This window comes from Galbibacter marinus, assembly GCF_000300875.1.
GTDB lineage: Bacteria > Bacteroidota > Bacteroidia > Flavobacteriales > Flavobacteriaceae > Galbibacter > Galbibacter marinus.
Genome location: NZ_AMSG01000008.1, coordinates 1 through 57,671 on the forward strand (window position 1 = coordinate 1; position 57,671 = coordinate 57,671).

48 protein-coding genes (1 of these 48 running past the window's edge) are annotated in these 57,671 nt (G+C 37.3%); 28 read left to right on the plus strand and 20 right to left on the minus strand.

What is annotated here, in order from left to right:
• The coding region (locus I215_RS07490; RefSeq protein ID WP_008991356.1) for a zinc ribbon domain-containing protein at window positions 1-301 on the plus strand (301 nt) is incomplete at its 5' end.
• Window positions 302-326: 25 nt separating this feature from the next.
• On the opposite strand, the gene cmk is transcribed toward I215_RS07490, so the two are convergent.
• The 6 genes from cmk to I215_RS15710 form a co-directional block, all read right to left on the minus strand.
• Window positions 327-1,022: a (d)CMP kinase gene (gene cmk, locus I215_RS07495; protein ID WP_008991357.1), complete on the minus strand. Its 696-nt coding sequence runs from the start codon at window positions 1,020-1,022 to the stop codon at window positions 327-329.
• Window positions 1,023-1,095: 73 nt separating this feature from the next.
• Window positions 1,096-3,546: an endopeptidase La gene (lon, locus tag I215_RS07500; RefSeq protein WP_008991358.1), complete on the minus strand. Its 2,451-nt coding sequence runs from the start codon at window positions 3,544-3,546 to the stop codon at window positions 1,096-1,098.
• A 304-nt stretch (window positions 3,547-3,850) separates the two neighbouring features.
• Window positions 3,851-4,504 (minus strand): response regulator, encoded by a 654-nt coding sequence (locus tag I215_RS07505; RefSeq protein WP_008991359.1) that lies wholly within the window; start codon window positions 4,502-4,504, stop codon window positions 3,851-3,853.
• A gap of 2 nt (window positions 4,505-4,506) precedes the next feature.
• On the minus strand, window positions 4,507-5,289 hold the full coding sequence (locus I215_RS07510; RefSeq protein WP_008991360.1) for a sensor histidine kinase: 783 nt from the start codon (window positions 5,287-5,289) through the stop codon (window positions 4,507-4,509).
• Window positions 5,290-5,412: 123 nt separating this feature from the next.
• A complete protein-coding gene (locus I215_RS07515) occupies window positions 5,413-5,934 on the minus strand; it encodes a hypothetical protein (RefSeq protein ID WP_156800229.1) in 522 nt (173 codons plus the stop codon).
• A 223-nt stretch (window positions 5,935-6,157) separates the two neighbouring features.
• The gene (locus I215_RS15710) at window positions 6,158-6,808 is read right to left on the minus strand and encodes a hypothetical protein (RefSeq protein ID WP_008991362.1); all 651 of its coding nucleotides are present in this window, start codon (window positions 6,806-6,808) and stop codon (window positions 6,158-6,160) included.
• Window positions 6,809-7,149: 341 nt separating this feature from the next.
• Here I215_RS15710 and I215_RS07525 point away from each other — a divergent pair, with 341 nt between their 5' ends.
• Entirely contained in the window at window positions 7,150-8,217 is a 1,068-nt protein-coding gene (locus I215_RS07525) for a S66 peptidase family protein (protein ID WP_008991363.1), read from the plus strand.
• Between the two features lie 32 nt (window positions 8,218-8,249).
• Window positions 8,250-8,750: a GNAT family N-acetyltransferase gene (locus tag I215_RS07530; RefSeq protein WP_008991364.1), complete on the plus strand. Its 501-nt coding sequence runs from the start codon at window positions 8,250-8,252 to the stop codon at window positions 8,748-8,750.
• 30 nt (window positions 8,751-8,780) lie between these two features.
• Here the strand turns inward: I215_RS07530 and recQ are convergent, their stop codons facing one another.
• Entirely contained in the window at window positions 8,781-10,982 is a 2,202-nt protein-coding gene (recQ, locus tag I215_RS07535; RefSeq protein ID WP_008991365.1) for a DNA helicase RecQ, read from the minus strand.
• Window positions 10,983-11,068: 86 nt separating this feature from the next.
• On the opposite strand from recQ, the gene I215_RS07540 reads away from it, so the two are divergent.
• The 5 genes from I215_RS07540 to I215_RS07560 all read left to right on the plus strand — a co-directional run bounded on the left by I215_RS07540 (window position 11,069) and on the right by I215_RS07560 (window position 14,583).
• Window positions 11,069-12,034 (plus strand): KpsF/GutQ family sugar-phosphate isomerase, encoded by a 966-nt coding sequence (locus I215_RS07540; protein ID WP_008991366.1) that lies wholly within the window; start codon window positions 11,069-11,071, stop codon window positions 12,032-12,034.
• Entirely contained in the window at window positions 12,034-12,885 is an 852-nt protein-coding gene (gene tatC / locus I215_RS07545; RefSeq protein ID WP_008991367.1) for a twin-arginine translocase subunit TatC, read from the plus strand. The genes I215_RS07540 and tatC overlap by 1 nt, the downstream gene beginning before the upstream one ends.
• Window position 12,886: 1 nt before the next feature.
• Window positions 12,887-13,237, plus strand: a complete 351-nt coding sequence (locus tag I215_RS07550) for a carboxymuconolactone decarboxylase family protein (RefSeq protein ID WP_008991368.1) — start codon at window positions 12,887-12,889, stop codon at window positions 13,235-13,237.
• An 85-nt stretch (window positions 13,238-13,322) separates the two neighbouring features.
• Window positions 13,323-14,069 carry an LPS export ABC transporter ATP-binding protein gene (lptB, locus tag I215_RS07555; protein WP_008991369.1) on the plus strand — a complete coding sequence of 249 codons (747 nt, stop codon included), beginning with the start codon at window positions 13,323-13,325 and terminating at the stop codon, window positions 14,067-14,069.
• 19 nt (window positions 14,070-14,088) lie between these two features.
• A complete protein-coding gene (locus I215_RS07560; protein ID WP_008991370.1) occupies window positions 14,089-14,583 on the plus strand; it encodes an META domain-containing protein in 495 nt (164 codons plus the stop codon).
• 74 nt (window positions 14,584-14,657) lie between these two features.
• On the opposite strand, the gene I215_RS07565 is transcribed toward I215_RS07560, so the two are convergent.
• Window positions 14,658-15,407, minus strand: a complete 750-nt coding sequence (locus tag I215_RS07565; RefSeq protein ID WP_008991371.1) for a CDP-alcohol phosphatidyltransferase family protein — start codon at window positions 15,405-15,407, stop codon at window positions 14,658-14,660.
• Between the two features lie 387 nt (window positions 15,408-15,794).
• On the opposite strand from I215_RS07565, the gene lnt reads away from it, so the two are divergent.
• Entirely contained in the window at window positions 15,795-17,378 is a 1,584-nt protein-coding gene (gene lnt, locus I215_RS07570) for an apolipoprotein N-acyltransferase (RefSeq protein ID WP_008991372.1), read from the plus strand.
• Window positions 17,379-17,386: 8 nt separating this feature from the next.
• Here lnt and I215_RS07575 read toward each other — a convergent pair whose 3' ends face one another.
• Window positions 17,387-18,424: a WD40/YVTN/BNR-like repeat-containing protein gene (locus tag I215_RS07575; protein ID WP_008991373.1), complete on the minus strand. Its 1,038-nt coding sequence runs from the start codon at window positions 18,422-18,424 to the stop codon at window positions 17,387-17,389.
• A 113-nt stretch (window positions 18,425-18,537) separates the two neighbouring features.
• On the opposite strand from I215_RS07575, the gene I215_RS07580 reads away from it, so the two are divergent.
• From I215_RS07580 to I215_RS07620, 9 genes are all read left to right on the plus strand, one after another.
• Entirely contained in the window at window positions 18,538-19,752 is a 1,215-nt protein-coding gene (locus I215_RS07580) for an RsmB/NOP family class I SAM-dependent RNA methyltransferase (protein WP_008991374.1), read from the plus strand.
• Window positions 19,753-19,767: 15 nt separating this feature from the next.
• Window positions 19,768-20,580: an endonuclease I family protein gene (locus I215_RS07585; protein WP_008991375.1), complete on the plus strand. Its 813-nt coding sequence runs from the start codon at window positions 19,768-19,770 to the stop codon at window positions 20,578-20,580.
• A gap of 192 nt (window positions 20,581-20,772) precedes the next feature.
• Window positions 20,773-21,459: an SGNH/GDSL hydrolase family protein gene (locus I215_RS07590; RefSeq protein WP_008991376.1), complete on the plus strand. Its 687-nt coding sequence runs from the start codon at window positions 20,773-20,775 to the stop codon at window positions 21,457-21,459.
• A gap of 210 nt (window positions 21,460-21,669) precedes the next feature.
• On the plus strand, window positions 21,670-25,350 hold the full coding sequence (purL, locus tag I215_RS07595; protein WP_008991377.1) for a phosphoribosylformylglycinamidine synthase: 3,681 nt from the start codon (window positions 21,670-21,672) through the stop codon (window positions 25,348-25,350).
• A 127-nt stretch (window positions 25,351-25,477) separates the two neighbouring features.
• The gene (locus I215_RS07600) at window positions 25,478-27,250 is read left to right on the plus strand and encodes an AMP-dependent synthetase/ligase (protein ID WP_008991378.1); all 1,773 of its coding nucleotides are present in this window, start codon (window positions 25,478-25,480) and stop codon (window positions 27,248-27,250) included.
• Between the two features lie 156 nt (window positions 27,251-27,406).
• Window positions 27,407-27,844: a MarR family winged helix-turn-helix transcriptional regulator gene (locus tag I215_RS07605; RefSeq protein ID WP_008991379.1), complete on the plus strand. Its 438-nt coding sequence runs from the start codon at window positions 27,407-27,409 to the stop codon at window positions 27,842-27,844.
• Window positions 27,845-27,898: 54 nt separating this feature from the next.
• Window positions 27,899-30,304, plus strand: coding sequence for a 3-hydroxyacyl-CoA dehydrogenase/enoyl-CoA hydratase family protein (locus tag I215_RS07610; RefSeq protein ID WP_008991380.1), 2,406 nt, complete (start codon window positions 27,899-27,901; stop codon window positions 30,302-30,304).
• A 24-nt stretch (window positions 30,305-30,328) separates the two neighbouring features.
• Window positions 30,329-31,516: an acetyl-CoA C-acyltransferase gene (locus I215_RS07615; protein ID WP_008991381.1), complete on the plus strand. Its 1,188-nt coding sequence runs from the start codon at window positions 30,329-30,331 to the stop codon at window positions 31,514-31,516.
• 14 nt (window positions 31,517-31,530) lie between these two features.
• Entirely contained in the window at window positions 31,531-33,330 is a 1,800-nt protein-coding gene (locus I215_RS07620; RefSeq protein ID WP_008991382.1) for an acyl-CoA dehydrogenase family protein, read from the plus strand.
• Window positions 33,331-33,521: 191 nt separating this feature from the next.
• On the opposite strand, the gene I215_RS07625 is transcribed toward I215_RS07620, so the two are convergent.
• The 7 genes from I215_RS07625 to bshC all read right to left on the minus strand — a co-directional run bounded on the left by I215_RS07625 (window position 33,522) and on the right by bshC (window position 43,054).
• Complete coding sequence (locus I215_RS07625) at window positions 33,522-34,475, minus strand: NAD(P)H-dependent flavin oxidoreductase (protein WP_040460024.1); 954 nt, start codon at window positions 34,473-34,475, stop codon at window positions 33,522-33,524.
• A 69-nt stretch (window positions 34,476-34,544) separates the two neighbouring features.
• A complete protein-coding gene (mnmA, locus tag I215_RS07630; RefSeq protein ID WP_008991384.1) occupies window positions 34,545-35,732 on the minus strand; it encodes a tRNA 2-thiouridine(34) synthase MnmA in 1,188 nt (395 codons plus the stop codon).
• 205 nt (window positions 35,733-35,937) lie between these two features.
• Window positions 35,938-37,824 (minus strand): membrane protein insertase YidC, encoded by a 1,887-nt coding sequence (gene yidC / locus I215_RS07635; RefSeq protein ID WP_008991385.1) that lies wholly within the window; start codon window positions 37,822-37,824, stop codon window positions 35,938-35,940.
• Between the two features lie 97 nt (window positions 37,825-37,921).
• On the minus strand, window positions 37,922-39,538 hold the full coding sequence (locus tag I215_RS07640; protein ID WP_008991386.1) for a CTP synthase: 1,617 nt from the start codon (window positions 39,536-39,538) through the stop codon (window positions 37,922-37,924).
• 115 nt (window positions 39,539-39,653) lie between these two features.
• A complete protein-coding gene (locus tag I215_RS07645; RefSeq protein WP_008991387.1) occupies window positions 39,654-39,884 on the minus strand; it encodes a DUF3820 family protein in 231 nt (76 codons plus the stop codon).
• A 1-nt stretch (window position 39,885) separates the two neighbouring features.
• Window positions 39,886-41,256: a pyridoxal phosphate-dependent decarboxylase family protein gene (locus I215_RS07650; protein WP_040460026.1), complete on the minus strand. Its 1,371-nt coding sequence runs from the start codon at window positions 41,254-41,256 to the stop codon at window positions 39,886-39,888.
• A 184-nt stretch (window positions 41,257-41,440) separates the two neighbouring features.
• Window positions 41,441-43,054, minus strand: a complete 1,614-nt coding sequence (bshC, locus tag I215_RS07655; RefSeq protein ID WP_008991389.1) for a bacillithiol biosynthesis cysteine-adding enzyme BshC — start codon at window positions 43,052-43,054, stop codon at window positions 41,441-41,443.
• Between the two features lie 276 nt (window positions 43,055-43,330).
• Here bshC and I215_RS07660 point away from each other — a divergent pair, with 276 nt between their 5' ends.
• Entirely contained in the window at window positions 43,331-44,245 is a 915-nt protein-coding gene (locus I215_RS07660; protein WP_008991390.1) for a DUF6807 family protein, read from the plus strand.
• A gap of 14 nt (window positions 44,246-44,259) precedes the next feature.
• Here the strand turns inward: I215_RS07660 and I215_RS07665 are convergent, their stop codons facing one another.
• From I215_RS07665 to guaA, 3 genes are all read right to left on the minus strand, one after another.
• The gene (locus I215_RS07665; protein WP_040460005.1) at window positions 44,260-44,664 is read right to left on the minus strand and encodes an OsmC family protein; all 405 of its coding nucleotides are present in this window, start codon (window positions 44,662-44,664) and stop codon (window positions 44,260-44,262) included.
• Entirely contained in the window at window positions 44,621-46,582 is a 1,962-nt protein-coding gene (locus I215_RS07670) for an amino acid ABC transporter substrate-binding protein (RefSeq protein ID WP_008991392.1), read from the minus strand. The genes I215_RS07665 and I215_RS07670 overlap by 44 nt, the downstream gene beginning before the upstream one ends.
• Window positions 46,583-46,658: 76 nt before the next feature.
• Window positions 46,659-48,188, minus strand: a complete 1,530-nt coding sequence (gene guaA / locus I215_RS07675) for a glutamine-hydrolyzing GMP synthase (protein ID WP_008991393.1) — start codon at window positions 48,186-48,188, stop codon at window positions 46,659-46,661.
• Between the two features lie 237 nt (window positions 48,189-48,425).
• Here guaA and I215_RS07680 point away from each other — a divergent pair, with 237 nt between their 5' ends.
• Window positions 48,426-49,358: a sugar phosphate isomerase/epimerase family protein gene (locus I215_RS07680; protein WP_008991394.1), complete on the plus strand. Its 933-nt coding sequence runs from the start codon at window positions 48,426-48,428 to the stop codon at window positions 49,356-49,358.
• Between the two features lie 213 nt (window positions 49,359-49,571).
• Here the strand turns inward: I215_RS07680 and I215_RS07685 are convergent, their stop codons facing one another.
• Entirely contained in the window at window positions 49,572-50,009 is a 438-nt protein-coding gene (locus I215_RS07685) for a PepSY-like domain-containing protein (RefSeq protein WP_008991395.1), read from the minus strand.
• A gap of 357 nt (window positions 50,010-50,366) precedes the next feature.
• Between I215_RS07685 and I215_RS07690 the strand changes: the two genes are divergently transcribed.
• From I215_RS07690 to I215_RS07725, 8 genes are all read left to right on the plus strand, one after another.
• Window positions 50,367-51,023: a DUF4159 domain-containing protein gene (locus I215_RS07690; protein ID WP_008991396.1), complete on the plus strand. Its 657-nt coding sequence runs from the start codon at window positions 50,367-50,369 to the stop codon at window positions 51,021-51,023.
• Window positions 51,024-51,026: 3 nt separating this feature from the next.
• Window positions 51,027-51,542 (plus strand): TrmH family RNA methyltransferase, encoded by a 516-nt coding sequence (locus I215_RS07695; protein ID WP_008991397.1) that lies wholly within the window; start codon window positions 51,027-51,029, stop codon window positions 51,540-51,542.
• A gap of 148 nt (window positions 51,543-51,690) precedes the next feature.
• Window positions 51,691-52,866 carry a THUMP-like domain-containing protein gene (locus I215_RS07700; protein WP_008991398.1) on the plus strand — a complete coding sequence of 392 codons (1,176 nt, stop codon included), beginning with the start codon at window positions 51,691-51,693 and terminating at the stop codon, window positions 52,864-52,866.
• A gap of 75 nt (window positions 52,867-52,941) precedes the next feature.
• On the plus strand, window positions 52,942-54,006 hold the full coding sequence (locus tag I215_RS07705) for a LacI family DNA-binding transcriptional regulator (RefSeq protein WP_008991399.1): 1,065 nt from the start codon (window positions 52,942-52,944) through the stop codon (window positions 54,004-54,006).
• A 209-nt stretch (window positions 54,007-54,215) separates the two neighbouring features.
• Window positions 54,216-55,595 (plus strand): 3-keto-disaccharide hydrolase, encoded by a 1,380-nt coding sequence (locus I215_RS07710; protein ID WP_156800230.1) that lies wholly within the window; start codon window positions 54,216-54,218, stop codon window positions 55,593-55,595.
• 6 nt (window positions 55,596-55,601) lie between these two features.
• The gene (locus tag I215_RS07715) at window positions 55,602-56,942 is read left to right on the plus strand and encodes a Gfo/Idh/MocA family protein (RefSeq protein WP_008991401.1); all 1,341 of its coding nucleotides are present in this window, start codon (window positions 55,602-55,604) and stop codon (window positions 56,940-56,942) included.
• 15 nt (window positions 56,943-56,957) lie between these two features.
• Window positions 56,958-57,314 (plus strand): cupin domain-containing protein, encoded by a 357-nt coding sequence (locus I215_RS07720; protein WP_008991402.1) that lies wholly within the window; start codon window positions 56,958-56,960, stop codon window positions 57,312-57,314.
• Window positions 57,311-57,671, plus strand: partial view of an SDR family oxidoreductase gene (locus tag I215_RS07725; protein ID WP_008991403.1) — the start only. Its footprint extends 443 nt past the window's final position; the window shows 361 of its 804 coding nt (coding positions 1-361); it begins with the start codon at window positions 57,311-57,313; the stop codon falls past the right edge of the window. Before I215_RS07720 ends, I215_RS07725 begins: the two co-directional genes overlap by 4 nt.

Genomic DNA, 57,671 nt, shown 5'->3' on the forward strand with positions numbered 1-57,671 from the left:
ACAACTTCGCTTGCTTTTGGAATACAAGGGAATGCTTATGGGCGTCCCTGTAGTTGTTGTTAATCCTCGATTCACTAGTCAGATCTGTAATGTATGTAAACATATTGGTAAACGAACTAACAAGCACTTTAAGTGCCAAAACTGTGGAAGCCATATGGATGCTGATGTGAACGCATCTATTAATATAGCTACCCTTGAACGCGCCATAAACCGTGTCGGAAAATCGAATGATATGTGTTGCACTATTGCTCATGTTCATTCAGGTTTAAAACCCAATCCATCGCTATGCGTGGTTGGGTAGTTTATTTTAGTAAAAAGCAGATGCATTACCCAAGTGATTGTAGGGTCTCATTGGAAAGTTTTAAACACCTCTGAAAAGTTTCTTCTAAACTAAGGTTTGTACTATCAATTTCAATAGCTCCATCAGCCTTCATTAATGGAGAGTCTGACCGAGTGGTATCAATTAAATCACGTTTTTGAACATTCTCCAAAACCGCTTGATAAGTTACCTGGTCTCCTCTTTCTGTAAGTTCTAAGTAACGCCTATGTGCTCTAACATCCGCGGAGGCTGTCATAAAAAGCTTTAATTCTGCATCTGGAAAAATAACAGTTCCAACATCCCTTCCATCCATTACAATAGCTTTGTTTTTTCCCATTGCCTGTTGTTGTTCGACCAACTTGTGACGAACTTCAGAAACGGCAGCCACCTCACTAACCACATGAGATACTTCAAGTGTTCGGATCTGTTTTTCCACTAGATCTCCATTGAGGTAGATCTCAGGGAGCCCAGTGTTACTGTTTAGTTTAAACTCAAGACGAATCTTATCAAGTGCTTGAATCAATTGGTCTTTTTGAAGTTCTTGGTTGCGAAACATATCGTTAATCAAGGCGTAATACGACACGGCACGGTACATAGCCCCTGTATCGACATATACATATCCCAGAGATTTAGCTAATTTCTTAGCTATAGTACTTTTACCTGTTGAGGAATATCCGTCAATAGCAATGGTGATTTTTCGCATTTCAATGGTTATATAATTGTTCCACGTATTGAAGTGTAATTTTTCAATACGTGGAAAATCATTGTTTTAAATATTATAATTTTTTAGCATTTTTGACCTTGGAATCTGTGATGGCTAAATCTATAACCTCACTCATTTCCTTCACATAATGAAAAGTCAATCCTTTAAGGTATTCTTCCTTGATCTCCTCAATATCTCGTTTATTTTCTTCACACAAAATAATCTCTTTAATTCGCGCTCTTTTAGCGGCAAGAATCTTTTCCTTTATTCCTCCCACTGGTAGGACCTTTCCTCTTAGAGTAATCTCTCCAGTCATGGCCAAACTCTTCTTCACCTTTCGCTGAGTAAAGAGTGAAACCAGTGAAGTGAGCATGGTAATTCCAGCACTTGGACCATCCTTTGGTGTTGCTCCTTCTGGGACGTGGATATGAACGTTGTAATTATCAAAAATATTGGGATCAATGCCTATTGATTTTGCATTAGACTTGATATATTCCATTGCGATGGTAGCAGATTCTTTCATTACCTTACCTAAGTTACCCGTAATGGTTAAGGCACCTTTACCCTTAGATAGTATAGATTCAATGAATAAAATATCACCGCCAACACTAGTCCATGCAAGACCTGTAACCACTCCGGCAACATCGTTGTTTTCATACTTATCACGCTCCAATCTTGCAGGACCTAATACATCCTCCACATCTTTCACACTAACCTTCACGTTATACTCCTGCTCCATTGCGATGGATTTTGCAGCAAAACGAACCATTTTGGCTATTTGTTTCTCTAGGCCTCTGACTCCAGACTCACGAGTATATCCTTCTACGATCTTTTCCAGTTCACGTTTTCCAATTTTCAGCTGGCTTGAGGTCATTCCATGCTCTTCCAACTGTTTTGGCAATAAATGGCGCTTGGCGATCTCTACCTTCTCTTCAATGGTGTATCCTGTGACATTAATAATCTCCATTCGATCTCTTAAGGCTGGTTGAATCGGCCCCAAGTTGTTTGCCGTAGCGATAAACATTACTTTAGAGAGATCATACCCCAGCTCTAAGAAATTATCGTAAAACTCACTGTTTTGTTCTGGATCTAAAACCTCTAGCATTGCAGAGGACGGATCTCCACTGTGACTCACAGAAAGCTTATCAATTTCATCAAGTATAAATACAGGGTTAGAGGTACCTGCTTTTTTCAAGGATTGAATGATTCGACCAGGCATCGCACCAATATAGGTTTTACGGTGACCCCGAATCTCAGCCTCATCACGTAAGCCTCCAAGTGATATTCTCACATACTCTCTACCTAGAGCCTCTGCGACAGATTTCCCCAAAGAGGTTTTACCAACCCCTGGAGGACCGTAAAGACATAATATGGGAGACTTCATATCATTTCTAAGCTTTAAAACAGCTAAATATTCTATGATTCTCTTTTTGACATCCTCTAAACCATAGTGATCTCTATCAAGGATTTTCTGTGCACGTTTTAAATCAAATTTGTCTTTTGAAAATTCACCCCATGGCAAATCTAAGTACAAATCCAAGTAATTCCTCTGAATGGAATATTCGGCTACTTGTGGATTCATACGTTGTAATTTTGCCAATTCCTTTTCAAAGTGCTCTTTTACTTTAGTGTCCCACTTTTTTGCTTTGGCTCTAAGTCTCATTTGTTCAACTTCCTCCTCATAAGAACCACCACCTAGTTCTTCCTGGATGGTCTTCATTTGCTGATGAAGGAAGTACTCTCGTTGTTGTTGATCCATGTCAGATCTCACTCGAGATTGGATATCATTTCTAAGGGCTAACTTCTGAAGTTCGATATTCATATACTTCAGGGTTGCCAATGCACGTTCCATTAACCTTGAATTCTCCAGTAATTTCTGTTTATCAACTACCTCCAAATTTAAATTGGAAGAAATAAAATTCACCAAAAATGAATTACTTTCAATATTCTTAATAGCAAAAGAAGCTTCGGAAGGGATGTTCGGACTCTCCTTTATAATCTGAAGCGCCAACTCCTTTACTGAATCGATTATGGTAGTAAATTCTTCGTTATCAAGATCTGGCTTCTCTTCGGGTAACCCCTTAATGGTCGCTGTGATATAAGGTTCAGTCTCTAAAATCCGATCAATTTCAAAGCGTTTTTTACCTTGGATAATAACCGTGGTATTCCCGTCAGGCATCTTTAAGACTCTTAAGATCCTAGCTACAGTTCCCACCTGATTGAGATCCTTTACCTCTGGATCTTCGATGGACTCATCTTTTTGAGATACTACTCCAATGACTTTACTACTATTGGAGGCGTCTTTAATTAGTTTTATGGACTTATCTCTACCTGCAGTTATAGGTATGACTACCCCTGGAAATAAAACGGTATTTCGAAGAGGTAAAATCGGTAAACTCGCAGGCAAGGATTCGTTGTTAATTTCCTCCTCATCTTCCGGTGTCATCAACGGAATTAATTCGGCGTCGTCATCAATATGTTGAAGTGACAAATTGTCAATATTAAAAAAATTATTCCTACTCATAGTTTTACGTGGGTCATTCTGTCATTAATAACAGAGGACATTTGACTTTTAAATATTTTATAAAGCGTTCTACTATTGCTTCCTAGCTATTATATCCACAATAGCTTTTTTTCGTTTAACTATATAGGCAATTGCTGTGCCATTTTCACCCATAATGGTAAAATAAAAGTCAGACACGCACCTGATATTCTTTATAAGATGCACCTAACTGACTTTAATTCGCTGCAGGAATACTTTTGGGAGTTGGTATATATTGTCATGAGCAAGTCGAAAGAGACTACATAGAATAGACAACTAATTTTAATTATACTTCGATGTATTTGTGTTTAATCCCATACAACACAAGTCCAATTCTACTTCTAACTTCAAGCTTATCGAATAAACTTTCTCTGTAGCCATCAACGGTTTTAGGCGATAAAAACATTTGGGTAGCGATTTCCTTATAGGTCATCTCAGTACAAGCCAATTTAAGAAACTCAATTTCCCTGTCCTTTAATTTGATCCCACTACCAGCATCGATTTTCTCCTTGCGATCGATTGTTTCAAGAAGTTTATTGGTAATTTTATCAGAATAATAAAATCCGTTATAAATCACATCATTCAATGCACCTTCAAAAATTTTCGGATGAATGTCTTTGAGAAGGTATCCTTTAGCTCCCAAACGTAGCATTTTAATAATCGTCTCTTCACTATCATCCATTGATAGAGCGATCGCTTTTTGCTCTGGTGCGTTATCGTTTAGCCATTCCATGGTTTCAACTCCACTCATTATAGGCATATTAATATCTAACAATACAATATCAGGAGCACCGTATTTTTGCATACATTCAATAAAATGTTCGCCATTTGTAGCGTGGAAGCTTACTTGGTATCCTTCAAAGGACTCTATTAAGGATGTTAAGGATTTGGCAAACAATAAATGATCATCTACTACAGCTATGGTATGTTTCTGGCCCATAATCAGGTTAGTTTGGTTGGATAATTCAAAGTTACTGAAACTCCTTTATTTTTGCCAGTTTTGATTGAAAAATCTGCTCCAATAAGTTCACTTCTGCGTTGCATATTCATAATACCACTTCCCTTTTTCTCAGATTCTAAATCAAACCCCACTCCATTATCGGTCGCGTTTACGTATAATTCTTCGGGTAGATAGTTTAGACTAATGGTTAATAAAGAGGCTTTGGAGTACTTGACCACATTAGAGAAGCATTCTTGAAATATTCTAAAAATAATGATTTCGTCCTTTTTGTTTAAATGGTAAGGTTCACCTTGCACACAGTATTCAATACGAAGGAAGTTTAAGCGCTTGAAGCGATTAATTTCAAGTTCAAGGGATTCTTGAAGTCCCCTACTGGAAACAAAATCATTGTTCAGGGTGTGCGATAATTGCCTGAGCTCCTTTAAACCTTGTCCTAAAACATCTGAAGCTTCTTTAAAGGACTTCATCTTATCCTCTGGAACTTCATTCTGCAACATATTCAACTGTAACTTTGCCACCGAGAGTAACTGCCCTATATTATCGTGTAACTCCCAACTAATATTTCTAAAGGTTTGTTCTTGAATTTCTGTTTGAGCCTTTGCCAATTCTTGCTCAAATCTTTGTTTTTCCTCAGCATTTTCGATAAGCAACTGTGTTTTTCTTCTTTGATAGGCTAAAAAAAAGCTTATAAAAAAGGCTAACAAAATTACAATCAGTATACTTACATATACAATCAGACTAATTATTTCCTTTTGGTTTTCCATAGGATTGTAGGGAACTATGGAGCATCTATATGAATTTTCACAAAATAAATGCTCAAAATTATTAATTATACAAAACTAAGCCTTACGACTATCTTTATAAGGGGTGTTTTTCCCTGTTTTACATCAAAAGTGTTGCAACTTTTCTTCATGACTAGAGTACTTCACACTCACAATAAAGCCGATCACAAAACAACCATACATCACATAATTGGATAATACCAGTATGTATACATAAATGGAGGCTGAGAAGCTGAGTTGTTTGGCAAAAATAAAAATGGGCATGGTCACCAAATTAAAGAAAAGAATTCCTATAGTGAGCCAAAAAGGTAAGGTTCGATAAAAGCTGAGAATCTTATCACTTTTGAGAATGGTCATAAAATAAAAACAAATGGCCACTACTGTAAAGGCAACACCAGCGAACATATGAGATTGTAGCCACGATACCATAAGGTCTTGATAGTTCAACAGACTATGAATCACAAGCGCGGAGTAAATAGCAATACATAGGTCAATCGCCCCTGCTGATCTACTATGCCTTAAAATTGAGCGGTAATACCACAGATAGACATAATATGAAACTATGGAAAACATACTTCCAACCCAGATACTCGATGCAATAAGTTCCTCTGGTAGGATATATGCCATTAATTTAAGGAAATTCCAATCTGGATAAAAAAGTCGAGCTGTGGGTAACAAGTTTAGTAATTCTATTAAAAAGGTAAACCATAGAAAAGGCATAAAAATCCAAGATTGTGAATCTTTATACCTTTTATAGGTGATCGTCGCAATAACTGCTGTTAAAAAGACTGCAAAGATTATGGTCTTTTTTAATAAAAATTCAAAACTCAACATCAATTCACAAAATCAATTATTGAGGATAATTCGCCGATGGTGGATTTCCATCGCTACCATATTCTAGGGGGTCTACAGCGGTTATATCACTTGGAACGGCATTAAAAGGTAAACTCAGCGGTACCATGTTCCCTTCTTGCTTTTCATCGCCCATAGTACCAGTTGGAGTGATAAAGGTGGTTAAAAAATTATCTTTTTCACCTTGACCCTTTTTTGGAAAAACACCAATATATACTCTAAATCCATCCACTTTTCCCCCACTGTTTTCTACCTTCTCAATAGAACTGTCAATATATGTAAGTAGCTGGTCTACTGAAAACCAATCAGAAACGGCAAGTTCAAATTTAGGCTTTCGGGGTTTGATTATTATTGGTTCTTTAAGCGCTTGAATCTCTTTTAGACTCAGTTTATTTTCCAAGGCGGCCAACAGTTTAGCATTGTGTTCTTTATAGTATGCTAATGAATCAGACTGAGCAAATAACATCTCCATATCCTTAATATAGCGTTTGCTCATATTCTCAGCCTTTGTAGGAGGTAATTTATGCTTAGATAACTCTACGGGTTTGTAGTTTAATACTCCGCCTTGTGGTTGTGAACAGGAAGAACTAATCAATGATCCGACAACAATAACGGATTTCAGGATTAATTTCAATTGGTTGGTTTTCATTTTAAACAAATTTGGTTAATGAATTTGATCCTAATAAATTGTTATACAGTATATAAAATTCACCACGAAGATACTCTAAAAAAACTGAGCATCCACTTTCGCTAGTTTACAGTAATTAAATGTAACCTATTTAATATTAACACATTAGATTAATAAATCAGTATTTAAAATACGATTTTTTCACATTAATTTCGATTAAAAGTAAAAATTCAACGGTGTAAGGCATATTGATAATCAGCTATTTGCAAAAACACTCCGTCGAAAACAATATTGATAAATGCCTGAAACAATTTTTAATTTCTACCCGCGTTGAGTAGATTTGAGTACTAAACCCATTTAAAATGAATAGAAGATCATTTATTTCAACAGGCGCCCAAGTTTCAATGTTATCAATGTTACCTACTGCGAGTCTAGCGGCATCAAATTCTATAAAACCAACATTTAGCACAGTAGAATTAGCAAGTATACTTCCTAAGAAACTAAAAAAAGGAGATACTGTTGGTTTAATTGCTCCAGGATATTCATTGTCCTCCAAAGCCTTAGAGAACGCATTAAGTAATGTAAGGGCAATGGGTTTTAAGCCATACCATACCCAGAGAATTATAGGACATCACGGGTATTTCAGTAATACTGACAAGCTAAGAGCCGAGGATTTAGAAGACATGTTTTTAGACCCAGAGGTTGACGGTATAATTTGCGCTAGGGGTGGATATGGTTGTACTAGGATTTTAGATAGAATCAACTACGACTATATAGCACAAAATCCAAAAGTCCTTGTTGGGTTTAGTGATATAACTGCCTTAGCCAACACTATCCATAGCAAAACAGGACTCGTTACTTTCCACGGCCCAGTAGCTACCACATTGGACAACTCCTACAACCGTGATAATCTATATAAAATTATCACCCAGCCTAGGGACCATATCAATATTAGATCAGAGCGCTATAGTCCACAAATAATGCAAAATGATGACACTTTTGAGCAGTACGTCATTAACCCAGGTATTATAACTGCTCCCCTTGTAGGTGGCAATTTATCACTATTATCAGCCATGTGTGGAACGCAATATGATGTAGATTACACTGGGAAATTGGTATTTATAGAGGATATCGAAGAAGATCCGTATCGCATCGATCGGATGTTTACTCAACTTCTTAGTGCTCCTACTTTTAAACACGCAGCAGGAATTGTTCTTGGGGTTTTTAAAGGATGTAATGAACCTAAAAGGGTTTCCTTTTCTTTAAAAGAAGTGATTTTAGATCGGATTAAACCATTAAGTATTCCATCTATTTATGGATACTCAATTGGCCATATCGATCGAAATCTCACCCTCCCTATTGGAGTCAAAGCTACTCTTAATACAGATACTTTTTCCATAGAACTCATTCAAAGAGCTCTCCGGGACTAACATCTTAATTGATTTTGGTGTAAATTTGAAATATGGTTTTTACAACTCAGCGATTACAAATAAGACGCCTTACTTTTGAGGATATTGATCCATTTCACAAAATGCAAAATGACCAACAGGTTATGCGCTATGTGGGTGGAAAAGTATTTTCGTACCAGGAAAACAAAAAAGACCTTGAAAACATTCTTAAATTCTACAACACTCCTAAAAATGATTTCTGGGTATGGGCCATTGAATTATCCAGCACAAAAGATTTTATAGGAACCGTTGCACTGGTAAAAAATGAAAAAGGTGAACACGAAATAGGGTATCGATTATTGAAAACTTATTGGAAACAAGGATTCGGTAAGGAAGTAACCAATGGTCTAATTAAGTACGCATTTGAAGAATTACACCTAAAAGAAATTGTGGCTTATGTTGACAAAAATAACATTACCTCGGTTCGAATCCTAGACAGTACGTTCAATTTCATCAAAGAAATTTACAACGAACAGGACAACTGCATCGATCGTTATTACAAACTTTCTAATTAATCTTCGGGTAATGTGTAAGGATCAACTGGCTTAATTCGCCACATCACTTATGAATTTTATACGATATAACCTTATTTCGTCATCCTCATAATCTCCATCAAACTCTTCCATAGCGTGTGAAATCTTGTCATCTTGAGCCTCTAAGAAATAATCCTGTAACTCTTCCTGTTGATCTTCATCAAGGATCTCATCAATCCAGTAATCTAAATTGAGCTTGGTTCCCATATAGACAATCTGTTCCATTTCTTTTATCAAATCGTCCATAGAAATTCCTTTAGAGGATGCTATGTCATCCAAGGGCAATTTGCGGTCAATATTTTGAATCACATAAAGTTTTAAAGCAGAATTGGCCCCTGTAGATTTTACCACTAAATCATCTGGCCTAATGATATCATTATCCTCCACATACTGTTGTATAAGTTGTAGAAAAGGTTTACCATATTTTTTTGCTTTTCCTTCACCCACTCCATGGATGTTTAACAACTCCTCGGTATCTACAGGATATTTAAGAGCCATATCCTCTAGTGAAGGATCTTGGAATATTACAAAAGGAGGGACTTCCAATTTCTTAGCCTGTTGCTTTCTTAAATCCTTCAAAAGGGATAATAGTTTTGGATCTGCAACAGCACCACCTCCCTTGGTGGCTGATACAATAGTATCGACATTTTTATCGACATAACTGTGATCTTCGGTCATTTTAAAGGACTCTGGATGATTTAAAAACTCTACACCCTTGTCATTTAAATGCAATACTCCATACTGCTCAATTTCTTTTCGAATATACCCCTGAACGAGTACTTGGCGAATTAGTGCCATCCAATAAGCAGCATCGTTTTCTTTTCCAATTCCAAAAAATGGTCGCTCGTCGGTTTTATGCGATTTTATAAGAGCATTCACCTTTCCCACTATGGTGTTGACGATTTCTTTAGCCTTGTATTTTTCTTTTGTTCCTTTGATCACCTTAAGGAGTTTAACCACGTCATCCATGGCTTCTCGTTTCTTCTTCGGATATCGAACATTATCATCCATGGAAGCCCCTTCTCCTGTCACTGGATCAAATTCTTCGCCAAAATAATGAAGTATATACATTCTTCTTGACATAGAGGTCTCGGCATAAGCCACCATATCCTGTAATAAAGCATGACCAATTTCCTGTTCCGCAACGGGCTTACCGCTCATGAACTTCTCTAGTTTCTCGATGTCTTTATAAGCGTAGAATGCTAAACAATGTCCTTCTCCCCCATCGCGACCCGCTCTACCAGTCTCTTGATAATAACTCTCTATACTTTTTGGGATATCGTGATGAATTACAAATCGCACATCGGGTTTATCGATTCCCATTCCAAAAGCGATTGTTGCAACTACCACATCCACATCTTCCATTAAAAACATATCCTGGTGCTTAGCTCTTGTTTTAGCATCGAGACCAGCATGATAAGGAACAGCTTTAATTCCATTAACCTCAAGAGTTTGCGCCAGCTCCTCCACCTTTTTACGACTCAAACAATAAATAATACCAGATTTACCAGTATTTTGTTTTACGAATCGAATGATATCAACATCAACATTTTTTGTTTTAGGACGAACTTCATAATAAAGATTTGGCCTATTAAATGAAGCTTTAAACACATTGGCTTTCCCAATTCCTAAATTTTTAAGAATATCTTCTTGAACCTTTTCTGTAGCAGTAGCTGTAAGGGCAATAATAGGAATATCATCGCCAAGACGTTGAATTATCGTTCGGATGTTTCTGTATTCCGGTCTAAAGTCATGCCCCCATTCTGAAATACAATGCGCCTCGTCCACTGCGACAAAAGAAATTTTTACCGTTCTAAAAAATTCGATATACTCTTCTTTGGTCAAGGACTCTGGTGCCACGTATAGCAACTTTGTTACACCACTAGTAATGTCCTCTTTAACCTGGCGTATTTCCGATTTATTTAATGAAGAATTTAACACATGTGCTATACCTTTATTAGAAGAAATTCCTCTAATGGCATCCACTTGATTCTTCATCAGTGCAATTAAGGGAGATATTACAATTGCTGTCCCCTCTTTCACCAGAGCAGGCAATTGATAGCAAAGGGATTTTCCTCCGCCAGTAGGCATTATAACAAACGTATTGTGATCGTTAACGATACTCTTTATTACCTTTTCCTGTAATCCCTTAAACTGACTGAATCCAAAATATTCTTTTAGCGACCCCTGTAAGTCAATTTCAGCTGAACTCATCCTTTCGTTTTACTATTTTATATACATTTGCACTACTAAAGGTACTAATTAATCTTTAGTTTTTGCAAATATAAAATTTTTAAAATTTGAGTACCAAAAATGCGATTATAGCTAATGCTATTAAGGTCATTGATACTGAGAGCAATGCTATCAAAAACCTTGCCCAATTTGTGGACGACGCCTTCGCTGATGCTGTAGAGTACATTTATAACTCAAACGGTAGAGTAATAATTACTGGCGTCGGAAAGAGTGCGATAATCGGCACAAAAATCGTCGCAACTCTAAATTCAACGGGCACACCTGCCGTTTTTATGCATGCTGCAGATGCTATCCATGGGGATCTAGGTACTATACTAAAGGACGATGTGGTGATTTGTATTTCCAAAAGCGGAAACACCGCAGAGATTAAGGTATTGGTTCCTTTTTTAAAAGAAGGCCCTAATAAACTCATCGCCATTACCGCAAACCCAGATTCATATTTAGGACAAGAGGCTGATTATATTTTAAACGCTTATGTGGAAAAAGAAGCTTGCCCAAATAACCTTGCTCCTACCACAAGTACCACCGCACAATTAGTTATTGGCGATGCACTGGCGATTTGTCTGTTAAGTCTTCGTAAATTTAGCAGCGCTGATTTTGCCAAATATCATCCCGGAGGCGCTTTAGGAAAAAAACTATATTTGCGAGTCAAGGATATTGCTCGCATGAACCTCAAGCCACAAGTCTCAGAACAAAGTAGCGTAAAGGATGTGATCGTGGAGATCTCAGAAAAGCTCATGGGAGTAACAGCAGTTACGAGGAATGAAAAAATCATAGGTATTATTACCGATGGTGATATACGTAGGATGCTAAGCAAACATGATTACATCAATGATCTAAAGGCTAAAGATATCATGTCAGAGAACCCTAAAACAGTCAATGCCGATATACTGGCAGTAGATGCGCTTGATGTCATGGATGAATTTGGTATTTCGCAGCTTTTGGTGGAAAAAAATGAAAATTATTACGGAGTCATACACCTACATGACTTAATTAAAGAAGGAATCATATAATGACAAAGAAGATTGGAACTGGAAAAGAAGAAAAAGAAATGTCTTTTCTCGACCACCTTGAGGTATTAAGGTGGCATTTAATAAGGTCAACCTTGGCGGTAATCATTGTCGGAGTTGTCGCTTTTATTGCAAAGGATTTTATATTTGACACCATCTTATTTGGTCCCAAAAAAGCCGAATTCCCAACCTATCAGTTCTTTTGTCAGATTTCAAAATCGCTTGGTCTAGATGAATCCTTTTGCGCAGGACCCGATTTTAGAATTCAAAGTAGACAAATGGCAGGACAGTTTTCTGCCCATATTTGGACATCTATTTGGGCTGGGTTTATTTTGGCTTTTCCTTATATTCTTTGGGAAGTATGGCGATTTATTAGCCCAGGTCTTTATGAAAACGAACGTAAAAATTCAAGAGGTTTTATTCTAATCGCTTCTTTATTATTCTTTATAGGGGTATTGTTTGGATATTATGTCATCTCCCCACTATCGATAAACTTCCTAGCTAATTATCAGGTGAGTCAAGAGGTTTTTAACGACATTGATTTAGCTTCTTATATTTCAACTATACGATCCTCTGTAATTGCTTGCGGAATTATATTTGAGTTACCAATTATTATGTACTTCCTCACTAAAGTAGGTATAGTAACTCCTGATTTTCTAAGGAAATACAGGAAGATTTCAATAGTAGTTGTTTTGATCCTCTCAGCAATAATTACTCCTCCTGATGTGGCTAGCCAAATTATCGTAACTATCCCTATATTGATCCTATATGAAATGAGTATTTACATTTCTAAAATCGTTTTAAAAAGAGAGGAACGTAAACTAAAGAGAGAGAAAGCAAAAAACAAAGCATAGTATGGCCAATCAAGTTGAGGAATTTAACGCCTACCGCAATAAAATGAATGATCGCATTTTGTCTGATAACAACAAAGTGATTAAACGCATTTTTAATTTAGACACCAATGCTTACATGGAAGGTGCTTTGGATGTAAAAACCAAGGAGCTCCTAGGTCTAGTTGCCTCCACTGTTCTTCGTTGTGATGATTGTATTAAATACCATTTAGAGACCTGTTATAAAGAAGGCCTTACTAGGGATCAAGTTGTCGAAGCTTTGGGGATTGCAACTGTAGTTGGTGGGACAATCGTTATACCGCATCTTCGAAAGGCCTATGAGTTTTGGGATGCTCTACAGGAACAAGAATCCTAAAACTATTCTAAATTGAAGAAATTTAAATTCTAATTCCATATTTTTGAATTTACGCTGTTAAATTTAAGAGATTCAAAACATAACAATGAAGTTAAGAGCTGAAAATATAATGAAGTCCTACAAAGGGCGCAAGGTTGTAAAGGGAATCTCACTTGAGGTAAATCGCGGTGAAATTGTAGGATTGTTAGGACCAAATGGTGCAGGAAAAACGACCTCTTTCTATATGATTGTGGGGTTAATTAAGCCTAATGGAGGTAAGATCTTTTTGGATAATATGGAGATTACTAAATTTCCAATGTACAAACGAGCACAAAACGGAATTGGATATCTGGCCCAGGAAGCTTCTGTTTTTAGAAAGTTAAGTATCGAGGATAACATCATGAGTGTTCTTCAACTTACCAAGCTGTCTAAAAAAGAACAGAAAATGAAAATGGAAGCGCTTATTGATGAATTCAGCCTCGGACACATAAGAAAAAGTCGAGGGGACTTACTCTCTGGTGGAGAGAGAAGGAGAACTGAAATCGCTCGAGCACTGGCTACTGACCCTAGTTTTATTTTACTTGATGAACCTTTTGCAGGTGTAGACCCTGTTGCAGTGGAAGATATTCAACGAATCGTTGCTCAGTTAAAAAATAAAAATATCGGAATCTTAATTACCGATCATAATGTTCAAGAAACCTTAGCCATTACAGAGCGCTCATATCTGATGTTTGAAGGAAGTATTTTAAAGGCTGGAGAGCCTGAGGAATTAGCAGCCGATGAAATGGTAAGAAAAGTATACTTAGGTCAAAACTTTGAACTTCGAAAAAAGAAATTAGACTTCCACTCATAACTTAAATTATTCCGAAATCATGAAAACATTTGGACTATTATTCTCCTCCCTAAGCCTCGTTATATCCTTGAGCTGTAATGGAAACTCCAATAAGAAGGATTCTCAAAATGAACAAAAAAACAGTAGCCCACAAGAACAACTAAGTTCTGATCAAGAAAATTCACAAGAGTCACTTGTGGATAAAAAATGGAAGCTCACCAAACTTTTAGGTCGTGAGGTATCAGAATTAGATAGCAGCGCACAACGGGTTTTTATTCAATTTTCTACCCAAGAGAATCGATTGAGCGGAAATTCTGGTTGTAATTCATTTGGTGGCACTTATACCCTAAAACAAGGCAATCGATTCGAGACAAGTCAATTAATCAGCACCATGATGGCTTGTGAAAACATGGAAATCGAAGATCAATTCATCGGTGTACTTCAAAAAGCAGACACCTATATAATCAATGAAAACACTCTTCAGATTACCAAAGCAAGAATGGCGCCATTAGCAGAATTCGAATTGGAAAATTAATTAATCCGATTCTAAACTCAACTACCCTTCTAAATAAAAATTTGTAGCGAATAACTCTATCTTATTTTTATAACCTAGGCTGCTTTGGCGTAATTTGACCAAACAGACAATAGTATATAGAGTAGGATTATCATCGGAATTCCAGCATACTGCAATAAAATTAATAGTAGCAGAGCTATTATTAAAAATACATAACGTATCGCATTTTCCTTAAATCCCCAAGTCTTAAATTTTAAAGCAAACAGTGGGATTCTGGCATTTAGAATATAGGTCGAGAAAATTGTTAATCCGATTAAAAACCATTTGTTTAAAATTATCGCATCAAAAGCGCCAGGCTGATAATACAGCATCAGTGGTAGAGACAGAATTAAAAGTGCGTTGGCTGGGGTCGGTAGGCCTATAAAAGATGTAGTTTGTTCTTGATCAATATTGAACTTGGCTAGACGATAGGCCGATCCTAAACTCACTAGGATTCCAAATAATGGTAAGAGCTTTAAAGTTTCAAAGCCCTCGACAGGATGAGTACCAAGGATGGTTGTTCCTGGAATAAAGTTTTCTCCTAGACTCAATTGAAATAATTGATATAGCACAATACCAGGAACCACACCAGAGGTCACCACATCAGCTAATGAGTCCAATTGCAATCCCAATTCACCTTGCACATTAAGAAGCCGAGCAGCCATTCCATCGAAGAAGTCAAAGAAAATTCCCGCAAAAACAAAATAGGCAGCCAAAACTATGTTTCCTTGAACAGCCAATATAACAGCAGTAATACCAGCTGATAAATTTAATAATGTTAGTGCATTAGGAATATATCTTTTCATAATTTTTCTCTTCGAGGTTCGAATAAGTAAAATTACAATTTAATTTTAATTCGGGTGTTTAATTCCACACTAGACTTATGTAAATGTTAAATAAAGTAAGAAGCTAAAAACCCAAAAAAACAATCTTTAAAAGGAGTTCCACTGAATTCCCAAATGGCATTACCCATAACTAAGTTTAAGACTGCTATAGGAGTGTGATTAACTATGTTGTTTCATAAATATACTGAGCAAACCCATTCCATTGGACCCGCCATAAACGGCGATAGAAAATCGAATGCTATGTGTTGCGATATCACTCTTGTAGCTTCAGGTTTAAAACCAATCCTTCGCTACGTGTTGTTGGATAGTTTATTTATTATTAAGATATTCGTGTTCTAATTTGCAACGATGAACAAACGCATAATTCTAGCCACTCTTTCTGGTTTACTTCTAGGCCTGTCATGGCCAACATACGGATTAGCCTTATTAGTATTTATCGGATTTGTTCCCTTATTGATTGCAGAACATGAAATTCGCAGCTCCGATTCTAGCAAGAAAAATCGAAAGGTATTTTTCACTGGCTATATTACTTTCTTAATATGGAACTCCATTACCACTTGGTGGATTTGGTATTCTACCCCTTTCGGGATGCTCTTTGCAATTTTAGTGAATTCCCTATTAATGGCTATTGTGTTTCTATTATACCATATTGTAGCCAAGCGTTTACCTGCAAAGATTCATTTGGTCTTTTTAGCAGCTATCTGGATTGCATTTGAAAAATTTCATTTGAATTGGGATTTTTCATGGCCTTGGTTGAATCTAGGAAATGTTTTCTCTGAGAACATTCATTGGATACAATGGTACCAGTACACGGGTATATTTGGAGGCAGTATTTGGATTTGGCTAGTGAACATCGGACTTTTTAAAGTGGTAACGCGATATAATAAGGATTTTAATAAAAGACTCTTAGGCATTGGGATTGGAAAAAATGTATTAATCATTGCCATTCCCATTATCATTTCGTTATGGATCTTCCAAAAGTATGAACCAGGAACAAATAAAGTCAAAGTCACTCTATTGCAACCCAATATTGATCCCTATTCTGAAAAATACAATATTCAAAACACTCAGGTGGCTCAGGATCTCATTACCTTAGCTAAAGATAATGTGACTCAACAAACGGATTACGTAATCGCCCCAGAAACGGCACTCTCTCGAGGAACCTCCATAAAAAACTTTGACCTCTCGCCAGAGAAACGAATCTTACAGCAATTTGTTAACCAATATCCAGAACTACAATTTATTACCGGTGTTGATTTTTATCAACAATATCCAAGCGGTCGAAGACCGTCTCTTTCTGCGAATTACTATCCACAAGGATGGTTTGATTTTTACAATGCAGCAGTACAAATTGATTATTCAGGTAACAGTCAAAAATACATAAAGTCTAAGTTAGTCGTTGGGGTTGAAACCTTCCCGTTCAAAAGTGTTCTTGAACCCTTATTGGGCAATGTCATGTTAGACCTCGGAGGTACTGTCGCCATGAGAGCTACTCAAAAAGATCGCTCTGTTTTTATCAATAACACAAAAGGAATCAGTGCAGCACCTATTATCTGTTATGAATCAATTTATGGAGAATTTGTAACTGGCTATGTCCAAAAGGGTGCCAATTTTTTAGCCATTATCACAAATGATGCATGGTGGAGTGATACACAAGGCCATAAGCAACATTTGAGTTATGCCCGTCTTAGAGCCATAGAAACCAGGAAAAGCGTAGCTAGAAGTGCAAACACAGGTATTTCAGCCTTTATTAATGAAAGGGGTGAAATAACCAAGCAATTAGGATATGGATTAAAAGGGACCCTATCAGCGGAGATAACCACCAACAAAAAAGAAACATTCTATGTAAAATACGGTGATTACATCGCTAGAATCGCAGCCTTGTTAGCCGTTATGATATTTCTATTCGCAATCGCTAAAAAAAAGAAGTGAGCCAGTGCTTACTTAAAGGTCAATTTTGAAATTCTTCCATTCCCTGCAGCGTATGCAGTACTATCGCTAGTAAACTTTATGGTATAGAAAGGTTCATCTGATAATTGTTTCCAATTCTCACCGGAATCATTACTAAAAGAAATTCCCGTAAAGCCAACAGCTACTAGCTCTTTTGCTTGGCTACCTGGGAGATATTGTACACATGAACGATATCCAGGGTCTTTTCCTTGGGCGATAAGTTGCCAAGTCTTTCCACCATCGGTAGTAAAGGCTTTATTAGCAGTGTTATCTTCTGGCTTGGTATAATCTCCTCCTATTATAAATCCCGTTTTTTCATCATAAAATGCTATAGAATAGATTCCTTGAGTAGGTTCACCTTGAACTATAGGTGTGTTGTAAACTTCCCAGTTCATTCCTTTATCTGGGGAGTAAAATACACGCGCTTTGGATCCTCCTGTAGCTATCCAAGTGTGATCACCAATCACAGCGATATTTGTATTACTCGCGGCAAAGGCATACTCCTCTTTAGATTGATCTGGAAGCACTCCACAGTTTAGTTTATTCCAGCTCTTCCCACCATCTCTTGTTATGATAATCGACAAACAACCATCTGTAGGGTCCCCAACTGCAATTCCTTCTTGATCATTCCAAAATTCCATAGCATCGTAAAATACTCCTTCTCCTTTTTCTTTATAAACTACTTCCATCTGACCATGATCCCCTGTTTTATACAATAAAGCAGGACTCTCTATACTGAGCATATAAAAATCAGTACTTGTAGATGCCACAGCTCTAAATTCCAATTCAAGGCTATCGTATGCGATTTGTTTTGAAACAGTTTTGTTTCCTTGAGTATTGTAAATACCAAAGGTGTTATTTGAACCAGCAAACCCAAGATTTCCTTGCATAAGGGTTATGGCTCTTATGCTTGTGGTATCAAGGTAAATGTCCTGAACCTCAACTTTTGTATACTGATGAGGTTGGTAGGTTTGATTGACACATGATCCCACAAAGACACCTAAGAAAATGAAGATAAGTTTCTGCATAATACGAATATATTTCTTTTGATAAAAATAAGTTTAATAGTTCACAAAGCAATACCTTTGCACCCAAATTGTACAACTTAAAAAAAGTTGAACTAAAAATACTTTAATTATTTATGCGACTTCACAGAAATCTAGTATATGCCGTCATTGATGGACTCCAGCTTATTTTTAATGAAGATAAGTATGCTGATAAAGTTGTAGAACAACTCCTTAAAAGAGATAAGCGTTGGGGTGCACGGGATCGTGGTTTTATAGCAGAAACTACTTATGAAATCGTAAGGTGGAAACGATTATATGCACAGATTGCGGAAGTTAAAGAACCCTTTACTAGAGAAAACCTATGGCGAATCTTTGCAGTTTGGGCCATTTTAAAAGGTATACATCTACCCGATTGGAAACAATTAGAAGGTACACCAAGTAGACGAATCAAAGGAAAGTTTGACGAACTAAATAAAATCCGAAAATACCGAGAATCCATTGCAGACTGGATGGATGAAGTTGCTGTTAAAGAACTCGGTGAAGAGGTATGGGATAAGGAAATACACGCCTTAAACCAACAAGCGGACGTTATCTTAAGAGTTAACAGATTGAAAACCGACAAGAAAACACTTCAAAAATTACTGCGCCAAGAGAATATCGACACTGATTTTATAAACAATTATCCTGATGCCTTACTGTTAAAAGAACGATCAAATATCTTTAAAACGGAAGCTTTTCAAAATGGCCTTTTTGAAGTCCAAGATGCTTCCTCACAACTAGTAGCAGAATTATTAGAAGTTGAACCGGGTATGCGGGTGGTTGATTGCTGCGCAGGTGCTGGAGGTAAAACTCTTCACTTAGCTTCCAAAATGGATAACAAAGGACAGATTATCGCTCTTGACATCTATAGCAACAAATTAAAAGAACTTAAAAGACGGGCGCGTAGAAATGGTGCTCATAATATAGAAACTAGAGAAATTGATTCTAATAAGGTTATTAAGAAACTTCACAATTCAATGGATAGGGTCCTAATCGATGCTCCTTGTAGTGGACTTGGAGTGTTAAGAAGAAACCCAGATGCAAAGTGGAAGCTACAACCTGAGTTTCTAAATACCATAAGAGAAACCCAACAAGAAATCCTAAGTAATTATTCGAAAATGCTTAAAGTTGGGGGTAAAATGGTTTATGCTACTTGTTCGATCCTTCCCTCGGAGAATCAAGATCAAGTCTCAGCCTTTTTAGCCTCTTTAGAAGGACAAGGATTCAAACTATTAAAAGACAAAAAAGTACTAGCATCTACTTCTGGATTTGATGGTTTTTACATGGCTCTCTTGGAGAGAACTAACTAAAAAGGGCTCCATTACATGACCAACATTCAACTAACCACACCAAAAGCATTACTGCTTATTTTTTGGGTTTCAACCCTTATTTTTAGTTGTAAAAACAGTAATACAACTGAAAAATCAACAAGCAATATTGAATTTCACAAGGATAGTGTATTGCTTAAAATTCCCTCTGCGTTAAAATCCTACTATAGCCAAGTTGATTTTAACAAAGATGACCTTGTTTTATATGAAGACTTGGCTACCACTACAATTTCCAAACACGTAAACATCCAGAGTTATAGTGCTCGGCATAAACAACTCTACGATATTGATGCAAAAGTAGGCCAACGTGATAGTGTTGTTCTTATATATTCTGGTGAAATCCGCTATAGAGAGGAGTTCCTCTCTGGAGGCAACAATTACAAACCACAGACATTTAACACAGAACATGTATACCCCCAATCATTAATTGTCAATACAGCAAAAGGTGATTTACACCACTTAAGAGTTTGTGATAACCGCGTAAATTCTAAAAGAAGTAATTATCCATTTACCCAGGGACAAGGAAGCTATAAAGTAATAGACAAATCGTGGTTTCCAGGAGATGAGTGGAAGGGAGATGTTGCAAGGATGATTATGTATTTAAATCTTCGATACGCCGAATCTTTTGAAGATGCTGGGTCTCTTGAACTCTTTCTTAATTGGAACGTAGAAGATCCAGTGAGTGATTTTGAAATCCAACGCAATGATCGGATAGAAAAAGTTCAAGGAAATCGTAATCCTTTTATAGACAACCCTTATTTAGCCACTATGATCTGGGGAGGACCAAAGGCTGACAATCATTGGAAGTGATCACTTAAGTATCTTACCCACCATATTCCCTTGCAGAGGTCAATATTTTCTATAAGCACCACTACCCTATTTCTAATTCATAGTGCAAGAATTTCCACAATGTTAGGTAGTTTCTTAACATTTTAGCTCTCATTTCAATTTCCAATTTTGATTATCTTTGGAAGCACTTGAAAATCCAAAAAGAAAACTAAAATGAAAAAATTACTTTTAATCACTTTTATGCTTAGCTTTTTACAATCCTTCAGCCAAGAATCTGCAACAGCCTTTGCTAATTTTGATAAATATGCCGAGCAAAATGCCGCACTCGCTCCTGCCAAAGCCAACGAAGACCGTGTTGTCTTTATGGGAAATTCCATTACTGAAGGTTGGATAAATGCACGTCCTTCGTTTTTTGAAACAAATCCTTATATAGATAGAGGTATCAGTGGACAGACTACCTCTCAGATGTTACTTCGTTTTCGTAGAGATGTCATTGATCTTAGCCCTAAGGTTGTGGTATTTTTAGCGGGGATTAATGATATAGCAGAAAATACCGGGCCGATTGCCATTGAAGATATTTACGGAAATATCATCTCTATGGTGGAACTTGCGCAAGCCAATCAAATTAAGCCTGTAATTTGTTCGGTACTACCGGCTAACAACTTTCCTTGGAGGCAATCCATTAAACCAGCCGAAAAAGTCATTGAATTAAACAGCTTATTAAAGCAGTATGCAGATAATAACTACCTAGTGTATGTGGACTATTTCACCGCCATGGTTAATGACCAAAAAGGATTAAGCCCAGAATTAGCTCACGACGGGGTTCATCCAACTGTTAAGGGGTATAAGATCATGGAGCCACTTGTTAAAGCGGGAATCCAAAAAGCTTTAAAAAAATAATTGCAAAGCCCCCAGTGCAAAGGGAGTTTAGAGCACCTTAACTTTACAAAACGTCTACCGACAACCTAAAAGTCTGTAGGTGTTTTAATACCGTTATTTTGATTTTAAAATCACCAATTATAAGTAGCCTAAAATAGGATAGAATTACTTAAATTTGCACTTTATTTTATAGAACAGGTCTCATTAAAAAGACATAAACACAGCAACCCTATGATTCTTTTCTTCGGAAACCCGAAAACTAAGGTTTACGCCGTTCAAACCAATAGCGAACTTTCTAAGGAGGATACCTCAAAACTCGTTTGGTTATTTGGCGATCAGCCAAAAATAGATTCGGCGTCCATTGACGCTTTTTTTATTGGCCCGCGAGCAGCGATGATTACACCATGGAGTACCAATGCAGTGGAAATAACACAGAATATGGACATTCGAGGAATTATTCGAATTGAAGAATTTCTGTCTTGCTCAAGTGACACTACGGATTTTGATGTGATGCTATCTCAGAAATTCAATTCCTTAAATCAATCAATCTTCCAGGTGGATATTAAGCCAGAAGCTATACAAGAGATTGATGATATAGCCGCATACAATGTAAAAGAAGGACTTTCTCTAAATGAAGAAGAGGTTGAATATCTGAATCAACTTGCAGAAAAATTAGGACGTAAATTAACCGACTCAGAGGTTTTTGGGTTTTCTCAGGTCAATTCAGAGCACTGTAGACATAAAATTTTTAATGGCTCTTTTGTTATCGATGGCCAAGAAAAAGAACTTTCGCTTTTTAAACTAATCAAAAAGACCTCAGAAGTAAATCCGAATACTATTGTTTCTGCATACAAGGATAACGTCGCATTTTTAAAAGGACCTAAGGCCACTCAATTTGCACCTAAAACTGCAGAACAACCTGACTACTATCAAGAAAAAGAATACGACTCCGTATTATCCATAAAAGCAGAAACCCATAACTTCCCTACCACTGTAGAGCCCTTTAATGGTGCTGCTACAGGATCTGGAGGGGAAATTCGCGATCGATTGGCTGGTGGAAAAGGATCTTTACCATTAGCAGGTTCTGCCGTTTATATGACCTCGTATTCAAGATTAGAAAAAGACCGCTTATGGGAAGACAATATGGCGGAGCGAAAGTGGTTATACCAATCCCCTATTGATATCCTAATAAAGGCTTCTAATGGGGCTTCAGATTTTGGAAACAAATTTGGTCAACCACTAATTAGCGGGTCTGTTCTAACTTTTGAACACGACGAGGCTCATGATGAATTTGGAGATAAAGCGAGAAAACTAGGCTTCGATAAAGTTATTATGTTAGCTGGAGGAATTGGTTATGGAAAAGAGTCCCAAGCTATAAAAGAAAAGCCTCAACCTAGTGATAAAATTATTGTACTAGGAGGTGAAAATTACCGTATTGGTATGGGTGGTGCAGCTGTTTCATCAGCAGATACTGGAGAATTCAGTAGCGGAATAGAACTCAATGCTGTCCAACGTTCCAACCCTGAGATGCAAAAGCGTGTTGCCAATGCAGTTAGAGGCATGGTAGAGAGTCAGGAGAATTCAATTGTATCTATTCACGACCACGGGGCAGGAGGACATTTAAACTGTCTCTCTGAACTGGTTGAAGATACTGGTGGACATATTGACCTAGATAAACTTCCTGTGGGAGATCCTACCCTATCTGCCAAAGAAATTATCGGTAATGAATCCCAAGAGCGAATGGGACTTATTATTGCCGAACAAAATAAAAGCAAACTTATTAAGATCGCTGAACGCGAACGCACCCCTCTCTATGAAGTTGGTGAGGTATCAGAAGACCAGATCTTTAGTTTTCAATCAAAAACCAGCGGTGACAAACCTATGGATTTAGCACTTTCCGATATGTTCGGAAGCTCGCCTAAAACAGTAATGACTGACACCTCTATTGAAAGAACTTATAAAGACAAACCATATACTTTAGAGAAGCTCCAAAGTTATTTAGAGGCTTTATTACAATTGGAGGCCGTTGGAAGCAAGGATTGGTTGACCAATAAGGTAGACCGATGTGTATCTGGTCTGGTTGCAAAACAACAGTGTGCTGGCGAACTTCAACTCCCTTTAAATAACTGTGGTGTGATGGCCCTCGATTATAAAGGAAAAGAAGGTATTGCAACCTCTATAGGCCATTCTCCTATATCTGCACTTATTGATCCAGTGGCTGGAAGTAGAAATTCTATCGCTGAGGCGCTAACGAACATCGTTTGGGCTCCACTTGAAGAGGGTCTAAAATCAGTCTCTCTATCTGCCAATTGGATGTGGGCTTGTAAAAATGAAGGAGAAGATGCACGCTTATACCAAGCTGTAGAAGGCTGTTCTGAGTTTGCTATCGCACTTGGAATTAACATTCCTACTGGTAAAGACTCCCTATCGATGAAACAAAAGTATCCAGATGCCGACATCATCGCCCCTGGAACTGTGATTATATCTGCTGGTGGTCATTGTAGTGATATCAAAAAAGTAGTTGAACCTGTCCTGAAACAAAATGCAGGAAGTTTGTACTACATCAATTTATCAGAAGATCAGTTTAAATTAGGAGGGTCTTCTTTTGGACAAATTATAAACACTATCGGAAGCCAAGCGCCTACGGTAACCAATCCTGAAGGATTTAAAACAGCATTTAACACACTTCAAGAGCTTATCAAAAACAATCAGATTGCCGCAGGACATGATATAGGCAGTGGCGGATTAATCACCACCTTATTGGAGATGTGTTTTTCAAATACTGATCTAGGTGCACAACTCAACCTATCTTCTCTTGGGGAAAAGGATTCTATTAAAGTCCTCTTCAACGAGAACATCGGTGTAGTTATACAAGCTAATGATGACAAAGCAGTTGAAGCAGCTTTTGAAAAATCAGGAGTTGTTTTACATAAAATAGGAAATGCAGTTCAGGGAGATCGGCTTCAAATATTAAATAATCAAGATAGCTTCTCCTTTAGTGTAAGTCATCTTAGAGATGTTTGGTTTAAAACATCATACTTACTAGATCAAAAACAAACCAAGAATGATCTTGCAAGGCAAAGATTTAACAATTATAAAGTTCAACCGCTGCGTTATGAGTTCCCAAAACATTTTACAGGTAAACTCGAGTCAGTTAGCGGAAACAGACCAAAGGCGGCTATTTTACGTGAAAAAGGAAGTAATTCTGAACGCGAGATGGCCCATGCAATGTACTTAGCTGGATTTGATGTTAAGGACGTTCATATGACCGATTTAATCAGCGGTCGTGAAACCTTAGAAGATATTCAGTTCATTGGATCGGTCGGAGGTTTTTCTAACTCTGATGTCTTGGGATCAGCAAAAGGATGGGCTGGCGCGTTTTTATACAATGAGAAGGCCAATCAAGCTCTTAAGAATTTCTTTAACAGAAAAGACACCCTGTCTGTGGGTATATGTAATGGATGTCAACTGTGGATGGAACTTGGATTGGTTTATCCCAATCACGAACAAAAACCACAAATGCTCCATAATGAGAGTGGTAAACACGAGAGTATTTTCACCTCGGTAACCATCCAAGAGAACAATTCGATAATGCTAAAATCTCTAGCAGGAAGTACATTGGGAATATGGGTTTCTCACGGAGAAGGGAAGTTTAAGCTTCCGTATAAAGAAGATCGCTACAACATCGTCGCCAAATACGGATACCAAGAATATCCTGCAAACCCTAATGGATCGGATTACAATACCGCTATGATGGTTTCTGATGATGGAAGACACCTAGTTACTATGCCACACTTTGAACGTTCCATCTTTCAATGGAACTGGGCAAATTACCCAGAAAATCGAAATGATCAAGTTTCCCCATGGTTAGAAGCATTTATCAATGCTAGAAAATGGCTGGAAAACAAATAAATAAGTAAAATTTACTTACCCTGTAATTAAAGGAGTTATCACAGGTAGCTCCTTTTTTTATATCTTATTTTGAAAATAGTCAGCAAATTTCATATTTTGCATAGTATAATTCTTATTACTTATAATTATGAATAAGGTGACCCGTTTGTTTGACTTCCCACATTATCAGCTGGAGAAATTCAACTTAGAAACTGCTTTCGCAACCAAACACAATAACAAATGGGAGACCATTTCCTCTCAAAACTACGTCGATCGCGCCAATCAATTAAGTCGAGGGCTTCTTCGACTAGGTGTACACCCTAATGATAAAATTGCCATTATCTCACATAACAATAGTGCTGATTGGAATATCGCTGACATAGGCATATTGCAAACGGGGGCACATAACGTACCCATTTACCCTACCATATCGGCAGAGGATTACTTGTATATATTAAATCACTCGGACGCGAAGTACTGTATAGTGAGTGATATGGAAATTCTCGAGAAGCTGAATTCTATTAAGGATAAGGTCACATCTTTGAAGGAGGTTTATTCCTTTAGAGACTTAGACGGGGTTAAAAGCCTATCGGAGGTATACAATCTTGGTAAGGATCAAAGTAACCAGCAAGAAGTTCAATCCAGAATGGATGCAGTATCCCCTGATGATTTAGCGACCCTTATTTATACCTCAGGAACCACAGGAAAGCCAAAAGCGGTGATGCTATCGCATAATAATATTGTGTCTAATGTATTGGGTAGTGAAGAACGTGTCCCGCTCTCTGAAGGCGATAAAGCCCTGAGTTTCTTACCTATATGTCACATATTCGAGCGTATGGTGGTATACTTATATCAATATTGTGGTATTAGCATCCATTTTGCCGAGTCTATTGACAAGATGAGTGATAACTTAAAAGAAGTAAGACCACATGTGATGACGGTTGTTCCTCGACTTATCGAAAAAGTATTTGATAAAATACACGCTAAAGGAAGTGAGTTAAGTGGTATTAAGAAGAAATTGTTTTTCTGGGCAATAGAATTAGGGGAAGCCTATCAGCCCTATGGAGCCAATGGCTCATGGTATGAATTTAAGTTAAAGATAGCCCGTAAATTAATCTTTAGTAAATGGCAAGAAGGTCTAGGGGGCAACTTAAAAATATTGGTCTCTGGAAGTGCAGCACTTCAACCAAGATTAGCACGAATATTCGGCGCTGCAGACATCCCAGTTATGGAAGGTTATGGACTCACTGAAACTTCTCCCGTAATTGCGGTAAATGATCAAAATAATCGAGGGTGGAAAATCGGAACTGTCGGTCGTATGCTTCCAAATGTCGAAGTAAAAATAGCTGAAGATGGAGAAATTCTTTGCAAAGGACCAAACATAATGTTGGGATATTATAAGGATGAAGAAAAGACAAAGGAAGTTATGGACGGTGATTATTTTCACACTGGAGATATCGGTCAGATTGACCAAGAGGGCTTCTTAAAAATAACGGATCGTAAGAAAGAAATCTTTAAAACCTCAGGAGGAAAGTACGTAGCTCCCCAAATGATAGAAAATCAAATGAAACAATCGCGATTTATTGAACAAATCATGGTTGTAGGAGAAGGTGAAAAAATGCCATGTGCGTTTATCCAACCTAATTTTGAATTTGTCAATAAATGGGCAAAGCGTCAAAAAATCGATATTGCTAATAATAAAGAGCTGGTTAAAAACCCTAAAGTGATCGAGCGCATTGAGAAAGAGGTAGCTAAATACAACAAACAGTTTGGACGTTGGGAACAAGTTAAGAAGTTTGAATTAACCCCTGATGAATGGACAGTTGAAGACGGTCACCTCACTCCTACTTTAAAACTAAAGCGAAGAATTATTAAAGAAAAATATATGGATCTATACAAATCTATGTATAAACCAGAATAGCAACTTAACTCATCAATCTGACGCTCCCAACAGGGAGCGTTTTTTTTAACCATAATTCTATAAACCATTCCCACAAATAATTAATAAAAATTTCATTAATTTACTATGCATGCATAATAAATTATTTGTATATTTGGGTATGACCATATTAGAATAATGAAGGATAAGACTATAGATTTTGTACTAAGAGCTACCTGGCAAGCAGTAGCGAAGATGTATAATGAAGAAGCTGCCAAAGAACAGAGTACTATGGCCATTGGCTTCACCTTGTTGAGTATTGATCCAGAATCAGGATCATCCTCTACAACATTGGGACCGAAAATGGGCATGGAGGGAACAAGCCTCTCAAGAATTTTAAAAAGTATGGAAGAGAAAGGCTTAATTATCAGAAGGCCAAACCCTAATGATGGGCGTGGAGTACTTATATGTCTAACCGAATTTGGAAAACAAAAAAGAGAATTTTCCAAAGAAGTAGTTCTTAAATTTAATGATATAGTTCGCAATCACGTTACCCAAGAGGATTTAAATGGATTCTACAAAGTGGCTGGCGTGATACACGAATTAATAGCAGAAAAGAAAATATATTCCAATTAACTATTTGGAACAGTCCATATTACCACTGATAAATTTTAAAAAACCAAACACAAAATGAAAAGACATATTAAAAAAGTAGCGGTTATCGGCTCAGGGATTATGGGGAGCGGAATTGCTTGTCATTTTGCCAATATTGGTGTGGAAGTTTTATTGTTAGACATTCTGCCAAGAGAACTTACTGACAAGGAGAAGGCCAAAGGCCTTTCGATAGAAGATACCGTTGTTAGAAATCGTGTGGTAAACGAGAACCTACAAGCTGCGTTAAAATCTAACCCCTCTCCTATTTACAATAAAAAGTTTGCCAATAGGATTTCCACTGGAAACCTTGAAGATGATATTTCCAAAATTAAAGATGTAGACTGGATTATAGAAGTGGTCATCGAAAGACTAGATATTAAGAAATCGGTTTTCCAGTCCATAGAAAAACATCGAACTCCAGGGACTTTAATTACTTCCAACACCTCTGGAATTCCAATTCACTTTATGAATGAAGGAAGAAGTGATGATTTTCAAAAACATTTTGCTGTAACCCACTTTTTTAATCCTCCTCGATATTTAAAACTTTTCGAAGTTGTTCCAGGGCCTAATTGTAAAAGTGAGGTAACCTCCTTTTTAATGGAGTACGGCGAGAAATTCCTCGGAAAAACGTCCGTCCTTGCGAAAGACACTCCTGCTTTTATTGGTAACCGTATCGGTATATTTGGAATACAAAGCTTATTCCATCAGGTAAAGGATATGGGACTAAGTGTGGCAGAGGTAGATAAGTTAACAGGTCCCGTAATTGGACGACCAAAATCAGCAACATTTAGAACTGTTGATGTTGTAGGGCTAGATACTCTTATTCACGTTGCCAATGGCTTATATGAAAATTGTCCAGAGGATGAAGCTAGAGAATTGTTTAAACTGCCTAACTTCATTGAAACAATGATGGAGAATAAGTGGTTAGGTAGTAAAAGCGGTCAAGGGTTCTATAAGAAAGTAAAAGATAAAAGTGGAAAGAGTACTATCCTAGAGCTCAATTTAGATACCTTAGATTACCAAGAAAGTAAAAAGGCTCATTTTGATACACTGGAACTCACAAAGTCCGTGGATCGCGTCTCAGATAGATTTCCAATACTGGTGGATGGCAAAGATAAAGCTGGTGAATTTTACCGAAAGAACTTTGCCTCTCTTTTTGCCTATGTGCAAAATAGAATTCCTGAAATTTCAGATGAATTGTATCGTATTGATGATGCGATGAAAGCTGGTTTTGGATGGCAACATGGCCCCTTTGAAATTTGGGATGCCATTGGTGTAGAAAAGGGAATTGAGCTGATGAAAAATGAAAACCTCGAAGTTGCCTCTTGGGTGACCGATATGGTTGCTGCAGGAACAAACTCCTTCTACACCGTTAAAGATGGTGCAACCTATTATTTCGATATTCCTAAAAAGCAATATCTTAAAAAGCCTGGACAGGACGCCTTTGTTATCCTTGATAACATTAGATCCACTAAGGAAGTATGGAAAAACCCAGGTGTTGTGGTTGAGGACTTAGGTGATGGTATTCTCAACGTTGAGTTCATCTCAAAAATGAATACCCTAGGAGGTGAAGTTATTCAAGGATTAAATAAAGCCATCGATATTGCTGAAAAGGATTTCCAAGGATTAGTAGTTGGAAATCAAGGAGCGAATTTCTCGGTGGGTGCTAACATCGGTATGATCTTTATGATGGCAGTTGAACAGGAATATGATGAACTTAATTTTGCCATAAAGACTTTCCAAGATACAATGATGAGAATGCGATACTCTGCTATTCCGACAGTGGCTGCACCACACGGAATGACCTTAGGAGGTGGTTGTGAACTATCCATGCATGCTGATAAGGTAGTAGCCGCGGCTGAAACATATATTGGATTAGTAGAATTTGGTGTAGGAGTTATTCCTGGCGGTGGAGGTTCAAAAGAAATGACCTTGCGGGCTGCTGATTTATTTCGAAAAGATGATGTTGAACTCAACATCCTTCGCGAACATTTCTTAACTATTGGAATGGCTAAGGTATCTACCTCAGCTCATGAAGCCTTTGATTTGAATATTCTTCAAAAAGGAAAAGACATAGTGGTGGTGAACAACGATCGTCTTATCGCCGAGGCTAAAAAGCATGCATTAATTATGGCAGAGGCTGGTTACACCCAACCTGTTAAACGAAAAGATGTTAAAGTATTAGGCAAACAAGCCCTCGGTATGTTCCTTGTTGGGACCGATGCTATGGAAGCGGGAGGATACATCTCAGAACACGATTTGAAAATTGCAAACAAACTTGCCTATGTAATGGCAGGGGGTGACTTATCTGAAGCCACTATGGTATCAGAGCAGTACCTACTCGATTTAGAACGTGAGGCTTTTTTATCCCTATGCACTGAACGAAAAACCTTGGAGAGAATACAACATATGTTGAAAACAGGAAAACCACTTAGAAATTAAATTTTCAAATCAAAAATTTAGAACATGAAAAATACAGCATATATAGTACAAGCCTACAGGACTGCGGTTGGAAAAGCACCCAGAGGCTTACTCCGTTTTAAAAGACCCGATGAATTAGCTGCTGAGACTATCCAATACATGTTGAAGCAGATACCCCAACTCGATATCACGCGAATCGATGATGTGATTGTGGGGAATGCCATGCCTGAGGCCGAACAAGGTTTAAACATGGGACGTTTGATCTCATTGATGGGGTTAGGTATCGAGGAAGTTCCTGGCGTAACAGTTAATAGATATTGTGCCTCTGGCCTAGAAACCATTAGCATAGCAACAGCCAAAATACAATCCGGAATGGCGGAGTGTATTATCGCTGGTGGGGCAGAAAGCATGAGTTATATCCCAATGGGAGGTTATAAACCAGTACCTAATTATCAAGTGGCCAAAGATGGACATGAAGATTACTATTGGGGCATGGGGTTAACTGCAGAAGCAGTAGCTAATGAATATAAGGTATCTCGTGAAGAGCAGGATGAGTTCTCCTATAACTCGCACCAAAAAGCATTAAAAGCAATAAAAGAAAATCGATTTAAAGATCAGATTGTTCCGATTACTATAGAACAGGTCTATGTTGATAAATCTGGTAAGAAGGCAACAAAACAATACACCTTTGATACCGATGAAGGACCAAGAGGGGATACTTCCAAAGAAATATTAGCCAAACTTCGGCCTGTTTTTGCTCAAAATGGAAGCGTGACCGCTGGAAACTCCTCACAAATGAGTGACGGTGCAGCATTTACCCTAGTGATGAGCGAGAAAATGGTTAAAGAGCTCAATATAGAGCCAATCGCAAGATTGGTTTCCTTTGCAGCTGTTGGTGTTCCTCCTAGAATAATGGGAATAGGTCCAATGAGAGCTATCCCGAAGGCACTTGATCAAGCAGGTTTAAAATTAAACGATATCGACTTGGTGGAATTAAACGAAGCTTTTGCTTCTCAATCGGTGGCTGTAATAAGAGAGACCGGTTTAAATCCAGATATTGTAAATGTTAACGGTGGAGCTATAGCTTTAGGTCATCCACTTGGGTGTACTGGGGCGAAACTCTCTGTACAACTATTTGATGAAATGAGAAGACGCAAAAACAAATATGGTATTGTAACCATGTGTGTAGGTACTGGGCAGGGTGCTGCCGGAGTTTATGAGTTTTTAAACTAAAAAAACAAGATGTGATGGAAACCAAACAAGAAACAATAAGAGGTGGTCAATTTTTAGTAAAACAGACCGAAGCATCAAATGTGTTTACTCCAGAAGATTTTACGGAAGAACAACAAATGATGCGCGATGCAGTAAAAGAATTTGTTGATCGCGAAGTATGGCCAAACAAAGATCGATTCGAAAACAAAGACTATGCCTTTACAGAAGAGATCATGGGTAAGGCGGCAGAACTTGGATTATTAGGTACTGCTGTGCCAGAACAATATGGGGGTCTAGGAATGGGATTTGTCACCACTATGTTAGTGTGTGATTATATCTCTGGTGCCACTGGATCACTAGCAACTGCATTCGGGGCCCATACAGGAATCGGAACTATGCCAATTCTGTTATATGGTACTGAAGAGCAAAAACAAAAATATGTTCCAAAACTAGCATCTGGAGAATGGTTTGGAGCATACTGCTTAACAGAACCTGGAGCAGGTTCTGATGCCAATAGTGGTAAAACTAAAGCTGTTTTGTCAGAGGACGGAAAACATTATTTGATCAGTGGGCAGAAGATGTGGATTTCAAATGCAGGATTTGCAAGCTTATTTATCGTTTTCGCTAGAATTGAGGACGATAAGTATATCACTGGGTTTATTGTAGAAAACGATCCTGAAAACGGAATTACATTTGGTGAAGAAGAGAAGAAGTTAGGTATCCACTCCTCTTCTACCCGACAGGTGTTTTTTAATGAAACAAAGGTACCAGTAGAGAACATGTTATCCGAGCGTGGAAATGGGTTTAAGATTGCTATGAATGCGCTAAATGTTGGTAGAATTAAATTGGCTGGTGCCTGTTTAGATGCGCAGCGTCGTGTAATTACCGAGGCTACAAAGTACGCTAATGATCGTATTCAGTTTAAAACTCCAATTAGTCAATTCGGTGCCATTAAAGCAAAAATAGCCCAAATGGCTACTACCGCTTATGTTGATGAATCTGCGGTATATAGAGCTGCCAAAAATATAGAAGATAGAATTGCAATCCGCATAAGTAATGGAGAAAGCCATCAGGATGCTGAATTAAAAGGAGTTGAAGAATTTGCTATCGAATGTTCAATTCTAAAAGTAGCCGCTTCAGAGGACTGTCAAGACTGCACGGATGAAGGAATTCAAATATTTGGAGGAATGGGATTTTCTGCAGACACCCCAATGGAGTCAGCTTGGAGGGATGCTCGTATTTCTAGAATTTACGAAGGAACCAATGAGATTAATAGAATGCTCTCAGTAGGCATGCTTATCAAAAAAGCAATGAAGGGTCATGTGGATCTTTTAGGACCTGCAATGGCCGTAAAAGATGAGCTTATGGGAATCCCAGACTTTAACACTCCAGACTACTCTGAATTATTTGCAGAAGAAAAGCAAATCATCTCAAATCTTAAAAAAGCATTTTTAATGATTGCTGGATCAGCAGTTCAAAAATTTGGACAAGATTTAGAGGAACACCAACAAATTTTAATGGCAGCTTCAGATATCCTTATTCAGATCTATATGGCTGAATCAGCCATTCTAAGGACAGAAAAAAATGCTGATAGATTTGGTGAGGATTCACAAAAACATCAAATAGCAATGGCAAAACTCTATCTCTTTAATGCGGTAGAAAAAGTGAATGCTAAAGGTAAGGAAGCAATCATTTCATTTGCACAATCAGATGAGCAACGAATGATGCTTATGGGACTTAAACGCTATACCAAGTACACCAACTTCCCTAACATTGTTGAGCTAAGAAATGCTGTAGCTGACAAAGTTATCGAGGAAAATGGATATTGCTTTTAGAACGATTTAATAATATATTTCATAGAGGGTGAGAATAGCTGTTGTACACTTTTAGTCGGCAGCTATTTTTTTTGGAATTATCTCAAAATACATTCAATTTCATTTATAATTATTATAGTACAGATCTACAACCTACAGTCAACAAGAAAAGATAGTGGGTGAAAATATAATGAGAGCTCCCATCCCCTTTTTTATAAATCAAGACTTCCATTTTTAATTTCCTTTAAGAGGGACTGATACTCTAATACAATTTCTTCTACGATAGCTGCGGTGGGCTTTATAGAATTTATAAGTCCGCTAATTTGACCTATTTCAAGCTCACCTTCATCAAGATCACCTTCAAACATTCCTTTTTTAGCCCTTGCTCTTCCTAAATGAGCAGCTAAAACTTCTTTCGAAACACCTTGGTGGTATAAGTCTTCTATTTCATAAAAGAATTTGTTTTTCAGCAGTCGTACAGGAGTAAGTTCTTTTAAAGTGAGTTTAGTATCTCCTTCTTTGGAGGCTACGACCTTTTCCTTGAAATTATGATGAGCCGAGGCTTCATCGCTAGCAACAAACCTACTTCCGATCTGTACGCCATCGGCCCCAAGAGTCATTGCGGCTAGCATACCCCTACCCGTTGCAATCCCACCTGCTGCAATTAAAGGACAATTCAGTGCTGAGCGCACCATAGGTATTAAGCTCATCGTAGTGGTCTCCTCCCTCCCATTATGACCACCTGCCTCAAATCCTTCTGCCACGATTGCATCAACTCCAGATTGTTGGGCTTTTAGCGCAAATTTAACGCTGCTCACTACGTGTACAACAGTCACGCCATGCTCTTTTAAAAATGGTGTCCAAGTACTGGGATTACCTGCAGAGGTAAAAACAATTTTGACTCCATGATCAAGGACTATATTTAGAAGTTCTTCAATATTTGGATAAAGCAACGGAATATTAATCCCAAAAGGATTCTTTGTAGCCTGTTTACATTTAATAATATGTTCCTGAAGTACATGTGGATACATAGAACCTGCTCCAATGATTCCTAAAATACCGGAATTCGAAGCAGCAGATGCTAGTCTCCAACCACTAGTCCATACCATACCCGCTTGAACTATCGGATATTTTATATCAAAAAGTTGTGTGATTCTATTGTCCATAGCCCAAAGATAAGAAAGCATTTTGAACCTATGGATATTGCGATAATTTTCAAATAAAAACTGCTAATGTTAGCCAATAACTCCAGATCCTATCAATTCTTCGCCCAAGTAAAAAGCTACGAATTGGCCCTCTGTGATAGCACTTTGTGCCTGATCAAATTCAACATACATTCCTCCATCTACTTGGTAAAGTGTTGCTTTTTGAAGCGGCTGACGGTATCGTATACGTGCCATAACTTCAAGCTTCTGATCTGCAATTAACGCTAAATCTTCACGTACCCAATGTAATTCTTCATTGCTCACAAATAAAGCTTTCCTAAACAAACCTGGATGGTCTTTACCCTGACCAGTATAGATAATATTTTGATCGACATCGGTTTCTATAACAAATAATGGTTCAGGCGTACCACCCACAGCTAGACCTTTACGTTGACCTTTTGTGAAATAATGAGCTCCTTGGTGTTTTCCTACAACCTTTCCTTCAGTAATATTATAAGTAAGACGTTGAGCATTATAGGCTAGCTCGTCAATTTTATTATCAAAACTTCGCAGTTCTTTTTTCTTGAGAACACTACTGGAATCAATCTCGACAATTTGACCCTCTTTAGGTTTTAGTTTTTGTTGTAAAAACTCAGGTAACCGAACTTTACCAATAAAACAAAGGCCTTGTGAATCCTTCTTATCAGCGGTAATTAACTCATTTTCTTGTGCAATTTTTCGAACCTCAGGTTTAATAAGTTCTCCTATTGGAAAAAGTGTTTTACTGAGTTGTTCTTGAGATAATTGACAAAGGAAATAAGATTGATCTTTATTTGGATCTTTTCCAGCCAATAGACGATGAACTTCTTTTCCCTGAACTTCGATTGTTTCTTTTCTACAATAGTGCCCTGTAGCTACATAATCAGCACCTAAACTCAGTGCTATCTTTAAGAATACATCAAATTTGATCTCTCTATTACAAAGTACATCTGGATTTGGTGTACGGCCTCTTTCGTATTCGTTGAACATATAATCAACGATACGTTCCTTGTATTGCTCACTTAAATCTACAGTCTGAAAAGGAATCCCTAACTTTTCTGCTACCATCATGGCATCATTGCTATCTTCTAGCCAGGGACACTCATTTGAAATGGTCACAGAATCGTCATGCCAATTTTTCATAAATAGGCCGATCACCTCATATCCTTGTTGTTTTAAAAGGTATGCAGCTACACTAGAATCCACTCCTCCGGACAAGCCAACGATCACTCTTTTCATCTTCTTTGTTTATTAGGCGCAAAATTACAAAATTCACCTGTAATTTATAGTCGAACCTTCCAATGTTACCTTTCAGAAGATTTAGCTTAAAAGTTTTAAAATCCCTTTTAAAATTCAAAAGACGGAAATTGTACTATTCCCGTCTTTTTGAATTTAAGTTATATGTTTTTTTAGTCCACCTAAAGGTGCAACTAAACTGGCGTATTTATTTTTTCTTTTTCTGTTGCGTTTCCGCCTGCTCCATCATCTCACGCATTTTACGTTGGAAACGATTTTCTTTTTTAGGCTTTTTCTTATTCTCTTGAATCTTATCATGTATCTTATCCTCATCTATGATATAATTCTTAATCACAAGCATTATAACAATTGTAATCAAGTTAGAAATGAAGTAATACAAACTCAATCCACTAGCATAGTTATTAAAGAAAAACAACATCATTATCGGAGAGATGTAAATCATGATTTTCATGATGCTGCTCATATCAGGCATCCCTTCTTGAGTAGGTTGTTGCATAGCCTGCTGTTGACCAGTAGTCATTTTCATGTAAAAGAAAATTGCAACCGAAGCCAAGACAGGAAACAAACTAACGTGGTCTCCATAGAAAGGTATGCTGAACCCATCAGGGAATTTGTAAACAATATCATAAGAAGAAAGATCATCTGCCCATAGAAAGGGTTTATGTCTTAACATAATAGCTGTTGGGAAGAACATGAACAGCGCGTAGAAAACTGGTAGCTGAAGTAAGGCGGGAACACATCCACTCATTGGACTTACTCCTGCTTTACCATAAAGCTTCATAGTCTCCTGCTGACGCTTCATTGCGTTGTCCTTATACTTATCATTAATCTCCTTTATCTCCGGACGCAGCACTTTCATTTTAGCCTGTGACAAATACGATTTGTAGGTCACCGGTGAAAGCACAATTCGAACCAGAATGGTCATCACAATAATGGCTATACCATAAGGAAAAACTGTACTTAAAAATCCAAATAGTGGAGTAAAAACATGTTTGTTAATGAATCCAAAGATTCCCCATCCAAATGGAATAGAATCAGAGAGTTGAAGCCCTTTATAATCGTTAAAAATTCTAGCATCTGTTGGGCCGTAGTACCATTTTAAATTAGAATTCAGCTCTCCTGCTTGTATTTCCAGAGGAAGACTTGAGGTGTAAAGCTTGGTAAACTTCTCTTCAATAGACTCATCTTCAAACAATTGTTCTGAAGTAAAACTAACGTTTGAAAATTCATTAGGATTAATTAAAATGGAACTAAAGAAGTGTTGTCTATAAGAAATCCATTTTACATCCTTAGCTGTGTCATCATCATCTCCTCCTTGAGACAGTTTATTGCTGTTGCCCTCTTCTAAAAAGGACAAACGCGTATAACGATTCTCGTATTGAATACTTTGACTTTGACGGATCGATTTTTGTTTCCAGTTCAGTTGTACTGGTTGTGAACCGTTTAATACATTAGATAGTCCCTGAGAACGGATCGTATAATCCATCATATATTCTCCTGGCTTTAGTTCGTATCGGTACTCCAAATATTGGTTATTGGATGCCTTGAGTTTCATGGAAAGTACTTGAGCCTCTCCATTTTGAGTCAAACTAGGTTCAAAGTATAAATCTTGAGTATTGAGTGTTCTGTTGTTTGTAGTTGAAAAGGTCAAATTAAAAGATGCATTGCCATTCTCTACAAGATACACAGGAACAGAATCATAGCGACTAAAGTTTTTCAAAAGAACTTCAACAATTTGGCCACCTTTATTGCTTACCTTAAAGCGCACCTTTTCATTCTCAAGTGTTGTCAAATTTTCAGTAGCTGAAGGTAGTGATGCGGAATAAGCAAAAGACCCCAAACTACCTTTATATGCAGCAAGAGCAGTAGAATCTTGCAGGTTCACTTGTGGAGTTTGCTCAGTTAATACATTATTTTTACTGGCCTGCTGCTGAGTATCAACTTGTTCTTGTTTAGCTTTTTCAGCTTGAATCTCCTGATCTGTCGGTGCGTTATTATACAACACCCATATAAGTATAGCACCTATAAGCACAAAACCAATAATAGAGTTTAGGTCAAACTTTTTTTCTTCCATGTAATCTAATCATTAAATTTTTTATTTGGAATACTCCGAATCTAGTGTACTCAAAGATGTATCCAAATGCTTGTTGTATGTCAAAGTGACATTTATTTTACTTCCTATTTTTATAATCCAAAGTAGCTTTAACAAAAGCTACAAATAAAGGGTGAGGACTCGCAACTGTACTTTTGTATTCTGGATGGTATTGCACTCCTAAAAACCATGGATGATCAGGTATCTCAATTACCTCAACAAGTCCAGTGTCAGGATTAACACCACTAGCTTTTAAACCAGCAGCCTCAATTTGTTCTTTATAGGTATCGTTGAACTCATAACGGTGTCTATGTCTCTCTGATATTAGCGTTGATCCGTATACTTGGTAGGCTAAAGTTCCCTCTTCTATAGCACAATCCCATGCCCCTAATCTCATCGTCCCTCCCATGTGAGTGATGTTCTTTTGCTCTTCCATAAGATCAATAACAGGATTGGAAGTATTGGGGTTCATTTCGGTAGAATTGGCGTCTTTAAGTTCAAGGACATTTCTAGCAAATTCAATTACCGCCATCTGCATCCCTAAACAAATCCCTAAAAATGGAATTTTATGAGTTCGTACATATTCTATCACTTCTATTTTACCTTCGATACCTCTTTCCCCAAATCCTGGTGCCACAAGTACACCATCTAAATGTGCAATCTTGTTTTCAAGAATATCTTGGGTGATGTGCTCTGAATGTATGTATTCCACCTTGACTTTAACTTCATTTTCTGCTCCAGCATGAATAAAGGACTCAAGAATGGATTTATAACTATCCTGTAGCTCGACGTATTTGCCTACAAGACCAATGTGTACTTCGTGCTTAGGATTTTTGTGACGGCCTAGAAATTGATTCCAACGCTCTAGATCTGGATGTGCTCTTTCTTCTAGGTTCAATTTTTTCAAAACTACCTTATCAAGCCCTTCCTCCAACATATAATTTGGAACGTCGTAAATGGTAGAAGCGTCTATTGACTGGATTACCGCCTCTGGTTTCACATTACAAAACAAGGCTAATTTCTCCCTTAAATCCTCAGAGAGTTCGTGCTCGGTACGGCATACCAAAATATCCGCCTTTATTCCGCTCTCCATTAATGTTTTAACGGAGTGTTGCGTAGGTTTAGTTTTTAGTTCACCTGCAGCAGATAGATACGGCACCAAAGTAAGGTGAATTACGATGCTATTATTATCACCTAGCTCCCACATCAATTGTCTTACTGACTCTATATATGGCAAGGATTCAATATCACCTACTGTTCCACCTATTTCTGTAATAACGATATCGTATTCTCCACTCTTTCCTAAAATCTGAATGCGCTCCTTGATTTCGTTTGTAATATGTGGAACGACCTGAACTGTTTTCCCCAAAAATTCTCCTCTACGCTCTTTCTCTATGACACTTTGGTAGATACGCCCAGTGGTCACATTATTAGCCTGTGAGGTGTTTACATTTAAAAAGCGCTCATAATGGCCAAGATCTAAATCCGTTTCAGCTCCATCGTCCGTTACATAGCATTCTCCATGTTCATATGGATTCAAAGTTCCTGGGTCTACATTAATGTATGGATCAAGTTTTTGAATCGTTGCTTTGTAGCCTCGGGCTTGTAATAATTTTGCCAACGATGCTGCAATAATTCCTTTACCTAATGAAGAAGTAACTCCACCGGTCACAAAAATGTATTTGGTAGCTGCCATTATATCTACTTAATTGATTTTAAATGCTTTAATAAGGATAACCGAAATAGTCGCGGCAAAAATACAAATAAGAATTAAATAAACACTTTTAAAGGGATTTGATTTTATCCTAAAGTCAGCGCATTTGGTTTTTAATATTTCTAATGAGGTCCTCAAGGCCATTTACTTTAATTTCGTACATGGCCTCAAGTTGTTGTCCTAATTTTCCCTTTGGGAATCCTTTTTGTTTAAACCACACATAGTAATATTCGGGAATATCCACTAAATGATAATCTTTATACTTTCCAAAAGGCATTTTAGCCTTTGCAAGTTGGATCAAAAATGTTCTATTTTCAAGGGTATTCATCCTAGTCCATGGAATTTAGAATCGCCAAAACATCCTCCTTTGTAGTATCTGGGTTTATAAAACAAAATCTAGCTATAGTTTCAAAGTCATCAGCAGTCCTCCATTTGGTAGGGGTTACCAGCGCAAATCCTTCTCGGTGATTTTTATAGGTCCAGTTACGGTAGTCATCAGGAGTCCATCCCTTTCTTCTAAAGAGCACACAAGATAAACTAGGTTCTCTTACTAACTCTACGTTTGGATTCTCTTTTATGAGTTCCCCTGCAAGTTGTGCTAAACTTATACCCTGCTCCACTGATGATTTATACTTATCAGTACCGTGCATCGCTAAAGAAAACCAAAGAGGTAATCCTCGAACTCTACGTGTTAACTGAATTTGATAATCAGAAGGGTTAAAGCCATGTGCTCCAGGGTCCTTAAATATCTCTAAATAAGAACCTTCTTGAGAATGGGCTTCTTTTGCCAGTTCTGGGTTCTTATAGATAATCGCTCCACAATCATAAGGTGAAAATAACCATTTATGAGGATCAATAGTGATACTATCAGCTCTTTCAATTCCATGGAACAAATGTCGAACAGAATCAGCAGCCAATGCTCCTCCTCCATAAGCGGCATCCACATGAAACCAAAGATTCTCAGCCTCACAAATACCTGCAACACCATCTAAATCGTCAATGATCCCTGCGTTGGTGGTTCCTCCCGTTGCAACAACTGCAAATAGTCGTTTGCGTTGTTCAGGGCTAAGGCTATCGATTTTTTCTTTTAAGTCCTCTTGACTCATTCTGTCTTCTGTCTCTACCAACAGTACATCAGCATCAATGACCTTAGCCATAGATTTTATAGATGAATGGGCTCCGACAGAGGTAATCATCAATCCTTTTTGACCAATATTCTCTGGGTTTTTTCGCCAATTTTCACGTGCAGTAACCATAGCTGACAAATTCGCTGCGGTACCTCCACTTGTAAAAACGCCAAAAGCACCTTGAGGAAGTCCGGTTAAAGACACCAACCATTTCATAGCCTCCATCTCACAAAATATGCCTCCTGCACCTTCCATCCAATACGCCCCATGAATACTCGATGCAGAGGTCACTAAATCAAACATGATTGAAGCTCTAGTGGGTGAAGCAGGAACAAATGCCAAATGTCTTGGATGATCGATAGGGACAGTAGCCTTAATCAAAACATCTTTAAACAATTGAAAAGCCCGCTCCCCGCCTATTCCTTCTTCGGTGATGGTCTCACCTACCAAGGCTCTTAATTCTTCTTCTGATTTAGGATGTCCCAGCTCTGGAGATACTGAGGTAATTCTATTTAAAACGTATTTCATGACATCAAGAGTCATTTCTACGCTTTCCATGTCAATATCGTACATAAACACTATTTTGAGCAAAGGTAGCCTTTTGAACTGTTTTTCCATTAAAATTACCTCCATGGTTCCAAGAAAAAAATCTAGAAAGCAAAACAGAGAACACTTACCACCTGAGTTTGAGTCACTAAGAAAAGTACCTTAATTCGAATGGCAATAATATGGAAAGTAAATTACAGAGTTTGTATATTTAAATTCGGATCAGGACAAACTCAGCGCGCAATGGATCTAGCTCTTCCAATAGAAGTTTAATAAATAGCGGTCCATACTGCACGTATAAATTTGAAAAATTATCAGTTCGTTCTTGTAAGCTACCGTTGGGAAACAGCTCATTTTGAAGTGCAGTTAATCTTAGTACCTGGTCTGATAGTTTTTTCTTTTGGGCTTTTAACAAGCGTTTTTCCAAACGGTCAAGTCCTCTAAGTTGTTTAATTTCTTGGGCTTTCACTGCACCTAAAAACGTCTTATCAGTTTGTTCGGCGATTTTGTACATTTCCTGGAATTGCTCCGTTAGATGTTTTTTTTGTTTACTGAAATCAATATCAATATTGCTAATTTCTCTTATTTTACTATTTATAAAGGAATTCTTATCTAAAAAAAGCTGCTTGTCACTGATGTTCAATTTCTCGAGCTTATTGGACTGTTTCTCAGAAATAATTAATGCAGAATTTCTAAGAAGCAACATTGGAAATGGCACCTTTTGAGAGTCAAAAAATCCTTTGAGTTCCAACCAATAGGCAATTTCTCCTCCACCTCCGATATAACAAAGGTTAGGCAAAATCACTTCCTGATACAATGGCCTAGTCATAACATTGGGTGAGAATCGTTCAGGGTAATTAGTAAGGTGCTCTTCCAATTCTTGATGGCTCCAAATGATATCAGTATTGTTGACTCCAAAACCATTTTCTGTTTCTATAATGCGCTCCCTCTTGCCTGTTTGTAGATAAAACAGGTTTATCGCTCTTGGATTCACTTGTATCTTATATGAAGAATCTACATTGTTTAATTCTGAGATAGTTTCTTCGACAGTGTTTTGTGATGTAGACTCAAATAGCTCTTGTCTCATATGTGGAATAAAAAGACGCTTTAACGCCTTATCCGATGCATCCAAAATAACCAGCCCTTGCTCAGAAAATAATTGGTTAACGATATAGCGAGTAGCATCCGCTAAATTGTCATGCTCGATATATGCATTATGAAATAAATCCACCAGCGCTTGTGCTTGTATTCCCTTTCCGAGCTCTGATGAGAATAGCTCCAACACGCAATCTAATCCTTCAGTGGGATATGCCCCCACCATACCGCCTTGCTGATTTGTACCCGGGCCCTGCCATTGAAATTTCTTACCATTGAAATTAAAAAAGTTAATTTCTTCAAAATCGTGATCCTCACTCGCCATCCAGTACACAGGAACAAAACAGTTGTTAGGATGTTGCTGTTGTAACTCTTTACAAAGATTTATGGTACTTACAATTTTGTAAAGAAAATAAAGCGGGCCTGTGAATAAATTTAATTGATGCCCAGTAACTACTGTAAAAGTATCTTCATCCTCTAAAGCCGTGATATTCGCAATAGTGGCACTTGATGTTTGAAAGCCTTGATATTGCCTCTGTAAGACACTGCTTAACACCTTTCTATTTTCCTGGGTAAACGACTCTTTCTTTTCCTTTAGTTGATCTGCAAAATTTTCAAGATGTGGAAATCGATTATAAAAAGGTTTTAACTCCTGTTTCTGATCAAGGTAGTCACATATAAGCTTTGAAAAATAATTTGTTTGTGGAAAAGATAAATAGGATGTTGGCATAGTATGTTTTAAAATATCTCGCTTTGCTAATGCACAGAGTTCTTAAATTTTATAGTTTTAAGTCGTTTACTAAAATGAGAACTTACCCCAGGCTTAATTTAATTTGAATTTTAGTTCCCAAAATTTAACATTATGTCTCAAAAGTAAACAAATTTCAATTCTAGAATTAACTCTAGAAAAATATTAAAGATAAGTATCCTTAAATTTTTTCTCTATTATCGCATAAAATTATAGGAAAAGTTTAACTTCATTACTTGATATTCTAAACTAAGTTAGATGAAAGCGGCATTGTTTACCATTATTATTTCCCTATTATCCTTTATGGGAATGGCTCAAGGATTCAAGGCACACAGTACCCCTCAAGGTATTCTAATAACCGAATCCAATCAAAAAGTGATGTTTTTTCAAAAACAAACCAAATCATTGGACCATCAGTACCCCCGTGCCAATTACATCCATCCTTTATTTGATTTACAAGGTAAGGTACTAACTGAGGATTTCCCCGAAGACCATAGGCACCATCGAGGGATATTTTGGGCATGGCACCAAGTGCTAGTTCAAGGCAAACCAATGGGTGATTCTTGGGAGTGCAAAGATTTCTTTTGGGATGTAAAAAAAGTAACCTCAGAAAATATAGGAGAAAACCTACAACTTCAAATTAAAACACAGTGGAAATCTCCTAATTACAGTAAGGATGGACAACAGCTCCCTTTTATAGAAGAACACACTAAAATCACTTTATATCAAAGAACAAAAAACCATAGGATATTGGATTTCGAAATATCATTAACAGCCCTTGTTCAGGATGTACAAATTGGAGGATCAAACGACGTTAAAGGTTACGGAGGATTCTCCACCAGATTTAAACTTCCTTCTGATATTAAATTTACCTCCTTAGGTGAATCTATCCCCCCTAGAAACGAAGCAGTTCAAGCTGGTCGTGGAATGCAAATGGATGGGAAGATTAATTCTGATCAAAAATTAGGGGTTCTAGTAGTAGCTAGTAAATCAAACCCCGAGCCCAACAACTCATGGATACTGCGCTCAGAAAACAGTATGCAGAACCCTGTTTACCCAGGAGCTGAGTTAGTTTCCGTATCAAGTGATACTCCAACAATTCTTAAGTACCGTATCGTGGTTTATAATAATAAACCTAGTGAACAGGAACTTGATTTGTGGCAGGAATTTTAAATTCTTTTTTGGATTCATCTCCAGTTAAACTGAATATCCTTTTTTATATCTGGGTGCAAGCTATAGTATACTGGACAGGTCAAAGCCGCGTTTTCCAATATTTTTCTGTGTTTTTGCTCTGCAACACTGGGAAAATCAAAAATCACTTTAATTTCTGATATCCTCCTCGGGTTGGTATCCATCACCTTAGTTACAGTGGCGGTTGTATCGGTAAGGTCAATATCTAGATCGTTTGCCTTAATACCCATAATGGTCATCATACAGCTAGCTAGAGCCGTCGCAACAGTATCTGTTGGAGAAAAGGCTTCCCCTTTACCATTGTTATCAACTGGTGCATCAGTAATAAAAGAATTGCTACTTTTTATGTGAACACATTTAGTTCTTAGCGCTCCCAAGTAGGTCACTATCGAGGTCGACATTTTTTTCTGCATCTTTAATTTCTAAATTTTCGTATTTGACAATATATACCGCTTGGTTAATATACCCACCTGAGGGCACCTGTACATAATCAAATTTATTTTCTAAGTATTCTGTTTCACTTACCCTAGAGGCCACCAAACTGAGGTCCTTATTATAGGAAAGTCTAAGAATAACATCCATTGTTAAGTCAAACCCTCTTGTAGCGTATCGATTTGGAGTAATTCCATATTTCTTTTCATAAGCCAAACTAAACTCTCCTTCAAAATTGGACATCTTATCCATGGAAGGGAAATGAAATTGAAGGTTTGATAAGTGCATGTTGGATATATTGCCACTATCGTAAGCACTCCCTCTAAAGGTTGTTAACAATACAATATCATGTTCCTGATTCTTTGCTGAATTCACTACTCCTGTAATATTGGTCAGTAATGGAATGCTGTTAGTTTCAACGATCACCCAATTTTGTTTATCTGCAGAAAGAAAAGGATTTATCTCATCCAAACGAATAAATTTATCTTCTATTGGATTTATAATTTTTGCTCCAGGAAAAATAGTTTGAAGTTTTGCTTTAATAGCAGCACTTTTTAAATCCGCAATTATTATAACGTTCTTATCAACTCCATAGTCTCTAAGAAATGTATACATACGTTCTCTGAGCAAGTTGTCTGCTGGCAGTGTTTGAAATACATTCGGACCTAGGTTGATTCCCTTATTCGAAAAAGGAGAGAATATCGGCGTTTGAGATGCTCCTAAATAGGTAGTTAATCTATTAAACCCAACAGGTAGTATTGGCCCGATTACAGCATCGGATCCTAATAAATCTCCGCTGGTTGCGATTTGATTTACTCTACCCGCGTCCGCCTGGCTGTCGATTACATTGACATCCACAGTTAAACCAAGTTGTTTTGCAGAATCTATCGCCATGAGGGCTCCAGTATAGAAGTCAAGAGCTATTCCCATTAAACGGTCTTTAGTTATTTTTTCCTTGCTATTCTTGAGCTCGTCAAAATCTAGATCATTAAGTTTAAAAGGTAGAACCAACGATAAGCGAGTCGTTTGGTTGTAATTCAAGCTATCTAATAAGGAAAAACGCTCCACTAATTGACCATCACTTATAGCCATATCACCCGTTTTTTCCTTTGGCAATTTTAAAACCATTCCAACTTTTAGCCCCCCTTCTCTAACTTCAGGATTAAGGCTCTCAATCTCCTGCTGCGTAACACCTAGTTTCACCTTTAGCCTATAGAATCCTTCTTTGGGTAAAACAGTATAGTAATTGTACTGTTCAATCTGAACAGGTGTCTTTTCATTTCCTGCAACAAATGGAACCCAAAGCGTATCTCCTGGATTTAAAACATCTTGCATTCCAGGGTTTAGAACCTTTAAAGAATCTACTGTAATTCCATGCTCGTATGCAATTCTCCAAGGCCCTTCTTTAGGAGAAACTACATAAGGAAGTAAATCTGATCTGTCAAAACCTCCTTCTGTAATTCCGGTGGAAGCATATACAGGTATTCTAATCTTTTGATTTCTGTCTAATTGCTGGCTGTATAATTCTTTATTGTATCGTTTAATATCATCGATACTGACATTGTATTGTTTAGAAATCCCATAAAGGGTTTCTTTGCGATTTACTTTATGTGTTATAAAGCGTGTCACTTCTCCTGGTTGCCCAGTTTGGGGTTGTTCACCAGTTGTTTGCTGCTCTGCTAATGGGACAATAAGAATAGTGTTTGCCTTCACCCCGTCTTTTACCTCTGGATTTAAACTTAAAATAGAATACGGAGTTACTCTATAATGTTTGGCAATACTCTCTAAAGTCTCACCTTGTTTAACTGCGTGTGTTTCATACTTTTGCGCATGTAGGCTCACACAACTAAAGAACAATATGACAAAGACTATTTTATTGATATTCATATAAATTGGTTTCAATTTTGTATTAACAACCGTGGTGTCACAGCATGGAAATCCAAAAGTACAAATGTTTTTGTTATTACTCCCACTCTATAGTTGCTGGTGGTTTCGAGCTAATATCGTATACTACTCTATTAACGCCTTTTACCTTATTTATTATATCATTAGACACCTTTTGTAAAAATTCATAAGGTAAATTCACCCAATCAGCGGTCATACCGTCTGTGCTCTCTACAGCTCTTAGCGCTACACACTTTTCATAGGTACGTTCATCTCCCATAACACCCACAGAATTAACAGGCAATAATATCGCCCCTGCTTGCCAAACTTTATCATACAGTCCAGCATTTCGTAGTCCATTTATAAAAATGGCATCAACCTCTTGCAATATACGTACTTTTTCCGCTGTAATATCACCAAGAATTCGGATAGCCAATCCAGGACCAGGAAATGGATGCCTTCCTAATAATTCTGGATTAATACTCATCGAAGCACCCACACGTCGAACCTCATCCTTAAACAACATCCTTAAAGGCTCAACAATTTTTAATTTCATAAAGTCAGGAAGTCCACCTACATTATGGTGACTTTTAATAGTAGCAGAAGGACCATTAACTGAAATAGACTCGATCACATCAGGATAAATAGTTCCTTGTCCTAGCCATTTAACATCATTAATTTCATGAGCCTCATCATCGAAAACTTCAATAAAAACTTTTCCAATTGCCTTACGCTTGAGCTCAGGATCTGACTGCCCTTCCAATTCTTTTAAGAATCGATTAGAAGCATCCACCCCTTTAACATTCAGCCCCATTCCCTCGTACTGCTTCAATACACTTTCGAATTCATTTTTTCGAAGTAATCCATTATTCACGAAAATACAATACAAATTATCCCCTATTGCTTTGTTTAATAAAACAGCGGCGACAGTGGAATCTACTCCACCAGAGAGTCCAAGAACAACTTTGTCATTTCCAACCTTCTCTTTCAACTCTGCAACTGTCATGTCAACAAAGTTATCAGGGGTCCAACTCTGGGCAACACCTGCAATTTTAACCAAGAAGTTTTCTAAGAGCTGCTTCCCATCTGTAGTATGATATACCTCAGGGTGAAATTGAATGGCATAGGTAGATTCTCCTTCTATCTTATAGGCAGCAAACTGAACATCCTCAGTACTTGCCAATTTAACACCGTTTTCTGGTAATTTTTTAATCGAATCACTATGGCTCATCCAAACTTGGCTGCCTGTATGAATCTCTTCAAAGAAAACTTCATTTTCTTCTATAAAAGAAAGTTTAGCACGGCCATACTCCCTAGTATCAGAAGGGGCTACTTCCCCTCCACTAAAATGAGCGATGTATTGTGCTCCATAACAAACCGCTAATGTAGGCAGCTTCCCTCTTATTTGAGATAAATCAGGATGTGGAGCTTCCTCTGATCGCACTGAAAATGGGCTGCCAGAAAGAATCACTGCCTTGTATTGTGAAATGTCTTTTGGAGGATTGTTGAATGGATAAATTTCGCAGAAGATATTTAGCTCTCTAACGCGTCTTGCGATAAGTTGCGTAAACTGCGAACCGAAGTCTAAAATGAGTACGTTGTTTTGCATGCGCAAAAATACTATTTAATAAGAAATTCGAAAGCCTTAACACGAGTATTTTTTCAACATTCAATTCTACAAAATGTTTACAAGTCTAAACTTACTTATTAGGCGGTTAAATTTTAGGCAAACGATAGAACAATACTGGCCTGAGTAAAGAATCAAGTAAATTAAATCGTGCTCCATTACTTTTGTATGGCTCAATTTCCCTACTTTTGGAATTACTAACTATTATCCAATATCAACATGAAAAAAACAATTCTAAAAAATCTTACGGCCATCGCCACGGTGTTGGCTGTTACCACTGTTATGTCCTGCAAGGAGAAAACAGAAAAAAAATCTGAAAACGCGACTCCTGCAGTCGAGCAGACTACACAAACAACCCAAGATCAATTTGGCGGTATTGCGCTTTACACTTTACGCGATGATATGGGGAAAGATGTTGCTGGCACCCTGGAAGAGGTAGCAAAAGCTGGATATCAAAACCTAGAAGCTGCAGGTTATAAAGATGGTATGTATTATGGTATGGCTCCTGAAGAATTTAAACAGCTTGCGGAATCTAAAGGACTTAACCTAATTAGCACACACCAGTCAAGTGCGACGCTGGACAATGCGGATAAAGAAATCGCAGATGCTAAAGCGGCAGGCTTTAAGTATTTTGTAATTCCCATTCCTCCTATGGGACATTTTAAATTCGATTCAAAAACGCAAACCATGGGAATGGACCCTGATTTGGATTTTGTAGTTGATTTTTTAAATACTGTCGGTGAAAAATGTGCAGACGCTGGTTTACAATTACTATACCACAACCACGATTTTGAATTCATGCCAAATGAAAATAACATTGTTCCAATTAAATATTTCCTTGAAAACACTGATCCAAAATATGTCAATTTTCAAATGGATCTCTTTTGGGTAACCAAAACTGGTGCAGATCCAGTTGCTTACTTTGAGGAATATCCTGGACGCTTTAAACTATGGCATGTTAAAGACATGGACGATGAAGGTAAATTTGCCCCTGTAGGTGAAGGCACCATTGACTTTGGAAGAATTTTAGCTAAAAAAGAGCAATCGGGAATGGAATATTATATGGTTGAACAAGACATGACTTTTGACCAAACACCTATAGAGGCAATTAATGTAAGCCATAAAGGACTTGAAGAAATCGGATTCAAATAGAAACGATTTCACTATGATAATCATTTAGGGATGGCAGGATTTAACTTCTGCCATCTTTTTTTTCACACCTTCTGTAAAGGTGTTTTAAACGCTCTAAGCTAATCCTATTAAATGATAGGAAATGATGGGAAGTAGGTATATAAATAAAAAGACGTGGCCCGTGAAGCCCCCCTCCATGGTTATTTGAAAAGACCCTACTAAAATTCACACGATTTAGTCAACTCTTAGAAACTTCCCTTTCTTATCAAATTCAAGGTCAACTCCATTGATCAATTCTACATCTTGATCTTTACCATCCACATCCCAACTCTTGATTCCAGCTGCCTCATAGTTATCTTGCACATATGAAACTATTGTTGAAGGAAGTGCTTCTACAGGGATACTTTGATTTTTTGCGGCCTCAATTTCAGTTACTTCTCCATCTTTATTGAACACAATTTCTAGTCCACTCGAAAAGTGAACCTCATACATATCATCATTGTTCCAAGGCATCAAATCCTTGTCTTTTTCTACAAATGTAATATTCTCCGATGGGAATTTCTGTTCGATGTATTCTTTCGCACTCTCTGGTAATTCCTCAATGCCAGTTTGGGCAAGCAGAAAACCAAATGTGAATACTGATAATACTCCTGTTAAAATTGCTTTTTTCATAATAAATAAATTTTAAATTAATTATTTTATTTACTCATTTCATGTTGTAATTCATGAGATGCTAATTAAAAGACAGTTTAAAAACTACTTTGATAAACCTCTCATTCTCAAATTCATTACAATTTAACAATTCAATTCTGGAATCATTTAGGAAAAGGAGCTTTTATCAAAATTTTAATTTTATCTGTACAGTAAATCACTTTGCGTTAAAAACTTTCCCTGGAACATTCCGCCATCTTAATTTTTTATAGAAATTAAAAATTTATCATCATTTATGCCTCATCAATAGGTTTGGTATATCTCTGATTCTCGTTGGCGCAATATTTACCGTCGTAAAAATTATGTAAATTTGCCTTTATGATTAATCAAATTAAAAGAATCATACTTCTTAGCTTCTTTGCATTTAGTGTCATACAGTTAAATGCACAACAGATCGCAGTTCTAAAATATCAAGGCGGTGGTGATTGGTACGCTAATCCAACTGCCTTGCCAAACCTTATCACATTTTGTAATACAGAGATTGGCAGCAGCATTGAAAGCAAACCAGCTACAGTGGAACCTAGTAGCAGCGATATTTTTCAATACCCTTTCATTCATATGACGGGTCATGGTAATGTATTCTTTAGCCCACAAGAGGCCAAGAATTTACAACAGTATTTATTGTCGGGCGGTTTTTTACACATTGATGATAACTATGGCATGTATGATTATTTTAAGAAAGAGCTTCCGAAAATATTTCCTGACAAACAATTCGTAGAATTACCTACAACCCACCCTATATTTCAGGACCCCTTTGATTTTCCTGATGGACTTCCTAAGATACACGAGCACGATGGAAAAAGACCTCAAGCCTTTGGTGTTTATGACAACAACAGATTAGTACTATTATTTACTTTTGAATCCGATTTGGGAGATGGCTGGGAAAATCAACAAGTCCATAACGATCCTGAAGAAGTTCGCCTTAATGCCTTAAGGATGGGTGCTAACATAATTTCTTATGTATTTAAAAACTAAATAATGATCCAGCATCAACTAGAACACAACAATACAGGGTTCACTCAAAAACAACATCCGATAATTTTGATCTGTGATCAGCTCACAGGCGCTGCCAATATCGGTTCTATTTTTCGATTAGCTGATGGTTTTGGCATTCAGAAAATCTATTTTTTAGGTCCAGAAGTTGAAATTAATAGAAGAATTGAAAAAACCTCAAGGTCCACCCATAAGTTTATAGACTATGAATTTGTAGATCACATGGATCAAATTGACTTTGAGCAGGATCATAAAAAGAGAAACTGCATCGCTTTAGAAATCACCGATACAAGTAAACCTATTCAAAATTTGACACTTCAAACTGATCTCCCGACGTATCTAATTATAGGAAATGAAAATTATGGTATAAGTCAAAGGCTGTTAAATTTGGTTGACCAGAGTTATCATATTTACATGTATGGAAAAAACAGTAGCATGAATATTGCCCAAGCAACGGGAATTGCCCTATATGAAATCACTAATTTATATGTCACTGTTTAGATCAAAATCATGGAGAAGATTCCGTTTAGAAAAGTTCCGGAATAAACTCATAATAAAGGCCTATATTTGAGATTTATGAGCTACATTTAAAAGAATAATTCATAAATTTCAATGAATTAAAACCCAACACAAAATCTGCAGTAACACTTTGAATAAAGACATATTAAACACTGGAATTCAGCACTTTATAAACAAAAATTTAAATACTGACATTTCGTCACTTTTACTAAAATACCCCAAAATCGAAGGTGTTGACACTAAAATTGTAGCCGAGCAAATTCAAGCTAAATTAAAATCTAAAAAAAAACTTCCCTCTTGGTTCAACACATCAAATATTTATTATCCCAATAAATTAAATATAGAACAAACCTCTTCAGAAAAGACAGCGCTTTATAAAAGCCACTTAATACAAGGAAACACCCTTTCAGACCTAACTGGAGGATTTGGGGTGGATTCGTATTACTTTGCTAAAGTATTTAAAAAAGTAACTCATTGTGAAATAAACACCGAGCTATCGCGTATTGCACAGCACAATTTTAAGATGCTAAAACAGCATAATATCAGCTGTCAAGCTGTTGATGGGATGGAATTTTTAGCTAATTGCAATAAAGTTGACTGTATTTATCTAGACCCTTCAAGAAGAGATCAAACTAAAAAAAAGGTGTTCCTGCTACAAGATTGTACTCCAGACATTACAGAGATACACGAGCAATTATTAGAAAAGGCGAAAATGGTTCTTGTTAAAGTATCACCACTAGTAGATATAAGCAAGGCTATTGCAGATTTGCCCCACATTAATGAAATTCATATTGTAGCTGTAGATAATCAGGTCAAAGAGATGCTTTTACTAATCTCTGGTAAAACTTCAAATACCCTAATTAAAGCTATTAACATTAAGGAAGATAGCGCAGAGAAATTCTCTTTCCAACACACCGAGGAATCACAAAAACAGGCAAATTACAGCCTTCCTCTCACCTATTTATATGAACCAAATTCAGCCATTTTAAAAAGTGGTGGTTTTAATATGGTATCCCAACGCTACAATCTAAACAAACTACACCCAAGCACCCATTTATACACAAGTGATAGTCTTACTGATTTTCCCGGAAGACGGTTTTTAATTAAGCAAATCCTACCCTATAATAAACAGGGCATAAAGAAGTTAAAAACTCTTACAAAGGCCAATATCACCTCTAGAAATTTTCCCCTAACGGTGGACAAACTCAGGTCACAGCTTAAAATTAAAGATGGAGGCTCATTATATCTGTTTTTCTGTACCGACTCAAATAACGCTAAAATTGCTGTTATTACTGAAAAAATATAAGAATGTTAAAATAGCGTGTACGTACCTTATTTTTAAAATTAATTGTATATTTGGTAGGCAATCAAAACCAAAACATTGACAATTAAAGAAATAGCCAAACTAGCCAACGTATCATTAGGTACAGTAGATCGGGTAATTCACAAAAGAGGAAAAGTTTCCAAAGAAACTGAAAAAAAGATTCTGGACATTATTGATAAAGTGAATTACACACCCAATATTTATGCGCGCGGCTTAGTGTTGAATAAACAGTATCGCATTAAAGCACTCCTGCCTGAATTTAGACAAGGGCAATATTGGGAAATGCCTGTAAAGGGGATGCAAAATGCGGCTACTAACCTGAGTCAGTTTGGCATTCAATTAGAAGTGTTATACTTTGATCAAAATTCTGTAACCTCCTTTAATAGTGCAGCTAAGCAACTATTGAGCTATAAACCTGATGGGGTAATTTTAGCTCCTGTAATTAACTTCGAGGCTGTAAAATTATCCAAGAAATTAAAGGACGCTCAAATACCCTATGTGCTTATCGATTCGCTAATTCAAAATAGCGAACCTTTGAGTTTTATTGGGCAAGATGCCTTTCAAAGCGGTAGGCTTGCCGCTAAGCTTCTTTGCACAGAGATCAATTTAAAAGGATCTATTTCCATTATTTCAATTAAGAATAATGAAAACTACAACAGCACTTTACAGCAAAGAATTGAAGGTTTTAAGGATTATATAGCCAATAGCGACTTTATAGATCAAATATCTTTAAATGAATCGCATATCCACGTTGGTTCACCTGATATGCCTATGGCAATAGAGAATGCTATTGGTACGAAAGAAAACGTTGATGGGGTTTTTGTTCCTAGTTCAATGATCCACCATGTCGCAGCCTATGTGGATAGGTACAGACAAAGATTTCCGAATTTAAAAATGATTGGAAACGACCTTATTCCAAACAATATTAGACATTTAGAAAAAGGAACTATTCACTACCTTATCGGGCAACGACCAGAGAATCAAGGTTACTATGCTCTATCTAGCTTTTATAAACATTTAGTGTTAGGGCAAAGAGTTGCCGAAGACATCTATCTTCCTCTAGATATCATAACACAAGAAAATCTAAAATATTACAATAATAATTTTCAGTACAACTTTTAATAATTAAGATAACTCTCTATGAAAAAAACACTTAATCAACTTACTACTAATATTTTAACACTGTCAATCGCATTTTTTAAAACACAACAACTAGTTTTGATAACCTATTAGGCCCAGTTACTAGTTAAAATCATAAAAATTAAAGTATACCTTGCCGTGTGTACGTACACACAAACAAAATAGTATAATCCTGCTAATAATATATAAATATGAAAACTACAGTAAGCAACATGAAACTACTAAGCCTTGCCATTTGTTCACTAGGGCTTCTTTGGTCTTGCGAACCTCAGGGCGACCCTACTCCATGGGAGCCATTATTCAACGGTGAAGACTTAAATGGATGGACTCAAATCGGTGGTAAGGCCAATTACAGAGTGGAAAATCAAGCTGTCATTGGTTCTACAGTACACAACACACCGAATTCATTTATGACAACAGAAAAAATGTATGATGATTTTATTTTAGAATTGGAATATAAGGTAGATTCCACGATGAATTCTGGAATTCAAATTCGAAGTAACAGCACACCTACTTATCAAAATGGTCGTGTCCACGGCTATCAAATTGAAATTGATCCTTCTGATCGCGCATGGAGTGCTGGGATATACGATGAGGCACGTCGTGGTTGGCTTGTTCCACTTACGGACAATAAGGACGCACAAGAGGCTTTTAAGCAAGGACAATGGAATCATTATAGAATTGAAGCTATTGGTGATACAATTAAAACTTGGATCAACGATATCCCTGCTTCATTTCTCATTGATGACAAAACCCATTCAGGATTTATTGCCCTTCAAGTACACAGTATCGGAAAAGATGCTAAGGAGGGTACTGAAATCCACTGGAGGAATATCAATATACTCACAGATAGCCTTCAAAAATACACTAAAAAGAGCCCTTTAACTCCAGTGACTACGAAAAATAAGTTAACTATCAGTGAGCAGAAGGATGGTTGGGAATTACTTTGGGACGGAACTTCCACAGACGGATGGAGAGGTGCTAAATTGGAAAGTTTTCCTGAAAAAGGCTGGATAATTGAAGATGGTGTTTTAACCGTTATCGAGAGTGAAGGTAAAGAATCTGCTGCTGGCGGTGATATTGTAACAGAACAAACATATGGGAATTTTGAACTCAAAATTGATTTTAGAATAACCCAGGGTGCAAACAGCGGGATTAAATATTATGTTGATACTGACCTTAATAAAGGAACTGGTTCAGCTATTGGTTTGGAATATCAAATTTTAGATGACTTAAGGCATCCAGATGCGAAGTTAGGAAATCATGAAGGAAGTAGAACCCTGGCCTCTTTATACGATTTGATTAAAGCTGATCTTAACAAACCTGTCAATGAAATCGGAAGCTGGAATACAGCGCATATTATATCAAAAGACGGTAAGGTTCAGCATTGGCTCAACGGCATGAAAGTTCTGGAGTTTGACCGCTTTAGCGAAGAGTTTCAAATGTTGGTTTCTGAAAGTAAATACAAAGACTGGCCAAATTTTGGGGTCTTAGAGACTGGAAATATTCTTTTACAAGACCACGGAAATAGAGTGTCTTTTAAAAATATTAAAATCAAAACTTCAAATTAAAATACCATGACAAATAGAAGAAAATTCATAAAAAACACCATTTTAGGAAGTACAGCTGTCGCATTAGGTGGATCTGCCATGGCCATGCCAGCGAGTAGTTATCGTAATATCATAGGAGCAAACGATCGCCTAAATGTAGCTATTGCTGGTCTAGGGCGACGTGTAGGCGCTTTTTATGAGCCCATTGCTCGCAAACAAAGCAACGTACGTCTTAGTTACTTATGTGATGTCATGGAGCACCAAAGAACTAGAGCCATGGAAAATGTCTCAAAACTACTAGATTATAAACCAACTCCTGAGAATGACATCAGAAAGGTAATTGATGATAAGAAGGTAGATGTTCTAATTAACGCTACACCAGACCATTGGCACACACCAGGGTCAATTATGGCTCTTAAAGGAGGAAAACACGTATATGTTGAAAAGCCTTCAAGCCACAACATGAATGAAAATGAGCTTCTTGTAGAAGCTGCCAAAAAATACGACAAGGTTGTTCAAATGGGGAATCAACAGCGATCTGCTCCCCATACGATAGAGATCATCAACGAAATACATAACGGACTGATTGGTAATGCTTATAAGGCTCTTGCATTCTATAGCAATTCAAGAGGCGAAACTCCAAAGCAACAAAAAGCGCCCATCCCTACTGGGTTAGATTGGGAATTATGGCAGGGCCCTGCAATACATCGCGAGTATACCTCAGAAACTTGGGATTACAATTGGCATTGGTATGGTTGGAACTACGGAACAGCTGAAGCTGGAAATAATGCTACTCATGAATTGGACATTGCTCGCTGGGCATTAGATGTACATTATCCAAGCTATGCTTCCGTGGAGGCTGATAAAAGACACTTTGTTGATGATGGTTGGGAAATGTACGATTCCATTTTAGCAACCTTCGAATTCCCTAATAAGAAAGTAATACAATGGGATGGACAAAGTAGAAATGGCTACCAGACCTATGGTGCAGGACGAGGAACGATTATTTACGGTACCGAGGGAAGTGTTTTTGTTGATAGAGGAAGATATGTGGTATACGACCGTTATGGTAAAATTGTAAAACAATACGATTCCGCAAATTCAGAATCCGGGACAGCCCTAGGTGGTGGCGGTGATATATCTACGGATCATATGGTGAACTTTTTTGAAAGCATCCGAGGGAAACAAAAGTTAAATGCACCCATCGATGATGCGAACATCAGTATGGCTCTAGTACACTATACCAACATTGCTTATAGAATAGGTAAAGGATTTAACGTGGATCAAAACACAGGTCGATTCCAAGACCCTGCTGCGATGAAGCTTTGGGGTAGAACGTATCAAGAAGGCTGGGAATTAACCTTGTAAAATCTATTTTGAAATATGAACAAGAATGACGCCTTTTTTTTAGCAAAGAAGAATGAGTGGGAAACCGTATCAAAAGGCATAAGTAGGCAAATCACAGGATATAATGACCAAATAATGATGGTCAAAGTAAAGTTTGAAAAAGGGGCTATAGGTTCCCTGCACCAACATCCTCATACCCAAAGTTCATACGTGGCCTCTGGGGCATTTGAAATTACCATCAACGGCGACAAACAACGTCTTGAGACTGGGGATACATTTTTGGTAAACCCTGATCTAATCCATGGTGCTGTTTGTCTAGAGGCTGGGATACTCTTGGATGTTTTTACCCCTTTAAGAGAAGACTTTATAAATAATAAAGAAACACAAAGATGACATTAAAAGATAAAGTAGCCATCATAACTGGTGGAAACGGAGTGCTAGGAGGTGCTATCGCTATGGGATTAGCTTCACAAGGTGTTAAAGTCGCAATATTAGGAAGAACTGAACATTCAGTACAGGCGCGGGTTGATCAAATTAAACAATCTAAAGGTCAATCTATTGGACTTATAGCAGATGTATTAGATCAAGCTAGTTTAGAATGTGCAAGTGAAACAATTATAAAAAAATGGGGGAAAATCGACATTTTGATCAATGGCGCAGGAGGAAATTTAAAAGGTGCTACCATCGCTGATCAAGACAATTTTTTTGATCTTTCTTTTGATGATTTTGACAAAGTCACTCAATTAAATT

Bases quoted from the DNA above. Each gene is read 5' to 3' on its own strand.
- I215_RS07610 (WP_008991380.1), top strand. From the start codon at position 27,899: ATGAAAAGACATATTAAAAAAGTAGCGGTTATCGGCTCAGGGATTATG.
- I215_RS07530 (WP_008991364.1), top strand. From the start codon at position 8,250: ATGGTTTTTACAACTCAGCGATTACAAATAAGACGCCTTACTTTTGAG.
- I215_RS07560 (WP_008991370.1), top strand. From the start codon at position 14,089: ATGAAAACATTTGGACTATTATTCTCCTCCCTAAGCCTCGTTATATCC.
- I215_RS07525 (WP_008991363.1), top strand. From the start codon at position 7,150: ATGAATAGAAGATCATTTATTTCAACAGGCGCCCAAGTTTCAATGTTA.
- lptB (WP_008991369.1), top strand. From the start codon at position 13,323: ATGAAGTTAAGAGCTGAAAATATAATGAAGTCCTACAAAGGGCGCAAG.
- I215_RS07660 (WP_008991390.1), top strand. From the start codon at position 43,331: ATGAAAGCGGCATTGTTTACCATTATTATTTCCCTATTATCCTTTATG.
- I215_RS07590 (WP_008991376.1), top strand. From the start codon at position 20,773: ATGAAAAAATTACTTTTAATCACTTTTATGCTTAGCTTTTTACAATCC.
- I215_RS07710 (WP_156800230.1), top strand. From the start codon at position 54,216: ATGAAAACTACAGTAAGCAACATGAAACTACTAAGCCTTGCCATTTGT.
- lon (WP_008991358.1), bottom strand. From the start codon at position 3,546: ATGAGTAGGAATAATTTTTTTAATATTGACAATTTGTCACTTCAACAT.
- I215_RS07620 (WP_008991382.1), top strand. From the start codon at position 31,531: ATGGAAACCAAACAAGAAACAATAAGAGGTGGTCAATTTTTAGTAAAA.
- I215_RS07600 (WP_008991378.1), top strand. From the start codon at position 25,478: ATGAATAAGGTGACCCGTTTGTTTGACTTCCCACATTATCAGCTGGAG.
- purL (WP_008991377.1), top strand. From the start codon at position 21,670: ATGATTCTTTTCTTCGGAAACCCGAAAACTAAGGTTTACGCCGTTCAA.
- I215_RS07565 (WP_008991371.1), bottom strand. From the start codon at position 15,407: ATGAAAAGATATATTCCTAATGCACTAACATTATTAAATTTATCAGCT.
- I215_RS07505 (WP_008991359.1), bottom strand. From the start codon at position 4,504: ATGGGCCAGAAACATACCATAGCTGTAGTAGATGATCATTTATTGTTT.
- I215_RS07695 (WP_008991397.1), top strand. From the start codon at position 51,027: ATGATCCAGCATCAACTAGAACACAACAATACAGGGTTCACTCAAAAA.
- lnt (WP_008991372.1), top strand. From the start codon at position 15,795: ATGAACAAACGCATAATTCTAGCCACTCTTTCTGGTTTACTTCTAGGC.
- I215_RS07580 (WP_008991374.1), top strand. From the start codon at position 18,538: ATGCGACTTCACAGAAATCTAGTATATGCCGTCATTGATGGACTCCAG.
- recQ (WP_008991365.1), bottom strand. From the start codon at position 10,982: ATGAGTTCAGCTGAAATTGACTTACAGGGGTCGCTAAAAGAATATTTT.
- guaA (WP_008991393.1), bottom strand. From the start codon at position 48,188: ATGCAAAACAACGTACTCATTTTAGACTTCGGTTCGCAGTTTACGCAA.
- I215_RS07650 (WP_040460026.1), bottom strand. From the start codon at position 41,256: ATGTACGATATTGACATGGAAAGCGTAGAAATGACTCTTGATGTCATG.
- bshC (WP_008991389.1), bottom strand. From the start codon at position 43,054: ATGCCAACATCCTATTTATCTTTTCCACAAACAAATTATTTTTCAAAG.
- I215_RS07670 (WP_008991392.1), bottom strand. From the start codon at position 46,582: ATGAATATCAATAAAATAGTCTTTGTCATATTGTTCTTTAGTTGTGTG.
- I215_RS07640 (WP_008991386.1), bottom strand. From the start codon at position 39,538: ATGGCAGCTACCAAATACATTTTTGTGACCGGTGGAGTTACTTCTTCA.
- tatC (WP_008991367.1), top strand. From the start codon at position 12,034: ATGACAAAGAAGATTGGAACTGGAAAAGAAGAAAAAGAAATGTCTTTT.
- yidC (WP_008991385.1), bottom strand. From the start codon at position 37,824: ATGGAAGAAAAAAAGTTTGACCTAAACTCTATTATTGGTTTTGTGCTT.
- I215_RS07510 (WP_008991360.1), bottom strand. From the start codon at position 5,289: ATGGAAAACCAAAAGGAAATAATTAGTCTGATTGTATATGTAAGTATA.
- mnmA (WP_008991384.1), bottom strand. From the start codon at position 35,732: ATGAAAAGAGTGATCGTTGGCTTGTCCGGAGGAGTGGATTCTAGTGTA.
- I215_RS07550 (WP_008991368.1), top strand. From the start codon at position 12,887: ATGGCCAATCAAGTTGAGGAATTTAACGCCTACCGCAATAAAATGAAT.
- I215_RS07665 (WP_040460005.1), bottom strand. From the start codon at position 44,664: ATGTCGACCTCGATAGTGACCTACTTGGGAGCGCTAAGAACTAAATGT.
- I215_RS07575 (WP_008991373.1), bottom strand. From the start codon at position 18,424: ATGCAGAAACTTATCTTCATTTTCTTAGGTGTCTTTGTGGGATCATGT.
- I215_RS07515 (WP_156800229.1), bottom strand. From the start codon at position 5,934: ATGGCATATATCCTACCAGAGGAACTTATTGCATCGAGTATCTGGGTT.
- I215_RS15710 (WP_008991362.1), bottom strand. From the start codon at position 6,808: ATGAAAACCAACCAATTGAAATTAATCCTGAAATCCGTTATTGTTGTC.
- I215_RS07645 (WP_008991387.1), bottom strand. From the start codon at position 39,884: ATGAATACCCTTGAAAATAGAACATTTTTGATCCAACTTGCAAAGGCT.
- I215_RS07585 (WP_008991375.1), top strand. From the start codon at position 19,768: ATGACCAACATTCAACTAACCACACCAAAAGCATTACTGCTTATTTTT.
- I215_RS07715 (WP_008991401.1), top strand. From the start codon at position 55,602: ATGACAAATAGAAGAAAATTCATAAAAAACACCATTTTAGGAAGTACA.
- cmk (WP_008991357.1), bottom strand. From the start codon at position 1,022: ATGCGAAAAATCACCATTGCTATTGACGGATATTCCTCAACAGGTAAA.
- I215_RS07720 (WP_008991402.1), top strand. From the start codon at position 56,958: ATGAACAAGAATGACGCCTTTTTTTTAGCAAAGAAGAATGAGTGGGAA.
- I215_RS07685 (WP_008991395.1), bottom strand. From the start codon at position 50,009: ATGAAAAAAGCAATTTTAACAGGAGTATTATCAGTATTCACATTTGGT.
- I215_RS07605 (WP_008991379.1), top strand. From the start codon at position 27,407: ATGAAGGATAAGACTATAGATTTTGTACTAAGAGCTACCTGGCAAGCA.
- I215_RS07625 (WP_040460024.1), bottom strand. From the start codon at position 34,475: ATGGACAATAGAATCACACAACTTTTTGATATAAAATATCCGATAGTT.
- I215_RS07615 (WP_008991381.1), top strand. From the start codon at position 30,329: ATGAAAAATACAGCATATATAGTACAAGCCTACAGGACTGCGGTTGGA.
- I215_RS07680 (WP_008991394.1), top strand. From the start codon at position 48,426: ATGAAAAAAACAATTCTAAAAAATCTTACGGCCATCGCCACGGTGTTG.
- I215_RS07690 (WP_008991396.1), top strand. From the start codon at position 50,367: ATGATTAATCAAATTAAAAGAATCATACTTCTTAGCTTCTTTGCATTT.